Below are 56,764 nucleotides of genomic sequence, written 5' to 3' on the forward strand. Positions count from 1 at the left end.
GGCCCCCTCCCCGAGCTGCTTGACCTCGGTGTATCCGGGAGCGCTCCACCGCATATGCCTCTCCCATCAGGATGGCCCACCTGATGAGACGTCTGATCAAGGAGTCAGGTTTTCCAGGTGTGCCTGCTTTATGGAACTACTCCCGGGAGAGAACGTGAACGGGGATGGCGATACCTTCTGGGAGTACCGGATCGGGCTCCGGTTCACCGTAGGACGTGACGATGGGCACCACCCCGGCCCACACGGGCAGTTCGTGGTCCTCCTCCTCGTCCTTCGGCGCGCCCCGCCGGATCTTGACCGACGCCTCCTCCAGCGACAGCGCGAGCACGCTCGTGGCGACCAGTTCCTTGCGCGAGGGCCGCCGGGCGTAGTCCCACTGGCCGGGCGCGAGATGTTCGGACAGCGCCCGCAGCGCCTCCATGCGCTCGTCGGGGTCCGTCACGAGCCGGGGCCGGCCGTAGATGATCGCCGAGCGGTAGTTGAAGGAGTGGTTGAAGATCGAGCGGGCGAGCACGATGCCGTCGAGGTGCGTCACCGTCACGCACACCTCGCTCCCGTCGCCGGCCCGCAGGGAGCGCGCGCCGGTGGAACCGTGCAGGTAGAGGGTGTCGCCGATGCGCCCGTAGCCGGTCGGCACCACCATGGGGTGGCCGTCGACGACCACGCCCAGATGGCAGACCAGAGCGGTGTCCAGCACCTCGTGGAGATCGTTCCTGTCGGTGCTGCCGCGCTCCTTGGCGCGGCCGAGCCTGGTGCGTGAAGTGGTGGAGAGCATGGTTCGACCGTACGGGCGAAGTGGACCTATCCTATAGGGCCACTATCGGCCCCTTCGTAGAGACCACTTTCGCCTGTGCACACTCCGCCGTCCACCGTGGCCCGCCGACCGCAGCCTACCGCCCGCACACACGTCGACCTGCCCGTATCCCTGTCACGCGACTCGGTGGAGCCGCTCACGGCGCAGCTGGCCGGCTGGCTGCGCCGTGCCATGCTCGACGGCGCCCTCGCGCCCGGTGAGCGACTGCCGTCCACGCGGGCGCTCGCGGTCCAGCTGGAGGTGAGCAGGACCGTGGTCACCGAGGCCTACCAGCAGCTGTACGCCGAGGGCTGGCTGGACGGGCGGCACGGCTCCGGCACGTACGTGGCGGACATGGACATGCCGCGCCGCCCTCGCAAGCGGCCGTCACAGGAGGCGCGCGTGCCCCCCGAGCCGTTGCCCGCGGCCGGCGTGATCGACCTCACGCCGGGCCGGCCCTGGGTGCGCGACCACGACCGGGCGGCGTGGAAGCGGGCCTGGCGCAAGGCGGCCGACCTGCCGCCAGGGGAATCGCCCGACCCCTACGGCCTGCCGCGGCTCCGTGAACTGCTCGCCGACCACCTGCGCCGGTCCAGGGGAGTGGCCGTCGGCCCCGAGAACGTCCTGGTCACCCGGGGCACCGGCAACGGGCTCGACCTGTGCTCGCTGGCGCTGCTCGGCGCGGGCGCCAGGGCGGGCGTCGAGGATCCCGGCTACCACGTGGCCCGCACGGTCTTCGCGGCCAGGGGCGCGGAGGTGGTGCCGTGCCCGGTGGACGCCGACGGCGTCGTCGTCGACGGACTTCCCCGTGACCTGCGCGTGCTCTACACCACGCCCGCCCACCAGTACCCGCTGGGCGGCCGGCTGCCGATCCCGCGCAGGGAACGCCTGCTGGCCTGGGCCAGGAACACCGGCGCGACGATCGTCGAGGACGACTACGACGCCGAGTTCCGCTACGACGTGGCCCCGCTGCCCGCCCTCTACGGCCTCGACCCCGAGCGGGTGGTGCTCCTGGGAACGCTCTCCAAGACCCTCACACCTGACGTCGGAGTCGGCTGGCTCGTCGGCGACCCCGCGCTCGTCGACCGCGTCGCCGGGCTGCGCCTCTCGGTGGCCGACCGCACCAGCGGCCCCGTGCAGCAGGCCGTCGCCACCCTCCTGGAGCGCGGCGACCTCGACCGGCACCTGCGCAGGATGCGCCTCGAGTACGCGCGCCGCCGCGCACTGGTCGTCGAGCTGCTCGGGCCCGTCTGCGGGCTGCGCGGCGACACGGCGGGGTTGCACGTGCTGGCCGAGCTGCCCGAGGCCGTCGCGCCCGCCGTCGTCGAACGGGCCAGGAAGAGCGGCGTCCTGGTCGACTCCATCGAGCCCCACCACCACGGCCGTCCCCGCCTGCACGGCCTGGTCATCGGCTACGGCTCGGCCCCGTATGCCGACCTCCGGCGCGGCTGCCGCATCCTGGCCGATCTGATCAGGCGGCTGACGGGCTGACAGGGCGGTCCGGAAGCCGCAGGCGGCTGAGGACGGGGAGCGCACGGGCGGCGTGCAGGGGATCGACGGGCAGCACGTTCGCCGCCCACCAGCGGGCGGGACCGGGGTGCGGCGACGCCTCGGCGAAGGCGGGGGCGTAGTCGTCGTAGGGCGGGTCGTACAGGTAACCCGTCGCCACCCCGTGCCGCTCCAACTCGGCGATGGCCGCGTCCCTGTCGCGCACCAGCAGGGGCACGCGGAACAGCGGCTGGTCCAGATGGTCGAGCACGGCGGGCGCGACCGTGGGCAGCTCGGCCAGCCGCCGGACGCCCGCCAGGCGTCGCGCCCGCGTGCGGGGGACCTGGGCCACCCGTCTCGACTGGTACCAGCGGACGAGGTGGCCCCGGCGGCGGCGGTAGTCGTGCAGGTCGGCGCGGACCCAGGGGTCGAACGGCGGCAGCGCGGGCGCCTGCTTGAGCGCCAGCCGCAGTCCCTCGGGGTCGAGCGGGATGCGGTAACCGTCGCGCGGCTCGTGCAGGCCGAGGGCCCGGGAGAGGGCGAGCGCGGGGCGTACGAGGTTGGTGCGGAGCGCCACCTGGCGGGCCGCGGACGTGGCGACACTCATCAGGTCGGCACGCAGGGAGCCCGGGGCCAGCAGGAGGTCGCGGGCGCGCGTCAGCGCCTCCAGGTCGGACCTGTCCTCCACGGCGAGCACGCCGCCCGAGCCGGCCCCCGCGTGCTTGGAGAGGCTGAAGACGCCCGCCTGGCCGAACGTCCCCAGCGGCCGGCCGTCGACGTGGCTCTCCAGGGCGTGGGCCACGTCCTCGATGAGGACCTTGCCGGTGAGGGCGGAGACGCGGTCGGGCAGGCCGTACAGGTTGGTAGTCAGGACGGCGTCCACACCGTCGAGATCGAGCCGTGAGACGTCGATGTTGCCGTCACGGGCGGAGAGCGGCGCGATCACCGGCCGCAGCCCGGCAGCCAGCACCAGGAACAGGATCTCGTCGGCCGAGATGGGCGACATGAGCAGTCGCTGACCGGGCAGGCACCAGTGGCGTAATGCCAGATAGAGGCCGAGCCGGTTGGAAGGAAGCGACAGACAGTGACGACCCGTGCGCTCTGCGATCAAATTCATCCTTGTAGGACAGTACGCAGCTTTCCATAGGTTTTCAACGCCTTGTCGGCCGTCTTGAGCAAGATCGGGTTGGCCATCACCGCGGCGCGTGTCCTGCGCGCGGGCACCCGCAACAGCCAGTGCACCCCCGCCGACGCGCCGGCCCTGGCCACGCGCCCCTCGGCCACCTGCAACTCGCCGGTCTTCAGCTTGTCTTTGTACTCCTTCTGGCCCCGGCCCATGTCGATGACGCGGATGCCGGACCCGGCGGCGCGCTCGGCCATCGCCAGGTGGTGGATGAGGCCAGGGGAGTATTTGGCGAAGCGCGGGTCGTAGGCGGGGAACCAGCCGACCAGCGTGGTGCTCGTGCGCAGCCCGAAGTGCCCGGCCACCGGCTGGTCGTCGGCGTAGACCATGTCGAGCACCCCGGCGAAGCTGTCCGACCGGGTGGCCAGCAGCCGCTCGACCAGCTCCACGATCCACCGCTGGGAGAAGCGGTCGGTGCGGCCCGTGCGACGGTATTGGTCGGTCTTCCAGCCGAGCAGCGTGCGCAGCGGCGCCACGTCGGCGGTCGCGTAGTCGTGGCGGATCTTCCCGGCCTCGCGTTCCAGCTTGCGCGCCTTGGCCAGAGTTGTTTTGTACGTCTTGCCGGAGTGCTGCCTCAGGAACTCGGTGTAGCGCTCGTAGCCCTCGCTCAGGTCGATGATCGGCGACGGGTGCCGCTCGTGCCGGGAGTCGAGCAGCGGCTGCCCGGCCACCAGGTGGTCGAACTCGTAGACCGACAACCCGCAGTTCTTGATCAGCCGGCGGGGGTCGAGCTCGAGGTCCTTGACGTGGACGATGCCCTGCGCGTCGGTGAGCCCGGCGGCCACGGGCTTGCCGATGCCCAGCGGATGCCGCTCGAAGGGGAAGAACCCGACGATCTCCGGGCCGTCGTGCAGCACGGCCACGCGGACGACGTCGCGTACCTCGCCGACCGTGATCGTGAACTCGGGCGACAGGAACGGATTGTCGAAGACGGTGCCGGGCTCCTGCAGGCTCCGCCACCGATCGATCTCGGGCTCTCCCAGCTCACGAGGCAGGGCAAGGGTGACGCGCATGGTCTCCTACTGTGTGCTGCCACTCTCTGTCCAGCGTCTGGGCAGACGTATACCCCCCAGGGTAAAGGATCTCAGCTCTTGGCGGATCGCCCCTGCTCTGGAACGTTACGCAACTCTCAGCTGGCATTCAGCACCGAATGAGGTTCTAATGTGTGTTCATGACCGTACCTGGCATCGACCGTCCCAGCCTGGTCGCGTGGATGGGCCGGAACCTGCCCGACGCCGGCGAGCCCCTGTCCGTCTCGCTGATCCCGGGTGGACGGTCGAACCTGACGTATCTGGTCGAGGCCCGCGACCGCCGGCTGGTTCTGCGCCGGCCGCCGCTCGGTCACGTGCTGCCCACCGCCCACGACATGCGGCGCGAGTTCCGGGTCATCTCGGCGCTCGCGCCGACGCCCGTGCCGGTGCCGGGTCCGGTAGCGTTCTGCGCCGACGAGGACGTGCTCGGGGCGCCGTTCTACCTCATGGAGCACGTGCCGGGCGTTGCCGTGCGGACCAGGGAAGAGCTCGGCGAGCACACGCCTGAGCAGGCGCGGCGGCTGTCGGAGCGGCTGGCCGAGGTGCTGGCCGCCATCCACGCAGTCGACTACCGCGAGGTCGGGCTGGCCGGCTTCGGGCGGCCGGAGGGTTACCTGGCCAGGCAGCTCGACCGGTGGGGCCAGCAGTGGGAGCGCTCGAAGACGGCGGAGTCGCCGGAGTACGACCGGCTCGTCGGCCGGTTGCGTGAGCGGCTGCCCGCCGAGTCGGCCGGCACGCTGGTGCACGGCGACTACCGGCTCGACAACACGCTGATCACGATGGGGGAGCTCGAGATCGCGGCCGTGGTCGACTGGGAGATGTCCACCCTCGGTGATCCGCTGGCCGACCTGGGGCTCACGCTGACGTACTGGCACGACGCCGGGGACGACGAGCGGGCGGGGATCCCGGTGGCGGGCGACGTGACGGTGGCGCCCGGGTTCATGAACGCGGCCGAGTTCGCGAGCCACTACATCAAGGCATCAGGTCGGGATATTTCGGATCTCGGGTTCTATGTGGCCTTCGGCAACTTCAAGCTGGCGGTCATCGTGGAGGGTATCCACGCCCGCTTCCGGCAAGGTAAGACCGTGGGAGAGGGATTCGACCGCATCGGCTCCGCCGTACCCACGCTGATCGCTCGCGCCCACCGCATGCTCGACCAGCACTGACCGCCCCGAGCCCGGCAGACCCTGAGACGCTCGACCAGCCTGGACCCACGGTTTCGACCCCGCAAGGAGCGCCATGAGCACAGTTGCACTGATCACCGGAGCGGCCAGTGGCATCGGAGCCGCCGTGGCACGCCGACTGGCGGCCGGCGGGGTCAAATGCGTGCTCGTCGACCGCGACGGCGAGGGCGCGGAACGCCTGGGCAAGGAGGTCGGCGGCGTCTGGCTGGAGGCCGACGTCAGCCACGAGGAGGCCTCGCTCGAGGCCGTCGCGCTGGCCGAGCGGCAGTACGGCCGGCTCGACCTGGTCCACCTCAACGCCGGCGTCAGCGGGCGGGTGGACCTGACCGACTTCGACGCCGAACGTTACCGCCAGGTGGTCGGCGTGAACGTGGACGGCGTCGTCTTCGGCGTCCGGGCCGGCGTCCCGCTCCTCGCCCGTTCCGGTGGCGGCGCCATCGTGGCGACCGCGTCCCTGGCCGGGCTCGTGGCCTTCTCCGGCGACCCCGTCTACACGATGACCAAGCACGCCGTCGTCGGCCTCGTCAGGGCGCTGGCCGAGCCGCTGGCCGCCCGGAACATCCGCATCGGCGCCGTGTGCCCCGGCTTCACCGACACGCCGCTGGTCGCCGAAACACGAGAGATGTTCGTCAACGCCGGCTTCCCTCTGCTCACCGCCGACGACGTGGCCGCCGCCGTCGAGTCCGCCTTCTACGCGGAGACCCCGGGCACCCTGCTCATCGTCCAGCCCGGTAGGCAGCCGGTCCCCTACCGCTATGCCGGGGTGCCCGGCCCGGCCGGCGGTCAGCGGCCACCGCGTGCTGCTGACGAATAGCGATTTGTGAGCGAGACGATTAGCCTCATCAGGCCGGTGCTGCGTCCGGCCTTTCTGTATGGTCGCCCCTTGCGGGGCACGTCTGGATGAGGAGCGTTCAGTGATTCCGACCGATGGCCGTCATGCGCGCCGACGCTCGCCGTGGCCGATCGCCCTTGGAGCAGGCATCCTCGCGGTCGTCCTCGTGGCGGGCATCATGGTCTACGCCTCACTCACGTCCGGGGAGCGCAGCGAGTTCAGCGGCGCCGAGGTCGCCACGACGGTGCCCAGCGAGCCGGCACCCAAGCTGGACAAGCCGCCCGCGCTGGCCAACTGGCCGCGCTGGGGCGTCACGCACACGCAATACAGTGTCGACAACGAGCCCGAGCAGGTCCAGGACCAGGCCAAGGGCCTGCTCGGCCGGGTGCCGATGGTGCAGAACCAGCACATCATGGGCTGGGGAGTCGGCAACCCCGAGCCGAGCCCGGGGCAGGTCAACTTCCGCGACCTCGACCGGCGGCTGACCTTCATCGCGTCGTCGCGAGGGATGCCGGTGATCACGCTGTGCTGCGCGCCCGACTGGATGAAGGGCGGCAGGGCCGGGCGCACCGACTGGAGCAAGAACCACACCGTCGCCCCCGAGCCCGAGCACTACGACGACTTCGCCGAGCTCGCCGTCAAGGTCGCCAAGCAGTATCCGACCGTCAAGCACTACATGGTCTGGAACGAGTTCAAGGGCTTCTGGGACCCGACCACCAACAAGTGGGACGCCAAGGCGTACACCGAGCTGTACAACAAGGTCTACACGGCCTTGAAGAAGGTGAGCGCCGACATCAAGGTCGGCGGCCCGTACGTCCCGATCGAGAGCAACGCGAACCCCCAGGAGCCCTCCGAGCTCACCGGCCCCTGGGGAAGCGTCGACCAGCGCGCGCTCGACGCCATCCAGTACTGGATCGACAACAAGCAGGGCGCCGACTTCATCGTGGTCGACGGCGCGTCGATGACCACCGACAAAGACAACATCCCCGACGACTTCGGTGCCCAGGCAAAGTTCAGCGCCATCACCTCGTGGCTGCGGCAGAAGAGCGGCGACCTGCCGGTGTGGTGGGCGGAGTGGTACGTCGAGCCGGAGAACTCCGGCTGGAGCGAGGAGCAGCGCACGGCGGTGCAGGCGACGGCGCTGATGGAGTTCGCCACGAGCGGCGTCACTACGGCGCTGTACTGGAACCCGCAGCAGAAGGACGAAACCGGGTGCCCAGGCTGCCTGTGGGCGCCGAAGGTGGGCGGCGAGATGCCGATGGCCGGCCTGCTGAGCGGGTTCACCAAGTGGTTCCCCGCCGGGGTCGAGGTCACCAAGGTCCCCACCTCCGACCAGCGGATCAGAGCCATCGGCCAGGAGCGCCAGGTCGTCATGGTGAACACGTCCGGCGAAGCGGTCAACGCGACCGTCGACGGCAAGCGGGTCACCCTGCGGCCGTACGAGATCAAGTGGGCCGGCCGGGGCATGTGAAGCACCGGACGACAGCACGCCCACCGGATGGCCGCCGCTACCGCGTCGTGGCCCCCCACCAGCGCGGGTGCGGTGAGACCGACGTGCCGCCGCGGGTGACCGGCTGACACGATCGACAACGCGGCAGCCACTCGACCGGCCCGCCGAGCCACGAGCGGCTGAAGCGGACCGGCCGGTGGAGCGACAGCAGCGCCGGACCCACGGCGCGCACGTCGTCAGGACCTCCCGGGGAACAGCAGACGGCGTGGGTTCCCCGGGATTTCAGTTGTTCTGCGCGATGTAGATGAAGCGTTCGATGACCACCGCGATGGCCACCACGAACGCCGGAACCGCCAGGAACAACAGGCGTTTACGCGCCTTGCGCGCCCGGGCGGGGCCGTTCAGGCGGATGATCTCATAGCCGAACAGCGCCACCCAGGTCACGACCAGCGCCCCGATGCCCACCGGCGTCCACGGCGAGGTGGGGTCGCCGCGGCCCTTGTAGGGGTGTGGCTCGGGGATCTCGGTCCCCCTGACGAACTTCTTCCAGGTGTAGAGCGCCGCGTCGTCGTTGGAGTACACCCGTTTCAGATGGGGCGAGGCGTCCAGCGCCGCGCGGAACTTCTCCCCCCAGTCCACCGGATAACCCTCGTTGAGCTGCAGGTAGCTCACCTGGCCGGTGCTCACCATCAGGTACGAGTTACGTGGCTGCCCCTGCAGCGCCTTCACCGCGTCGGTGATCTTCGTCGGGTCCTTGTGCACGAGCGCCTGCTCGTTGAAGGCGACCAACTCGACGTCCCGCTCGCCCCACGGCAGGGTCGGCGTGACCTCCGGCCCCAGCTTGGGCACCAGATAAAGCACCCTGGCGCTGGGCTTGTCGTGGTCGTAGACGTGGTGCAGGGCCGCCACCTCGCCGGTGGTGACCCGCTCGAACTTCTCGTTGCCGTACCTCGCCAGCAGGAACGCCATCGCGAACACCACCGCGAAGCACGCCGCGAGCACGACCGAGATCTTCCTGGTCAGCTCGGGGTTGAAGCGCACGTTCCGCTTACGCAGCGGCACGGTCTCCTCGCGTACGTCGGCGCTGTCGGCCGGCAGGTTGGGGAAGAACGCGTATGCGGCCAGCAGGCACGCACCGGGCAGCGCGAACATGTAGATGCGCAGCCCGATCTCGCCGCCGTAGCTCTGCAGGCCCAGAGCCAGCACGGGCACGCAGAGCAGGACCAGCGCCGACCTGTCGAACACCCCGCGCCGCAGCCGCCGGAACAACCCGGCCGCCGCCAGCCCGAGGATCACCACCAGGATGCCGAGCCGGGCCTGCAACACCATCGCGTGGGCGGGGTCGGTGCCCTCGATCCGGTCGCCGGTGTTGCTGCGCAGGTTGGACAGGACGTTGCCCAGCCCGCCGAAGATCGTGTCGATCTGGCTGGACCAGAAGCCGACCGTCATGTAGCTGATCCAGGCCGCCACCACGAGCCCGAGGAAGAACGGCAGCCCCCATGTCAGCGACGTACGCTTGACCAGCAGGAACGCCGTCACCACACCGAGCATCATGAACGGCGTGATCTGGTGCGAGGCCACCGACGCGATGAAGAGCGCCAGCAACATCATGAGCATGAGCAGCTTGTCGGCCCGGTAGGTGCCGGTGTTGGCCAGCTCGCCCGGCGTCATGGCGTCGAGCCTGCCGAGCAGCTTGCGCAGGCCCTTGGTCGCGATCGGCCGGGTCCGGGGCTCGACCCGCCCGAACCATCTCAGCAGGATCGCCACGAACGCCAGATACAGGGCGAACGTGAAGCCCTGCGGCGAGAAGTAGTCCTGCCCGATCCACTGCACCAGCACGAACAGCAGCGCCGCGAACCACCGCGCCCGCGTGGTCGCCACCACCTGGCGCAGGATCAGCACGAACGGGAGCAAGTAGAGCAGGTTCGACAGGAGCGGCGTCCACTGCAGGATCGTCGTCATGTCGCTGATGCCGGCGGCCTTCGTCACGAACGCGAACAACGCGAAGAAACCCGGCCAGCCCATGCGGGCGTCGATGCTGATCGCCGTCTCGCCCGTCCTGCTGATGAACTCCACGAAACCCGCATGGATGTACGCCGTGGGGAAACGCGGCTCACTGGCCACCAGCGACCCGACGCCGTGCAGCGCGAACGCGATGGCGGCGATCTGGAACAACAGCAGGAACTTGCGGTCGGTGCTCTGGGCGACCGTGACGAAGAACGACACGATCATGATCAGGATCGCGAGGAACGCGGTGACGGGCAGCGCCGAGATCAGCCCGAGACCGTCGATGTCCGCCGGGTCCACACCTCGCAGCGGCCCCGGGGAGACCTTGACGGCGAGGATGAACATGAGCAGACCCTCAAGGACCAGCACCACGGGCAACCACCGGGGCGCGCTGGCGATCAGCGCGCTGACGCGGGCCCGCAACGCCTGCGGTTGCGCCGTCGCCCGCACCTGGGCGATCGGCCCTCCGGCCGGCCCCTGGGGTCCCTCCAGCGCCACACCTACGGGCCCCTGAGGCGGCGCCCCGACGGGCGGCGCACCCACGCCCGCGGGCGGCGCTCCGGCGCCGGCGTGGGGGCCTCCCGCCGCGGGGGGCACTGCGACGTTCGGGTTGGTGGCGCGGGAGTCATCCTCGGTGCCCGGTTTCCCGCCGAGTGCCCCGGACCACGTCCCACCGGGCGGTTGCGCATGCCCGGCCGGCTGCGGGCCGCTCGCGGATCTCGAGTCGTTACCGGTCTGAGCACCGCCGGCCGGTTGCTGCGCGTCGCCGGAAGAACCCCCGCCCTGCACGGTGTGGGCCGAGCCGCTCGCCGGCTGCGGACGGACCGTCTGGGGCCCGCTCGCCGGCTGCGGTCGGACGGTCTGGGGCCCGCTGGCCTGGCCGGTCCCGGTTGTGCTGCTCTGTCCGCGCGTGGCCGAGCTGCTGTGTTCGCGTCCGTCGGTGCCGGCTTGCTCGCGCCCGGTAGCCGCCGCGCCAGTGCCGACCTGCCCGATCGCGCGCGTCTTCTCGCTGTCGCCGACTTGCCGCGTTGCGCTGGGTTCGCCGCGTCCGCCGGCGGGTGCGCCTGTGCTTGCCCTGCCGCTGCCGCTGCCGGCGTCACCCTGTGACCTACCGGTGCCCTGCGACGTGCCGGAACTTCGCGATGTGGCGGTGCCCTGAGGACCGCCGGGCGGTGGGGTCGGACCGCCGGATGGCTTGCCCTCGGACGGTCGTGTGCCGGTGCCGGGCTTCGTCTTGCCGGACGTCTTCGAGCCGCTGGCGGGTTTCGTACCGCCGGAGGGTTGAGCGGTGGCGGCGGCCCGCGCCGCGCCGTACGGTCGCGATCCCACGGACGGCCGCGCACCACCGGCCGGTTTCGTCTCCCCGGACGCCTGGGAACCTCCCGGCGGTTGCGAGGAACCGCCGGATGCCTGCGATCCCGCCGACGGCTCCGCTGAACCCCCGGACGGTTGCGATCCACCGGGCCCCGCAGAACCGCCGGACCCCGGAGAAGCACTGGACTCCGGAGAAGGGGCGGACTCCGGAGAAGCACCCGGAGGTTGTGGGTCGCCCTTGCCCGACGCCGGTGGCACCGGGAGGCGGATGGCCGTGGTGCGGTCGGGGCCGGGATCGGCGGTGGTCTCGGCGGCCTCCGCCTCGCTCTCCTCAGACGTGCCGGAGCCCTCACCAGGGGGCTCGAACGTCAGCTTCGGGATGATCCCGGTAGCCTCCGGATCGAAGGGCACGTCTGAGTCCTCCTTGTCCCCGCGCGCGTCCGGGGAGCCCGTGGTCCCCGGTGTCGTCACGCCATCGCTGTCCCGTTGCCTCGCGTTGACCATCATGCGGTCCTGGACGACCCCTGAGTGACAGCCGGTCGACCTGTATCGCCGAATCCGAGAATCTTACGCAGATTTCCGAAGATCAACAGCGCCACGAGCAGTTCGCTGGCCAGCAGCCCGTATCCCACCGCGTTCACCCCGGCGAAGGGGAACAGCGCGAGCGTGGAGACCAGCACCAGGACGGCCAGCCCGATCTGGACGACGGCCAGCGTGCGCGCCCTGCTCTGGGCCCGGAGCCCGCTCAGATAAACCTCGATCAGCACCCGGGGCAGCACGGCGAGCGCCATGAGCCGCAGCAGCGTCGTGCCCTCCTCGGCGAAGGCGGGCCCGAAGACGGTCAGGATGAGTGGCGCACCGGCGATCGCCACCGTGATGATGGGTACGACGATCATGAAGGCCCGCCGCAACGCCCGCCGGCAGTTCTCCGCCAGCTGGGACCGGTCGAAGGAGCCCTCGACGGTCAGCGACACCGCCATGTTCATGGCCAGCAGTTCGATCATGCTGGCCAGGGTGTGCGCCATCGAGAAACGCCCGAACGTGGCCTCGCCCACCTGGGTGGCGACGACCACGGGCACCAGGTAGACGATGGCCAGGATCGACAGCGTCCCGGGGAAGTCGCCGGCCAGGAACCTTCCAATCTCGCGCAGACGAGGGGGCTGCTGCTCCGCGCCGGCCTGCCTGGTGTGCCGGGGCACCACGACGCCGAAGATCAGGAAGTTGATCGGGATCAGGGCGAGCGCAGTCGGGATGACCCAGGAGGCGAAGATGCCGCCCGTGGGCAGCGCGCCGGCGAGCGCCACCAGCAGGCCCATCTTGACCAGGCCGAAGATGAGGTTGTTCAACGGTACGAACGGCGCCCTGCGCAGGCCCGTCAGCACGACGTCCTGGAGGGTGAAGACGGCCCACACCACCACGGACGCCAGGAAGAACAGTCCGGGCCCGAACCCGGCGAGCACGGAGTAGGTCTCGCCCCACAGCGGCAGCGTCAGCAGGAAGCCGACCGCCGCGACCCCGCCCGTGGCGGCGGCCAGGCCGTACCCGCGCAGGATGAGCTCGGGCGTGCGGCGGCCGGCCACCGGCAGGTAGCGGGCGAGCGCACCGACGAACCCGAGCGCGACCAGCGACGCGAACAACCGCATCGCGGTGATCACCGCCTGGCCGCGGCCGAACTCCTCGGGGGAGTAGTAGTGGGCGGCCAGCAGCCAGTAGCCCATGCCGAGCACGCCGGTGATGACGGTGTTCGCCATGAGCGCGTAACCCTGCCGGAAGAGCGGGTTGCGCAGGTCGACGAGGATCCGTCCCCAGACCTTAGACATTGCCGCGCACCCGCTGCAGCCCGTACCTCGTCCTGCGCACGACGGCGTACCCCTTGGTGAGGATGCGCTCGCGCATGTAGATGAGAGGTACGGCGGTGCCTTCGACGGCGCGCTTGAACATGTTGATGGTCGTGCCCTTGCCGACCGTCAACCGGGGGATGGCCAGCATGTCGTGCCGGTCCGCGGCGATCGTGTTGCTGACGGCGCAGGCGGCGAAATAGCCGGCTTTGCGCACCTCACGGCGTACGCGGGCGCTGGAGTAGCCGTAGGGGTAGGCCATGGTGGCGACCGGCGCGCCGATCTTCTCCTCCAGCAGGCCCTTGTTCCTGCGCAGCTCCTGACGCAGGTCCTCGATGCGGAGCTGGTCGAGCTGGGGGTGGCTGTGGCTGTGGCCGCCGATCTCGATGCCGGTCTGCGCGGCTTCGCGGGCCTGCCCCCAGGACAGCATGCCGTCCAGGGGCCTGCCCGCCGCGTCCTTGCCCGCGTCGGACACCCAGCCGCTGGTCAGGAAGACCGTGGCGGGGAAGTTGTAGCGTTCGAGCAGCGGCAGCGCGTGGCTGTGGAAGTCGGCGTAGCCGTCGTCGAAGGTCACCACGATCGGCTTGTCGGGCATGGAGCGGCCGTTGTTCTTGTTGAGTGAGGCCACCAGGTCGCCCAGCGTGAGCGGGGTGAAGCCGCGCTCCGACAGGTAGGCCAGCTGCTCGGCCAGGTCGGAGGGCCGCACCGAGTGCGGCCGCGTCTCGTCGTTGGGGCTGTCGGTGACCGAGTGGTACATCAGGATCGGGACACGGATCATGAGCGCGCCGCCTTCAGTCGTGCCGTGCCCACCACGTAGCCCCAGGTCGTCCAGGCCAGCCCGATGACGATCGCGGCGGCCCTGCCGAGCCCTCCGACGTCGCCCCGCAGGGCCTCGCCGATCCCGCGCAGCGCGCCGAGCGGCAGTGTCTTGATCGCGTGCGCCCGCTCGCTGGCCAGCCCGTCCTGGGTGCCGACCTCCTGCGTCACCAGGGCCTTCGACAGGCCCTCCGCGTAGCATCTGGACCGGAAGTAGGCGAAGCCCTCGCGCTGCTTCGACACCTTGTGCCCGATCACCGCGCGCGGCTCGAACAGCATGACGGAGCCGGGTTTGCGCTGGGTGAGCCGGATGCAGAACTCGGTCTCCTCGCAGCCCAACGGGCGCGACCTGCGCCCCTGGACGCTGCGCCCGATGCCGCTGTGGAAGCCGCCCACCTCGGACACGACGTCGCGCAGGAAGGCGGCGTTGCCGCCCATCACGTTGCGGATCGGCGCCCTGACCGCGGGCATGCCGCGGTAGGTGCAGCCGACCGTCCAGTCGAACTCGTACGGGAACCACCGCGGCCGCCTGCCGGACGCCCACAGGGGGTCGGTGCGACCGCCCACGCCCACCACGCCGGATTCCTGGAAGCCCTCCTCCAAAGCTTCCAGCCATCCGGCATCGGCGACGGCGTCGTCGTCGAGGAACGCGATGATCTCACCGTTGGCCGTGGCCACGCCGGTGTTCTTGCCTCCGGACAACCCCTGCTCGTGCGTGTTCTCCACCACGATGGCCTGTGGATATTCGCGCTTGAGCTTGAGGTGCAGGTCGGGGTTGTGGTCGACCACCAGGATCAGCTCGTGGGCCGGGCGGGTCTGGTTCTCGACCGACTCGACTGCCTGCCTGATGTCCTCCCACCGGTCCTCGGTGTAGACGCAGATGACAACAGACGTGTTCACAACGGTCCTTTTTATGCGACGCCTCGGTCAGCTGCAGGGGCGGCGGTGGGCTCAGGCTGGGGCGGGGAGGGCTGGCGGCGCCACTCCTTCAGGATGGTCCTGAGCACGCGGAAGCCGTCGCGTACGACGTGCAGGTTGCTCTCGCCGTGGATGCGATTGCGCTCGTGACTCGGCACCTCGTGCACCTTCAGCCCGGCCTTGGCCGCGCGCACGTTCATCAGCGTCTCCACCTCGAAGCCGTCGCAGTCGAGGTCGAGCACGTTGAGGTGGCGGGCCCAGAAGGCGTTGTAGCCGTAGCACAGGTCGGTGTACTGCGTGCGGTACATCACGTTGACGATGCCGGTGAGCACCTTGTTGCCCAGACGGCGGTTGAACGTCAGGTCGTCGCTGCCGCCGCCGGCGGCGTAGCGCGAGCCCTTGACGAAGTCGGCGCCGGTCACGAGCGCGCCCACGAAGTTGATGATCTCGCGCCCGTCGGTCGAGCCGTCGGCGTCGATCATCACGATGATGTCGCAGGTGCACGCCGCGAAACCGGCGGCCAGGGCGTCGCCCTTGCCCTTGCCCGTCTGCGTCACGACCTTCACGTTGGGCCGCAGCCGCCTGGCCACGGCGACCGTGTCGTCGACGGAGTTGCCGTCGACCAGCACGATCTCGTCGACCCACTGCGGGATGGTGGCGAAGACGTGCGGCAGGTTCTCGGCCTCGTTCATGGCGGGCACGACCACGCTCACCGTCGGTGAGATGGCGAGGTGCGGCGTCACGGGCGTGAAGCTCGACGGAGGCGGCATCGAGCGGAGGGGCGTGGCCTGGAGCTTGCCGTTGTGCTTGGTTATCTCGGGACTCATGGCGAGGAATGTCCTTCCGGGACCCTCCCGTGCGCGCCGGACGAAGTCATTCCCGGGTGCTGCGGGAACGACGGAACCGGGGTGCCGTGCACGGGCGGGTCCTGTGTGGAGAGTGAGGGTGTGTGCTGGTGCCGGGGGTGGGAGCGGTCAACCCGCTCCCGATGCTTCCTTGACTACATTGGGTGACTCCTGCTGTTGCACTGAGGTGCGCACCCGACCAAAGCCCTTGAGGACACGGTCGGCCGCCTTATAAAGAGACGGCCGGTCCATGACAATTGTTCGGGCCTTGTTGAAAGGAGTTCTGCCGATCCAGTGCACCGCCGCGGTCGCGGACGGTCTGGAGATGCGGCCCTCGGCGACGTACAGGACCCCGCTCTTGAGCCAGTCTTTGTACTCCTTGCCGCCCTTGCCCATGTCGACCATGTGCAGCCCGTCGTTCGCGGCGGCCTCGGCCATCTGCAGATGATGGACGATGCCCGGCGAATAACGGGCGAACTCGGTGTCGTAGGCGGGGAACCACCCTACAAGGGTGGTCGCCGTGCGGAGGCCGAAATGTCCGGCCACCGGCACGTCGCCCGCATAAAGCATGGTGAGCACGCCTCCGAAGTCCGATGACTTCTCGGCATGCATCATTTCCGTCAGCTCGACGATCCACGGCTGGGCGAACCTGTCGACCCGCCCGGTCCTGCGGTACTGGTCGGACTTCCAGGCCAGCAGCGTGCGCAGCACCTCGGGGTCTGCGGACGCCCACGCGAGGCGCAGTTCGCCCTGCTCCCTGCCGAGCTTGCGCTCCTTGTAGCGGACGGTCTTGAGGTTCTTCGGGGAGTTGGCCTTGACCTGGTCGATCCAGGCCTCGAACCCCGAGGTGAAGTCCATGACCGGAGCCGGCCGCACGTCCTGCTCGTATGGGGCGAACGTGGGCTGCCCCGCCACCAGATGGTCGAAGTCGAACACGCTGAGCTTGCAGGTCCGCAGCAGCGCCTTGGCGTCGAGCTTCAGCTCCGGCGCGGCGATCAGGCCGTGGCAGGTGGTCAGGAAGCCGCCGAGGGGCTTGCCGATGCCGAAGCTGTGCCGTTCGTACGGGAAGAAGCCGGCGATGCCGTTGCCGTCGGAGAGGACCGCCACCCTCACGTAGTCGCGCAAACGGTCCATCGCGACGGCGAACTCGACGGACAGGAACGGGTTGTCCAGACTCGGGTCCGCCTTCTGCAGCTCCCGCCACCGGGCGCGCTCGGAGTCTCCGAGCTCTCCCGGCCGAACTACCTGGATGTTCACCTTGCCCTGGCCCCCTGTTCGGTCTGCATGCTCTTCCCCCGGTACAACACGCGAAGCACGTACATGAACCCTCCGAGCACGGCGACGGTGGCCACACCGGCTCTCGGAGACCACGCGTTGAAGAGCAGCATGGCCTGAGCGAGAAGCACGTTCAGCACGAGGCTCGCGGCGGCCCCTACTGATAGTGCGGCAAGGGGATCACGATCCCGCAACAGTCCCACCACTGCGGCCCCAGGAACGAACAGGAGAAACAGGGAGATCAAGAACGGGCGCAGCGGTGTCTCGATGTCGAACAGCGCGACGATCGCCCCCGCTATGCAGGCGAGCGCCAGCACCCACGCCAGCGCTCTGCGGTGCTTGAGCATCTCCTGTGTCTCTCCTGATCTTCCTGGTAGGAGCGTGTTCGATCGCAGTTCATGGGACCAATCAGCGCCTGGCACGTCAATGCCGACGCTTGGTGACGCTGACCGGTTCACGCGCCGGCTGAGTTTTCTCGTGTGAACTTCAACACATGGTCAAGCGCTCGTCGGCCCCGGAGTGGTCTCCAAGCACACCAGAATGCCCTATGAGACGCAGGATGTTCGAGCCAGGGCCGGAATTATGCCTAATTGTCGTCTAAGTTTCGATCTACCGGCCTGTGGTGTGGACCCTACCCGTTCACTCGTCCATGGTGTCCACGGAGGAGCTCTCCACGCCGGCGGTGGGCGTCTCGGGAGGCTCGGAGATGTCCGTGGGCACATCGCCGTCCGGCGCGTCGGTGGCCGGCGGCCACTCGTCGGCCACCCAGGACAACGAGCAGGACCTGGTGCCGCCGTTCGAGGTGAAGGCCACGCGGCCGCTGCCGGAGACGGCCGGGTCGGCGACCGTCACCACGACCCGCACCGAACCGCCCGCCCTGATCGACCCGCTCGCCGGATGCACGTCCAGGCCCTGTGAGGCCGTGGCCACCCAGGAGACCGCGGCGTTGCGGGCGCGGAGCCCGATCCTGGCCGGTCCGTCGATCCCGTCAGGGCACGACGCGACGAGCTTGGGACCCGGCGCGGGCCTGCGCCGGATGGCCGTGGGGACGGGGGCGGGCCTGGAGCGGGGGCGCGTGGCGACCGGCCGCCCGCTCGGCGTGCGCCTGGCCGGCCGCGTCGCGCTGGGCGTGGGCGACGGCGAGAACGATGGCTCCTCCTCGTCCTCCTCCAGAACGGGCTCGGGGGAGGGGCTCTCCGCCACGGAGAACGCCGGAGAGGGCTTCGACGGCAGCGCGGAGCCGCTGGAGGCGTCGCGGCCGTTGATCGCGACCACGGCGCCCGTCGCGGCCAGCAGGCAGGCCCCGGCGAGGACCACCGGAGCGAGCCGGCGCGTCCCGGGGCGGCGCGAGCGGCCCTCGGCGGCCACGGGGAAACCCGTCCGGTCGAAGTTGTCGCCCCGATCGGTGATCAACGTACGGGTCTGGTCGCGCTCCGGGTTGACGCACGTGTCGACCACCCGGCGGCGCAGCGAGAGCGGCGCGAACGCCACCGGCACCATGTCCAGCAGCCGAAGGGCCGAGATCTGCCGGTCCCGGCCCTCGGTGCACACCTCGCACCCGCCGATGTGCCCCGACAACCGCCGGCGCAGCAGCGGCGTGAGCGGACCCTCCCACGAGTCCACCATCGCCGACAGGTCGGGACAGTGCGCCCGGCCCGTCCTGGCCAGCACCACGGCGGCGGCGGCGTTCTCCAGGTGGTCGCGCGCGCGGCCCAGCCTGGAGGTCACCTGGCGCGAGGTCAGCCCGAGCACCGCGCCCGTCTCGGCCGGGGTCAGGCCGTGGCGCAGCGACAACACCAGGACCTCGCGCTCGTTCCTGCTCAGCTCGCCCAGCGTCTCGTAGACCAGGTCGGCCAGTTCGGGATCGTCGTGCTCGCCGGGATCCGGCAGCGGCATGCCCTCCACGGGGGTGCCGCTCCGGTACGACAGCCTGGACCGCGCCTGGAACCGGGTCAGCGCGTACAACCAGGCCCGCAGCCTGACGGGCTCCTTCAGCCGGTCCACGCACCCCTGGGCGGTGACGAGCGCGTCGTGCACGGCGTCCCCGGCGACCTCCCGCTCCTCGATGAGGGTGCAGGCGTAGTCGTGCAGGCGTTCGCCGTACGAGTCGTACAGCTTGGCGGGGGCGTCGGCGTCCGCGCGGCGCAGAGCCTCAACGAGCTCCTGATCGTCGGCTCGGTCGACGGTCGGCCATCCAGGCACGGATTCCCTCCCCGCGGGTCGTACGGGCACTCAGCCCCACGCGGAGAGGACGCCGCCCCTTTCAGGCCGGTTCGCCCGCCATACCCGATGGGCATGAGGGGAGTCCGGCCCTCTCACAGGTCAGCCGTCGCAGTTGGGTGAGCAGAGGCGGCGTTCCATGCCCTGCAGGAAGAAGTCGCGCACCTGGAGGATGTCCTTGGCGATGTACGCCTCGCCGCCCGTGGCCTTGGCCAGCGCGTCCATCTGCCGTTTCCCCTTCTCGGCCTCGGGGCCGAACGCGATGAGCAGGATGCTGATGGGCCGCTTCGGGCTGTAGGTCTTCTTCAGGTACTGCAGGATCTCGGCGTTCTTGACGCCGCCGTCGGGATCGTCGTTGCCGGCGCCGTCCGTGAGGATCAGCAAGGTGTTGATCTTGTCCTGCCGGAAGGTCTTGGTCAGCTCCGTGTAGGCGGCCTTGATCGTGTCGTTCAGCCCGGTGTCGCCCGTGGGCTTGGCCTTGATCTGGGAGAACGTCTTGGCCAGCGCCTCCTTGCGGAGTGTCCCGTCGATCGACTCGCTGAGCGGGCCGACGGACACGAGTTCCTTCCAGTCCTTGTCCTGTCCGTCCAGATGGGTGGAGAACGTCCACAGACCCACCTCGGAGTCGGCGGGGAAGAGCCCGAGACCCTCTGTCGCGATCTTGTTGATGGCCTGCATGCGCGTCATGTCGGTGCCGGGCACCGGCAACGCCATCGTCCCCGAGACGTCGAGGAGGGTGAGCAGCCTGGTGCCGAGGTTCAGCCTGGACCAGGTCTGTACCATCCGGGCCACGGTCGCGGTGTCCGGCGGCTCCAGGGCGGTCGGCGGGTCGGTGGTGAAGCCGTCCTCCTCCGACAGCGCGTCGCCCGCCTTGCCGTCGATGCCGCGGAACCCGGCGTTGCGCAGGGTCTTCGCGGCCGACTCCGTGGTCAGGTACTGCTTGAAGTCCGCCGCCGCCTTCAGCACCGCCGGGTCCTTGGCCAGGATCGTGACGGGGTAGTCGAGGTTGAGCGTGCCTTCCTTCGGATAGAGCGCCACCACGGGCGCCTCCGGCTTCTTCTTGTTGTGGGCGTGGATGGCCTGCTCGGAGGTGACCCCGACGGGCATCCTGCTGCTCTTCACCGTGAGGCTGGCCAGCAGCGCCGTCGAGTCGGGGGCGAGCTGCCCGGACAGCTCCTTCAGCGCGCCGACGAGCGCCTTGTCCTGCTTGGCCTCCTTCGCGGTGCCGGCGGCGGCGAGCAGCGCGGCCAGCCCGGCCGAGTTCTTCTGAGGATCGAGGGCCAGCACGCGCACCTTCTTGCCCGGCCCGTCCACGTTCGCGACGTTCGCCGCCGCGATCATCGCGCTCCAACTCGGCTGCAGGGTGTCCGCGAGCTTGGGCGCGGCCGACTTGGCGGCCGCCAGCACCACGGGTGACGTCGCGATCGACCCCTCGACCTGCGGCAGCGCCTCGCCGCCCGAGGCCTGGCTCATGCTCTCCATCAGCAGACTGGAGTCGGCCACCCAGAAGTCGGCCGGCACCTTGCCCGCGGCCAGCGCGTTCGCGGTTCTCGCCGCCGCTTCCTTGGCCACGGTCACCTCGACGCACTTGCTGTCGATCGAGTTCATGGCCTTGTTGTAGTTGCCGGCGATCTTGTTGAGCGCGGGATGGATGTCGGGCGTCGCGACGACCCGCAGCGGCAGCTTGCCGCTCGAGCAGTCGTGGTTCCTGTTGAAGATGACGAACGCGGCGACGCCGAGCAGCACGGCCATCGCGACGGCCCCGGCCAGCGGCACGAGCACCCTGCCGCGACCGCTGCTTGAACGCTTGCGCGGGGGTGGAGGTTCGCTGGCTCTGTATCCGCCGTCGAGATCGTCTGTGCGGTGTCGCCCCACGATGCCCTCTTAGGTGTGTTGGAACCTTCCGGAGACCCTAGCGGGAGAAGCTCCGCAATACTCCGGGAACGATACTCGGTGCGGTTAGTGTGGCAAAACAGCCCTTTTGGTGCGACGATTACAGTGTGTTGCCCTCAATGGCAGCATGCGTGACCGCGCCAGGCGCGCCTTCCCTCACGCACGGCGACCGCCGCGAGAGCGACCGCGACGGCCGGATCCACCCACCACCAGCCGATCGTGTTCAGCCACAACCCGGCGAGCACGCCCGCCGCCATGGCGGCGCAGATGAGGTTCTGCGTGCCCTCGCCGGCCGTCGACGGTGAGGCCAGCCGCGCGCCGAGCCGCCGCTTGGCGATGCCCAGCACCGGCATGCTGACCAAACTGACCGCCGTCACCACGATCCCCAGCGTGCTCGGCACCGCCCGGTGCCCCGCGCCCAGGTCGTAGGCGACGTGGATGACCAGATAGGGGGCCAGCAGCCAGAAGCTCACCGCGACCGCCCGCCTGGCGGTGGTCTCCGCGCTCGGCGACAGCGTGCGCGCGCCGGTGAACCGCCACACCACGATCATGCTGGCCGCTGCCTCCACGACCGCGCAGAGCCCCCATCCGATCAGGGCGACGGAGTGGGCCACGAGGCCCGCCGCCAGGCCGAGCGTGCTTTCCACGCCCAGCCAGACGAGCGTAGCCACCGAGAGTGAGCGAGCCGCGCGAGCGGCGCGCATCCAATCTGCTGACGCGGCCGGATGCTCACGAATCCGCTGGTCAGGCACCATGAACCCCCGAACTCCCGGCTGTCCGGCCGTCGACAGCGTTACGTAACTTACCCACTACAGTCCGTGACTCCAGATCATACGGGCAAAGAGTGTTCAAGGTTCACCGCATAATGGGCGAAGATCGTCAGATGGGGGGGAGACGATTGCCGTTCACGCCGAGTCACATCGCGGCGGTGGTGCCGCTGATGGCATCCTCCCGGATGCGCAGGTTCGCCGATCCGTGGGCGCTGGCGCTGGGGGCGATGGCGCCCGACCTGCCGCTGTTCCTGCCGTTCCTGCCCGACTACACCGACTGGCACTCCTGGACCGGCGTCGTCACCCTCGACCTCGCCGCCGTGCTCGTCCTGCTGCCGCTGTTCCACGTCCTGTTCAGGGACCCGCTGGTCTCCCTCCTGCCGGCCGCGCTCGCCGGCCGCGCCGCGCGCCTCGCTCCCGAACGGCTCAGGATCCTGCCGATGGCCGCCGGCGCGGTGATCGGCGCCGCCTCCCATGTGCTCTGTGACTCCTTCACCCACTCCACGGGCTCCGTCGAATGGGGCGGCTGGCTCCACGTCGTCGTCCTCGGAGAGCTCCCGCTCTTCCGCCTTCTGCAGTACGTCTCCTCCGCGATCGGGCTGGCCGCCGTCGTGTGGTGGTGCCGGCGCGGCTTGTCCAGGATGCCCGCCGCCCCGGTCCCCGGCCGCCTGCGGATCTCACCCCGCCTGCGGTGGTCGGTGGTGGCCGCGTGCGCGTCCGGCACGGTGGCGGGCGCCCTGCTGTGGCCGCTCGTGGACGAGCCCAGCCCCGAACTCGGCCTTCCCAGCGTGCTCACGAAGGCAGGCGTGGGCACCCTGGTCGGCCTGTGCCTCGTCCTCACCTGCTACGCGGTGGTCTGGCAGGTCAGGCGGCGCATGGCAGTATCAGAAGGTGCTTGAGTACGTCACCGACCCCGGCGACCCGCGCCTGACCGACTACACCCGGCTCAGGGACGTGGAACTGCGCAAGAGCCTGGAGGCCGAGCGCGGGTTGTTCCTCGCCGAAGGCGAGAAGGTCATCAGACGCGCCATCGCCGCCGGCTACCCGATCCGCTCGGTCCTGACCACCCGCCGCTGGCTGGCGCCCCTGGAGGACGTGCTCGGCGACGCCACCGTCTACGTGGTGAGCGACGAGATCATGTCCGGCATCGCCGGCTTCCAGGTCCACCGCGGGGCGCTGGCCTCGATGGAACGCCTCCCTCTGCCCGCCGTCGAGACCCTGCTCAAGCGGGGCGGTCACCGCCTGCTGGTGCTGGAGGACCTCGTCGACCACGCCAACGTAGGGGCGATCTTCAGGTCGGCGGCGGCGCTCGGCGTCGACGGCGTCATCCTGTCGCCCCGGTGCGCCGACCCGCTCTACCGGCGGGCGGTCAAGGTGTCGATGGGCGCGGTGTTCTCGATCCCGTACGCGCGGATGGACGACTGGTTCGAAGGGCTCGCGCAGCTGCGGAAGGCGGGCTGCCGGATGCTGGCCCTGACCCCCGATCAGAACGCCGTCCCCATCGACGAGATCGCGGTCGAGGGACGGGTGGCGCTGCTGCTGGGCGCCGAGGGCGACGGGCTCTCGTCCCACTGGCTGCAGGAGGCCGACCACGCGGTGTGCATCTCCATGAACGCGGGGGCCATGGCGGCGGGGGTCGACTCCCTGAACGTCGTGGCGGCCGCCGCCATCGCGTGTCACGGGCTGATGCGCGCGTCGCGCTGAACGCCCACGCGGCCGGTCCGGGCAACGTTTAGGACGCGTACACCGGGCACGGAGACGGCATGCATCCTGTACAGAAGGCCGCCTCGCTGGGGATGGGCCTGCTCAGCGGCGCCCTGGCGACCATGCTGTTCCGGCGGATGTGGAAACTGGCCGCGGGCGAGGACGACTCGCCCGACGCCGAGGACCTCGACCGCGACCTGACGGAGGTCCTGGTCGCCGCCGCCGTGCAAGGGGCGCTGTTCGGCCTGATCAAGGCCGGCGTGCACCGGGCGAGCGCGAAGACGTTCCGGCGCAGGGCGATCCGGAGCGGGGCCAGGGCCTGACGACCGCTTCCCGCCTCATCTGCGGCGGGGCGGGGCCGAGGCGACGCGCACCCTCGCCGAGATGCGCGCCATGGTGCGCGTCCTGCGCAAGAACGAGCCGGCGGAGCTGGCGCCCGGCCGGTGTCTCCGATCTGCAGCCCGGCGGGCACGTCGTCTCGTTACTGGCGGCGGGGCCGTTCGTGTCGCAGCGGGTGTCGTCCGTGAACGTGGTGACCTGCGAGGAGACCAAGCGGAACCTGGTGACGCTGGGAAGGTGACGCCGGTCATCGACAGGAGCTTCCCGTTCGCACGCATCCCTGAGGCCTACCAGGAGGCGGGGCACGCCGCCGCGGGAAAGGTCGTCATCACGGTCGGCGGCTGACCCCACCGGACGCTTGTCAGGGCTGCTTGCCGTCGAACCAGTCGGGACGGTTGTCGGGGTCGGTGACGAGCGGGCGGCTCATGATGGGGCTGTCGAAGCCCGTCTCCCTGATGTGGCGTTCGAGCGCGGGCGCCTGCGACGCGGTGGTGATGAGCGTGAGCTCCCAGGCGATCTCGTCGTGGTGGGCGGTCGGGTGTGGCGTCTCGGCTATGTCGATCGACGTGGCCAGTCCGGCGCGGAAGATGCCGTTGGCCAGCACGGCCGCCCTTTCGTGGCCCTCGACCGTCGCGCGGACCTCGATGAATTCCGCCATGGTCTTCCTTTTCGAGGGTTGAAGGGCCACCTTACTGTGCCGAGGAGCGTGGTGGCTGTGCTCCAGGTCACCTTTAGCGCTGCTGGATGTTCGATTATTGCCCGTTCGGCAGTGCTTGCGCATCCGCCGACGAAGAACCGGCGTCAATCGCTCCGGCTCCGCCGCGCCTGCCGGCGTGACGAGCGCGGGCGCTCAGCCGAGGGCGATGCGGTCGCCCGCGTAGTCGAGGAGCCGCTCGGCCGTGGTGAAGCGGCGCTCGCTCCCGTCGTTCAGCAGCACGCCCACGACCTGCTCGCCACTGCGCTCACCCGCGAACAGCAGGCAGTAGCCCGCCGCCCTCGTGTACCCCGTCTTGACCCCCAGCACCCCGTCCGCGCGCTTGAGCAGCTTGTTGGTGTTGGTCCAGGTGTGCGCCCGGTGCACCTTCGTCTTGGCCACCCTGTGCACCGTGCGACGGACCACGGTCGTGAACGTGTCGTCCGCCAGCGCCCGCTGGGCCAGCTTCGCCTGGTCGGCGGCCGTCGAGTAGCCGCCGTTGCGCGGGGTGGGCATGCCGTCGGCGTTCGTGTAGCGGGTGTCGTCGAGGCCGAGGGAGCGGGCGGTGCGGTTCATCTTGGCGACGAAGGCGGTCTTGCCGGGGCCGTAGCGCCGCGCCAGCGCGTTGGCCGCGTCGGCTCCTGAGGGCAGCATGAGCGCGTACAGCAGGTCCCTGACCGTGAGGCGCTCGCCCTTGCGCAGGCCCGCCGTCGCGGCGCCGTTGCGGGCGGCGTACGACACGTCCGCCGCGGAGATCCTGACGGTGTCGCCGAGCCGGGCCTCGCGCAGCACGACGTACGCCGTCATGACCTTGACGAGGCTCGCGACCGGCATCCGGCGCGTCTGGCGCTTGCCGACGTGCACGTTCCCCGCCGAGTCGACGACGTACGCCGCCTCGGCCGCCACGGCGGGCGCGTCCGCCGCCACGGCGGGGGTGGCGACCCCGACCAGCACAGTGACCACGACAGAACCCATGAAACCGGCGATACGCATGGCAATCATGGTGTCAGCAGATCAAGGGTTCGTTTGCCTGACACGACCATAGGTATGTCTCAGGCACGGGTAAATCGTTGATCAATCCGAGATTGCGGGGGCGGCGGACATGGCAGGCAGGTTCATCATCAGCAAGGACGAACGGGGCGCTTTCCGTTTCGCGCTCGTGGCGAACAACGGGCAGACGCTCGCGGTCGGCGAGGGTTTCCCGACGAAGGTGGCCTGTGTGAACGGCATCGAGACCGTACGCAGGAACGCTCCTGAGGCCCACATCGACGACCAGAGCGGGCAGGAGCCCCGGTGAAGACCCGCTAGGACACGAGAGCCTCGTCCTCGGAGGCCCGGCGCCGGCGACGGCGGCGGCGCACCACGAACGCGGCCACGGCGCCGGCCGCCACCACGGCCACGGCGGCGGCGGTGAGGGGAGAGGCGGCGGCCAGTTGCAGCCACCCCCACACGATCGCCGTGCCGCCGAACCACCACAGCGGCGCCCACGTCAGGCAGCCCAGCGCGCTGGCGACGACGTACCAGGGGTAGGACACGCGCAGCGCCCCGGCCACCCATGGCAGCGTGTGGCGCAGCATGGGCACCCAGAAACACCCGTAGACGGCCAGCGCGCCCCACTTCTCGACGACCTGCTCGATCTTCGCGATGCGTTCGCGGCCCAGCCTGACGCCGATGCGGGAGTCGTACAGCTTCTCGCCGAGCTTGCGGCCGACCCAGTAGTAGACCTGGAACGCTCCGAACAGAGCGAGGATCAGGATGGCGCCGACCAGCCAGTAGGGGAGGCCGAGCCAGAACGGCTCGGTGAAACCGTCGGAGACGGGGGCGATCGCACGCACCATCCGCAGCCACCCCTCCCAAAGCCTTAGGTCAGCCTTACCTTAATCAAAGCTCCGCTCACCTGCCATAGCGGGTGCAAGCCTCCCGCAATGGGTGCAACCAGGCGACAAGCGGGGCTCAACCGCCCTGCCTCACTCTATGGGTGAGGCGAAAGGGGTGTTGACGATGACGACGAGAAGCGCAGCCGCCCTGGCCAGCGGTACGGCGAACACGGCCAAGCTCTTCGTGGCCGCGCTCGCGTTCACCAGCGCCTACGTCGGCTTCTCCGCCTACCACAGCGCCAACTCGGCGACCCAGCCGGTGACGACCATCACCCTGTCGGCCCGCGAGACGCCCATCTCCGCCCCGGCCCGGCGGACGTCCCCCGCCGCGAGGGAGGGGGAGGTCTCCGTCGACGCCGTGCCGGACGGCGGAGCCGGGTGCGCCGGCTCGTACGTGGCCCGCAGCGTGGTCGTCAACCCCGACCCCGACCAGGCCGTGTCGTACGCCTGGCGGCTCACCCGCTGGAGCCCGGCCATCCGGACCTGGCGCACCTACCTGGTGGACCACGACGGCTCCGCCGCCGCCCGGCGCACCGTCGAGTGGCGGCCCCAGATGTCGGGCAACCCCGGGTGGTACCGCGTCGAGCTGGCCGTCAAGGGCGCCGCAACCGTCAGGAGCGAACGGTTCGAGGTCAGCTGCTGACCGACTGCCGCGCCGCCTGCACCCAGCGCGGCACGCCCACCCGCTCGGCCACCTCGAGGGCCTTGTGGTAGTGGTCACGCGCGGCGTCGGGCTGCCCGAGACGGATCGCGAGGTCGCCCAGCGTCAGCGCGACAGGCCACAACGCCACCACGCCGGTGCCGGCGCCCGCCACCCGGTCGGCGAACGGCTTGAGCTTGTCGTAGCAGTCGATCATCCGCTCGCGGTCGTCCAGCAGCATGCCCGCCAGTGCCCGCCAGGTCATCACCAGCTCGTAGAGGAAGTCGGGGCGGACCGGCGGCCGGGTGGCGGCCACGGCCCTGGCCTCGTCGAGCCGGCCCGCGGAGGCCAGGGCGAGGGCGTAGGCGTCGAGCGTCCACTTGGCGCCCCGCAGGTGGGCCTCGGCGAGCCGCTCGACCATGCCGGCGGCCCGGCCGTCGACGAGGTGCAGGCAGAACGTCGTGATCAGCGGGAGGTCCTGGCGGCCCTCCAGCATGCCGGCCCGCTCGGTCATCCTCGCCGCGTCGCCGTAGGCGCGTCCGGCGCCCGCGTAGTCGCCGGCGATCATCAGGCGCTGGCCGGCGTACCAGACGACGACCGCTGCGGGCGCCGACAGGTCGTACTGCTTGGCCAGGCGGTCGGCGGCGGCGGCATGCTCGTCGGCGGTCGTGAACTCGCCCCTCGCCGCCGCGCACTCCAGCAGCACCAGATGGGCCAGCGCCTGCGTGGCCATCTGGCCGGAGCGCTGGGCGACCTCCAGCAGTTCCCTGCCGATGCTCTCGCGGGTGTCGACCGCGGGGATGTCGTAGGACTGGCGCAACCGCCCGCTGAGCGCGGCCGCGATCAGCGCGGGGTCGCCGCTCTGCCTGGCCAGCTCCAGCGCCTCCAGCGACGCCTGCCGGCCCCGCTCGGGCGAGGAGGAGCCCTCCAGCTCCAGGGCGAGCGTCGTCAGCAGGCTCGCCCGCAGCCGCTGCTCGCCCTCGGGCAGCTCCATGAGGGCCCGCTCGGTGACGTCGACGATCTCCCACGCGGTGCGGGTGAAGTCGCGGGCCATGCCCTTGTGCGGCACGGCCAGCGAAGCCGCCACCTTCGCGGTGATCTCGAGGTCGCCCAGCGGCAGCGCGGTGTCCATGGCCTGGCGGCGCAGCACCCTGGCCGCCGACATGTCGCCGCACAGCGCCAGCGCCCTGATCTGGCGCAACATGAGCACCAGCCGCTCCTTGGTGCGCTCGCGCGCCCGCTCGCCGTCCTGCTCGTCGTTGCGCGAACGGTCGAACGCGGCGATGGCCTGCTCCCACAGCATGGCCGCCTCACGGTGGGCGAAACGCCGCTCGGCCTGCTCGGCCGCCAGCCCCGCGTAGTGGACGGCCTTCTCGGCCGCGTCGGCGAGGAAGTAGTGGTGGGCGAGCGCGGCCACGTCGGACGGCGTGCGCTCCTCGATGACCGCGGCCACGGCGGCGTGCAGCCGGGTGCGGCGCAGCCGGGAGGCGTCGGAGTAGATCGTGTCGCGCACCAGGTCGTGGTCGAACCTGAGCAGCCCCGGCCCCGGCTCGGTCACCAGGCCGGCCAGCAGGGCCGCCTCCACGGCCTCGATGACGGCGTCCTCGTCGCCCGCCACCGCGATGAGCACGTCGAGATCGACGTCACGGCCGATCACGGCGGCCTGCAGCAGGATCTGCTGCGCCCCGGACGGCAACCGCGAGATGCGCCGCCGCAGCACGTCGCGCACGCCGGAGGGCACCTGCGAGAGCACCTCGGTCGCGCTGGCCCGGTCGGCCGCGCCCTCGGAGTCGAGCAGGCGCACGGTCTCGCGGACGAAGAACGGGTTGCCGCCGGTGCGCTCGACGATCGACTCGACCGCGTCGTCGTCGATCTCGCGTACGCAGGTGGCCCTGACCAGCTCGGCCACGGCCTTCGGGTCGAGCCCGGAAAGACCCACGCGGACCGGGCTGAGCCGGGCGAGGGCGGCCAGCACGTCGGACTGGCGGTCGTCGAGCTCGCTCTCCCTGCAGGTCACCACGAGCAGCACCCGGCTGGTGGCCAGCAGGCTGGGCAGCGCCCGCAGCAGGGCCAGCGTCTGGTCGTCGGCCCAGTGGAGGTCTTCGAGCGTCAGCAGCACGGGCGACCTGCGCGCGACCCCCGCGAGGTAGCCGCCGACCGCGCGGTGCAGCCGGAAGCCGCCGGACACCTCGTCCTCGTCGGGGTCGGGGGCGGCGTCGTCGAGCAGCGGCGCGAGCAGCTGGGCGTATTCGCCCGCGCCCGTCACGCCGATGAGCGTGCGCAGGATCTCGACCCACGCCCAGCCGGGCGGGGTGGCGCTGGAGTCGGGGCAGGCCCCGGACGCGGTGGTCCAGCCGTCACCGGCCAGCCGGGTCTCCACCTGGCGCAGCAGCGTGGTCTTGCCCGCGCCCGCGACCCCGGTGACGATCGCGACCTGGAACCTGCCGGTGCGTGAGGCCGCCGTGGTCAGCCGGGTCAGCTCGGCGTCGCGGCCGACGAACGGCTCGGGCTCCAGTGGCGGCGGGTCGACGGGCGTGGCTGGCCTCGGCGGCCAGGTGTCGGTGACCGGCGCCGGCCGGGCGGGCCGCGCCGGGGCGGCCAGTTCGAGCTCGGGCGACTGGGCCAGGATGTCGGACTCCAGCTTGCGCAGCGCCGGCCCCGGGTCGATGCCCAGCTCGTCGGCCAGGATGTTGCGCGCCCTGCGCAGCGCGGCCAGCGCGTCGCCCTGCCGGCCGCAGCGGTAGAGGCCGAGCGCCAGCAGCCGCCAGCCCTCCTCGCGCAGCGGATGCTCGGTGGTCAGCGCCTCGAGGTCGGGCACGGTCTCGGCGTGCATGGCGAGCCGCAGGCCGGTGTCGGCGTGCCGCTCGCGCGCGACGAGGCGCAGCTCGGTCAGCCGGTTGACCTCGGCCTCCGCCCACGGCTGGTCGGCGAAGTCGGAGTAGGGGGTGCCGCGCCACAGGCCCAGCGCCTTCTCCAGGCGGCCGCGGGCGGCCTGCGGGTCGCCCTCGTCGAGGTGCTCGCCCGCCGCGCGTACGAGCTGCTCGAACCTGAGCGCGTCGACCTGGTCGGAGGCCACGCGCAGCGCGTAGCCCGACGCGACCGTCACCAGCAGCCGGTTGGGCCCGCCGCGCGGGCGGCCCGGCTCCAGCACCCTGCGCAGGCGCGAGATGTAGACCTGCAGGCCCGACTGCGCGCCCTTCGCCGCGTCGTCGTCCCACAGATCGTAAAGAAGCGTGTCAACGGGCACGACCTGGCCTCTGGCCACGAGGAGCCGGGCGAGGACGGCCCGCTGCCGCAACCCGCCGAGGTCGAGTTCGTCGTCGTGTTCGTACGCCTCGACTGGCCCCAGAACTCGGAACGCCACCATGTCAGCCGCCACGCTATGCGGGCCTGCGAATCATGCACAAGGTCTTTGTTGGCTTTGGGATTGTCACCGATCTCCCCCTGCGGCGGCTCGCGCATGGAAACCGCGTCCCCCCGGTGCGGTCGGTCGTTGCAGGGTGCCAGGACATGGTGTTCACCTCGTGGTCGTGGTGCAGTGACCCGGAGCGCGTGCCGACGGCGGCCGGGCGCGGTGTGCGGCGCGTCCCAGGTCGCGGAACATCGTCGGCCCAGCGGGCCGCAGTGGTGGTCAAGAGGGGGCCTTCGAGATCGTGGACGGGGGCTCCGCGTCGGCGTCCCGGCCGTTGCGCCTGCGCAGGAGCGCCCATGCGCCCAGTGCCAGGCCGCCGAACGGGATCTCGATAGTGTAAGTCCAGAAGCCGAAAAGCAGTGCGGTCGCGATCGCGGGGCTGCCCTGCACCCCGAAGGCGATCAGCAGGGCGGCCACGCCGCTCTCCATGATGCCCGCGCCGCTCGGCGTGATCAGGGCGCTGGTCAGGACTCTCGACAGCGCGAAGACGGCGATCGACTCGGCCAGGCCCGGCCAGGCGCCGGTGGCCTGCATGCAGGCGGCCATGATCGCCCACTGGAAGCCGAGGAAGAAGATCATGCCGAGTGACAGGCCGGGCCATCGGGTCCTGACGACTCCGGCGGTGTCGGCGCGCAGGCGGTGGAAGGCCGCGGAGGCGTGCAGCTTCAGCCTCAGCAGTCTGGTGAGGCCGTCGAGCGCCCGGCCGAGCAGCGTGGCGGCGCGCTCCCAGTAGAGGGCCGCGGCCACGACCGCGCAGAGCACGAGGATGGAGATCGCGCCCGTCCAGCCCGCCTGGGCGACGGTCGGGTTGGGCACCTCGTCGGCCATCAGCAGCGCGATGATGCCGACGGCCGGCAGGACGAATCTGAACAGCGTGTTCCAGATGCCGCTGACCAGCGTCATGACCACGAAGGCGCGGTTGGTGAAGCCCCATCCCTTGGTCATCGCGAACGACAGCGCCACGCCGACCGCCCCGCCGAACGGCAGGAGGTTGCTCACCGCGCTGCCCGCCGCGTTGAGGGTGAGGCCCTGCAGGTTGTTCAGCCCCGGCAGCGAGTTGGTCAGCACGAACGTGTAGGCCAGCAGGCTCAGCAGCCACAGCACGGTCATGATCGCGATCTCGCCCGCGCCGAGCGCGCCGAACACGGCCCCGATCTCGGCCCAGGAGACGGGCTTGCCGGTGAGCGTGCGCACGATCTGGGGCAGGTAGACCACGAGCAGCACGGCCAGCCCGAGCGACAGGACGGACAGGGCGATCTGGAGCCACTTGTTCTTCATCGGGGTCCAGTCTGACGGGTGACGCGGCGGCTCTCGTCGTCCGGGGGAACTAGGGGGGCCACGGGTCGAAGGGATGAGTGAGGCGGGCGCCCGGAGGAAGGTCACGGCGAACGTACCACTCCGTGCCGAAGACCAGGCGGTAGAGAGGGCGGGGGACCTTCAGCATGACGGCGAGGGTGCGGTCGCTGTCGCCGCCGCTGGCCTGCGAGGCGTGCGCGGCCATGGACGCCCTCTTCTGTTTCGCATATTTCCGGACATTGACGCGGTGAGTGATCGTCTCACTCGCCGAGTACGCGCTCTCGAACGTCCGTACGTCGAACTCCGGCGGAAACCGGTAGAACCGGCTGGCCAGCCGCAGGAGCCGGACCAGCGGATCGCGGTTGACCGTCGCCTCCAGGACGATCGGCGTCTGCGCGATCTCCGACGCCCGTCTGCCCACCCGGTGCACCTGCACGTGGTCGGGATGGCCGTAGCCGCCCGCCGGGTCGTAGATCGCCAGCAGGTCGGCCTCCTCCTCCTGAAGGATCGCGGCCAGCGCCTTGGCGGCCTCCTCGGTGTCGGCGTCGATGAAGGCGTTGTCGGGCCGTTCGTCGGCGCTGCCGCCCTTCGGGCTCAGCCCAGAGTCACCGTAGCCCAGGCACTCCACGCGGGCGCAGCCGAGCAGCGCGGCCGAGGTGTAGAGCTCCTTGAGCCTGGTCTCGCCGAGCGCGTCGCCGGGCTCCATCTCGGCCAGGCCCCGCTCGCCCGCCGTGGCCACCACGAGCACCACGCGGTGCCCCTCGGCGGCGAGCATCGCCATGGTGCCCGCCGTCAGCAGGGCCTCGTCATCGGGATGCGCATGAAAGAACACAGCGGTACGTGGAGGCACACGCCCAGATTAGTCTGGGAGGGGTGCGGATCTTTCACGTGAGCGACTGTTACCTGCCCCGGCTCGGGGGGATCGAGGTCCAGGTCGCCGATCTCGTACGAGAGCAGCGGGAGGCCGGCCACGACGTCCGCGTGGCCACGGCGACCAGGGGGGAGCCGCTGCCGGGCGTGCGCAGGATCGTCGCCAGGATGCCGTTCGACCTTCCCGTGCACCCGTTCGGAGTGGGACATCTCACGCGCCGGCTCGCCTCCGACCGGCCCGACGTCGTCCACGTGCACGCGGGCGCGGTCTCGCCGTTCGCCTGGATGGGGGTGCGGGCCGCGGTGCGCGCCGGGGTGCCGTGCGTGGTGACCGTGCACAGCATGTGGGATCCGCTCACCAAGGGGCTCTACCGCCTGCTGCGACTCGTGTTCGGGTGGGACCGATGGAGGCTGGTCGCGACCACGGTGAGCAACGCCGCCGCGGTCCCCATCCGCGACGTGGCGGGGCCCGGGATCCCCGTGCGCGTGGTGCCCAACGGGCTCGACCTGTCGGGCTGGGCACCGCCGCCGGGGCCGCCCGTCCCACGTGACGAGGTGCACGTGGTCGCGGTCGGCCGGTTCGCTCCGCGCAAGCATCCCGTACGCCTGCTGAAGCTGCTGCAGGCGGCCCGCGCGCGCGTCCCCTCCCGGATCCCCATGCGGGCCACGATCGTCGGCGACGGGCCCGCACGGGGCCGGATGGAACGTTTCCTCGCCAGGCACGGCATGACCGGCTGGGTCTCGCTGCCGGGGCGGCACACCCGGGAGCAGATCGCCAAGGTCCTGGAGTCGGCTGACGTGTTCGTGGCGCCGGCGCCACGCGAGTCGTTCGGCATCGCGGCGCTCGAGGCGCGGGCGGCGGGGCTGCCCGTGGTGGCCAGGACGCAGAGCGGGGTCGCCGACTTCGTCAAGGACGGCACGGAGGGGCTGCTCGGGCGCGCGCCGGGCGACCTGGCGCGGGCGGTGGCGCGGTTGTGCGCCGACCCCGGCCTGCGCGGGTCCATCGCTGCGCACAACCGCGCCACGCCGCCTGCCGCGGGCTCGTGGCCGGCCGTGATCGAGGGCTTCGACCGGGCGTACGCGCAGGCGATGTCCATGCGCGGCCCCCGTGACCCGCGCGGTCAGTCGCGGCGCAACACCACGTAGCCGTCGCTCTCGAACACCTTCTCGTACCCCCGGGCCTCCCGCTCGGCGATCGCGGCGAACTGCTGCTCGGGCGAGCCGAAGGGGTAGTCCCAGCGCGAGGTGTCGGCCACCACCCACGGAGCGCCGTGCGAGGTGGGCCCCCACAGCAGGACGGTGGTCCTGGACGTCAGCGCGGGACCGACGGAGTTGGCCGCCTCGACGGTGACCCCCGAGGGCACCCGGGCGACGGCCTCGGCCGCGGCGGCCGCCTTGGGCTCGGTGTAGAAGTCCGGATGGTAGAGCTGGTCGAGGGCGAATCGGGGCACGAGGGTGAGCGCGACCACGCAGGCGGCCGCCGCCCACGTGAGCCGGAGCGAGCGGTCGCGGGGGCGCTTGATCAGCCGTGACAGGCGCGACAGGCCGTCCACGCCCGCGCAGAGCAGGATCACCACGGTGAACGCGCTGTAGTGGAAGTCCGCCTGCCACCACTGGGACCGGTCGGCCAGCATGCGGACGAGCACGTGAGGCAGCGCGACCAGCGACAGCGGCGAGAGCAGGCACAGTAACAATGTCGGCCACACCATCAGCAGCAGGGTGTCGACCTTGGCCTCCTCGCTGAACAGGAGCAGCACCGCGCCGAGCGGGTCGCCCAGGATGCCGAGGAGCGCCCCGGGCAGGTTGTCCCCGAGATGCCCGTAGGCCCAGTAGTCCTTGGCGTCGCCGCCGAACACGGAGATCGTCAGGCCGCGTACGAGCAGCACGGTGCCGAGGCCGAGCAGCGCGGTGAGCACGCCGCGCCACCGGTCGCCGAGGGCGATCAGGCACGCCCCCGCGCCGATCACCATGAGCCCCATGTCCTCCTTGACGAGGAGGAGGGCGGCCATCGCCAGGAACGCGGGCGGCATGCGTCCCGCGTGGTAACGCTCGATCATGATCGCCGTGAGCACGGGGACGAACATGACCTCGTGCACGTCGAAGGCGACCGCCTGCGCGACGGGCCACGACAGCGCGTACGCGGCGCAGACCAGGTAGGCGGGCCAGGTGCCGAGCACGCGGCGGGTGAACAGCCAGACGAACGGGATCGCGGCGGCGAACAACACCGCCTGAGCGACGATCAGCGTCCCGGGGCCGTCGTGGATCCAGTAGAACGGCGCCAGCACCGCGTAGATGGGTGAGAAGTGGTCGGCGAGCTGGACGTAGTCCATGCCCCGGTCGCCGAACATGCCGCGCACCGGGATGTACGGGGGCCGCAGGCCCGCGTAGTTGCGCACCGCCTGGTCCACGATCACCAGGTCGAACGTACTGGCCCTGAAGGTGGCCAGCTTGACCAGCCCGAGTACGGCGTAGGCCACCGCGGCGGCGAGCGCGACGGCGCCCACCAGCACGCGGTGGCCCGGCAGCCGGCTCTTCCATGACGGCGCCCGCGCGCTGCCGGCCCCCACCGGCGTCGCAAGCAGTTGTCCCGTCACGGAAGGCAAGACTAGAACGAATCCGCCAGCACGGGGCACGGCCGCCTAGCCCTCCCGCCCCCCACGGGCGGAGCGGCAACCGTGCGCCCGGCTAGGAGCAGGCGGCCGTGATCTTGCTGGTGAAGCCGTTCACCTTGCCGCTGAAGTCGGAGACCGAGCTCAGGTCGCCGCCCTTCATGGAGTCGAACCCGGCCGCCAGGTCGTTCAGCGCCGAGGCGACCTCGCCGTCGTACTTGCCCGCGAGCTCCTTCGTCTTGTCTGCAGCCGTCTGCGAGGCGGTGCCGATGGCGTCGGTGTCGCTGGCGTTCTTCGTGACGGCGGTGCTCCACTCGCTGGCGATCTTGCTGGCCTCGCTGGCCGCGGTGTTGCAGTCAACGGTGTTGCCCAGGGCACCACAGGCGGTGGTGAGGACGGCAAGAGTAAGCGTCGCGGCCGCGACGGCCAGACGACGGCGTGGGGGAGTCATTTCCGTGCCCTTCGTAGGTTTGCTAACGAAGGGAACATTATGGAGCACGACTTGACCGTCACTTGCACCCCACTAACACCACGCGCGTCAGCCCGGTGTAAAGCCGTGCAGCAGGACCTGCACGATCTGCTCCGGCTCGGGTAGGGGAAGATCCAGGAGTCCCCGGTAAGCGACGAAACCGGCAAACATATCTGTAAGCATCCAAAGGTCGGCATTCGGCGGCAGTTCTCCGCGTTCGATCGCGCGCTCGTACACGATCCACGAACGCTCCATCCGGGTGCGCATCCCGGTACGGATGATCTGGGCGACCGCCGGGTCTCGGCCGGCCTCGCCGAAGATCTGCTTGGTCATGCGCGACACGTCGGGATGGTGGAAGAGGGCGAGGGTGTCGGAGACCACCGCGCGCAGGTCGCCCTCGAACGAACCCGTGTCGGGGATGGCGACGTGCGTGTTCATGATGGCGGCGAGGGCTTCGAGCAGCATGTCGCGTTTGGTGGCGTAACGGCGGAACACACTGGCCCGGCCCACGCCCGCCGCCGTCGCGACGTCGTCCATGGTGAAGTCGAGGCCGCGTGCGAGCACGAGCCCGGCCGCGGCCTGCCTGATGCGGTGGTCGACCGTGGGATCGGGCTTGCGTCCGCGCGCAGACATAATGATACTCCAAGTATCTGATATCGACGGTCTCACAAACAGGGGTTGCTATGAGGGTAATCGTGGTCGGAGCGGGCGTCGCGGGGCTCGCCGTGGCGCGCGGCCTGCTCAACGCCGGTCACGAGGTCGAGGTCTACGAGGAGGCCCCCGAGCTGCGTACGGCCGGCGGCTCCGTCTCCCTGTGGCCGGCCGCCACGGCCATACTGCGGGAGCTCAAAGTCGACTACTCCACGACCGGGCGGCGTCTGGAGGCCATGGAGACCTGGGCCGTCGACGGGCGCAGGCTGGTCACGATCGACCTCACCGCGGCCGAACGCCGTTACGGCCACCCGAGCGTGCACGTGGCCCGCCGCGACCTGGTCGAGCTGCTCGCCGACGGCGTGCCGGTGACCTACGGGGTCGCCGCCGAGCACGTGGTGCCCGAGTGCGCGGAGGTGCGCCTGTCCGACGGGCGCACGGTCCGCGGCGACGTGCTCGTGGGGGCAGACGGGCGGCGCTCGGTGGTGCGCGAGGCCCTGTGGGGAGACGACCGCGCGACGCTGGGCGACTGGGTGACCTGGCAGGGGTTCACCACCAGGCCCACCACGCTCACCGAGCAGCGCAGGGCCGTGATGATCGCCGGGGCGCGGGGGTTGTGCGGGCTGATCCCGGCGGGTGAGGGCCGGCTGTTGTGGTGGTTCGACGTCAGGTCCGCGCCGGGCAGGCCGTTCTGGGACGACGACCCCCGCGTGGCCGAGCGGCTGCGCGAGCGGTTCCGCGGATGGGCGGACCCGGTGCCGGACGTCCTGGAGACGATCACGGACATCGACTTCTTCCCGCACCACCGGCAGCCGTTCTCCGCGGTCTGGGGCAGGGGGCCGACCACCCTGGCCGGCGACGCGGCCCACACCATGCCGCCCACCATGGCCCAGGGGGCCAACCAGGCACTGGAGGACGCCTGGTCGCTGGCCGGCGCGATCGGCGGCCTGCGCTCCGCGTCGGGCCGCGCCGAACCGGCCGGCGCGTTGCGCGCGTACGAGCGGGCGAGGGCGAAGGTCGTGCGCCTGCCCGCCCGGCTGGCCGCCACGGAGATCACCGACATGCACCGCCCGTTCGCCGGGTTTTTCCCCGACCGGCTCGCGACCTGGCTGTATGTCAAGTGGTTGCGGAGAGTCAGCACTTACCTCTTGACAGCGTCCTGAGCGCGACCTGACGATGTTGCATATAGGGCAACTCGGTGCGTAATACGCAACAAGAGGTGACGGTTGACGACGACGTCAAGCCTGATCGCGACCCTTCAGGGGAACTCCTACACGGACCCCGAGGTGTTCGCGCGAGAGCAGGCAAGCATCTTCGAAAGCCTCTGGTTCTGCGCCGTCAGGACAGAGGATCTGCCGAAGCCGGGAGCGTTCAAGACGGTCCAGGTCGGCAGGGAGAACGTGATCGTGGTCCGCGGCCGGGACGACCTGCTGCGCGCCTTCCTCAACGTCTGCAGGCACCGTGGCGCCCGGCTGTGCGTGGAGGAGCAGGGCGAGGTGCGCAGGACGATCAGGTGCGCCTACCACGCCTGGTCCTACGACCTCGACGGCCGGCTCGCCGCCGCGCCGAACCTGGTCAAGATGCCCGACATCGACCGCGTGGCGTACGGGCTGGTGCCCGTGCACCTGCGCGAATGGCTGGGGTACGCGTGGGTGTGCCTGGCCGCCGAGCCGCCGTCGTTCGAGGAGACGGTGCAGAACGCGGCCACGGAACGCCTCGGTGACCCGGCCGCCCTCGACCGCTACCACGTCGAGGACCTCGCACTCGGCCGCAGGATCCGCTACGACGTCAAGGCCAACTGGAAGCTCATCGTCGAGAACTTCATGGAGTGCTACCACTGCGCCACCATCCACCCCGAGCTGACGGCCGTGCTGCCGGAGTTCGCCGGAGGCTACGCGGCGCAGTACTACGTCGGCCATGGCGCCGAGTTCGCCTCCCGGGTCGAGGGCTTCACCGTGGACGGCGGCCCGGGCTTCGGCCGGCTGCCCGAGCTGTCGCACGAGCAGGACCGGCGCTACTACGCGGTCACCGTCAGGCCGCAGGTGTTCGTCAACCTGGTGCCCGACCACGTGATCATGCACCGGATGTACCCGATGGCCGCCGACAGGACCGTCGTCGAGTGCGACTGGCTCTACCACCCCGACGTGATCGCCTCGGGGGCGGACCTGTCGACGTCCGTCGAGCTGTTTCACCGGGTCAACGAGCAGGACTTCGACGCCTGCGAGCGGACCCAGCCCGGCATGTCGTCACGGGCGTACGTGGAGGGCGGAGTGCTCGTGCCCAGTGAGCACCACATCGCCCTCTTCCATCAGTGGGTGAACCAGCGCTTGCGGGGATAGCGCACGGTGAGACCGCCGTACTTCGCCCGGCCGCTGATCACCACCTGGAGGGCTCCGGGGCGCGGCCGGCTCGGGACGGCGCTCGTCGAGGTGTTGCCCCAGTCGCTCTGGAACTCGTCCACGTTCACCACGGCGCCCTCGGGCAGGATGATCTTGGCGTAGCCGTACGTGAGGTCGAGCTCGATGTCGACGACCGTGTGCGGGATGACGGCCTGGGAGAGGTCGAGCTCGGCGCTGCCGTACTTGGAGGACACGCGCAGCCGCCGGGGGACCGCCCAGTCGCCTGAGCGCTTGATGAGCCCGTGCTTCGACTGCAGCTCGACCACGTCGTTGACACGGGGTTGCTCGACGGGGAGATCGTCGATCAGGTTGAGCAAGTCGCCGTAGGTCTTCGAACTCAGCGCGACTTCGAGCCGGTCTTCGAGCTCCATCTGGGTGAGACGACCCTCGGAGAACGCACGCTGAAGCTGCTGGGTGGTGCGTTCCCGATCTTCGTCGGAGACCCGCATCTGCATTTCCGACATGTCTTGAGCATAGGTTCACAAAGCTCAGAACGGGAGCCGTCGGCCGGAAGGGGTGCGTAGATCGAGGGGAGGGGACGGGCGGACACGCTGAGGGCGGCGGCTGACCTGTATTCTCTTCACAACTATGAGGTACCCAGTGGATCGCCGGGAAGTCGCGGTCCTTGGGTGGCGTGAGGGCTGATGCTGGCAGAACCGTTCGCGCATCCGGCTCTCCTCTATCGAGGCGAGCCGGAATATGTTGCTGCCACGACCGCCTTCGTCCGTGAGGGCCTGGCGGCCGGCGAGCCCGTCGCCGTCGCCGTCCCCGCCCGCAACCTCGCCCTCATCGAGGCGGCGCTGGGTCCGGACGCCAGAGCTGTCCGCCTGCTCGACATGGGCGTGGCGGGGCGCAACCCCGGACGCATCATCCCCGCCGTGCTGCGCGACTTCGCCGACCGGCATCCCGACGGCCACGTGCGCATCATCGGCGAGCCCGTCTGGCCCGGCCGCACCCCGGCGGAATATCCCGCGTGCGCCCAGCACGAGGCGCTGATCAACCTGTCGTTCGCGGGCCGGCACGTCACGATCCTGTGCCCCTACGACGTCGAGGGCCTCGACCCGGCGGTGATCGAGGAGGCGTCGCGCACCCATCCCGTGCTGCGCGACGCCTCCGGCGAACGACGCAGCCCCCTCTTCGCGCCCGAGCTGGTGATCGACGCGCACAACCGGCCGTTCGACGAGCCCGCGCAGTGCGCCACGCTGCGCTTCGACAACGGCAACCTGTCGGAGGCGCGGTCGCTGGCCGCGCGCGAGGCCGTCGCGCTGGGTTTCCACGGCGACCGGCTCGACGACGTGCGGCTGGCGGTGGCCGAGCTGGGCGCCAACAGCCTCGACCACGGCGGCGGCTCCGGCACGATCAAGGTGTGGACCGTCGACGGGCGGCTCGTGTGCGAGGTCAGCGACGCCGGCCACATCACCGACCCGCTGGCCGGGCGCAGCCCGGTCGACCCGCGTCAGGCGGGCTCGCGCGGGCTGCTCATCATCAACCTGCTCAGCGATCTCGTACGCGTGCACTCGACGCCGGAGGGCACCACCGTCCGGATCTATTTCGACGTCCCGGGCCGGCGCTGAGCGGCGCCGTCAGAGCTCGACCTCCGACATGCTGGGATAGCGGGTGCCGCGCACCGCGTCGGCGGGCACGGCCGCGTCCAGCGCGCCGAGCTGCTCGGGCGTCAGCGTGATGTCCGCGGCGGCGGCGTTCTCCTCCAGATAGCGCAGCCGCTTCGTCCCCGGGATCGGTACGACGTCCTCGCCCTGGGCGAGCACCCAGGCCAGCGCGAGCTGTGCCGCGGTGACACCGGCCGCGTCGGCGATCCGCTTCACCTCGGCCGCCAGCGCCTGGTTGTGCCGGGCGTTCTCGCCCACGTTGCGCGGCATGTGCTTGCGGAAGTCGTCGTCGGGCAGCTCGTCGGCCGGCGGCAGCGTGCCGGCCAGAAAACCGCGGCTGATCGGGGAGTAGGCCACCAGCGCGACGCCGAGCTCGCGGGCCGCCGGCAGGATCTCCTGCTCGATGCCCCTGGTGAACAGCGAGTACTCGCTCTGCAGCGCGGCGATCGGATGCACGGCGCACGCCTCGCGCAGCGTACGCGCGCTCACCTCGGACAGACCGAGATGGCCCACCTTGCCCTGCTCGACCAGTGCGGCCATGGCGCCCACCGACTCCTCAACGGGCACGGCCGGGTTGCGGCGGTGCATGTAGTAGAGGTCGATGCGGTCGACGCCGAGCCGCTTGAGCGAGGCGTCGCAGGCGGCCTTGATGTAGGCGGGGCTGTTCTCGATCGAGCGGCTGTCGCCTTCGCGGTTGACGCCGAACTTGGTGGCCAGCACCACCTCGCCGCGGCGTCCCTTGATGGCGCGGCCGACCAGCTCTTCGTTGGCCCCCTTGCCGTACATATCGGCTGTGTCTAGAAAATTCATGCCGAGGTCGAGCGCGCGGTTGATCACGGCGATCGACTCGCTCTCGTCGGCCTGGCCGTAGAATTCGGACATCCCCATGCAACCGAGCCCCAGCGCCGAGACCTCGGGACCGCCGTTGCCGAGCGTTCGTCTCTTCATCCCTGCCTCCTTGGTCCTTCTCCTTCAGGGTCACCCCTCGAGCGCGCTCCAAGTCAAACCGGCGTCCGGCCGGCGCCACCCACCCTGAGGGGGAACGCCCTACTCAGGGTCATGTCCCGGCAGGTCATCAGGGTCGGCCCGGGTCCAGTGAGACCAAGGTATTAAGGGAAGCTTCAGGGCCGGTTCGGGCCCATCTCCGATAGTCGCAAAGCTCGCATTACACGAGCTTGGAGGCATGAGGGGATTGCTTGCCACGGGATTCACCGCCATCGGCACCGGAAGCGCCGCCATGCTCACCCTGCACGCGGGCTCCGACCTGGACCCGCTGCACAGCGTGATCAGCGAGTACGCGTTCCAGTCGTCGGGATGGCTGCTGCCCGCCTCGCTGACGTTGCTCGCGGCCGGCTCCGCGCTGATCGCCGAGGCACTGCGCCGGTCGGGGACGGACCGCTGGGTCGTCGTGCTGCTGCTGGTGTGGGGGGCGAGCATGTTCCTGGTCGGAGCCTTCCCCACCGACCGGCCCGGGGTGCCGCTGTCGTTGTCGGGCGGCATCCACCGCTATGCCGCCTTCGTCGCCTTCCTGGTGATGCCCGTGGCGGGCATGCTGCTGGCCCGGGCGAACGTGCGCTTCGCCAGGGCGGTACGGGTGCTCAGCGGGGTGGCGCTGGGCGCGCTGCTGCTGGTCGTGGTTCCGTACGTGGTCCGCATGTTCGGCATTCCGCTGGCCGACCAGGACATCCCGGCCGGCCTCACCCAGCGGGCCGTGGTGATCACGGAACTCGGTGTGCTGGCGCTGGCCGGCCTGTCGATGCTCAAGCCGTCGGCCAGGACCTCCGACCGCGGTGTCACGCCGATCATGGCCTAGCGCGAGGAGTGAAAGCCGCCCCTCGGGATAGAAGGGGGTTCCGATTGATTTCGCCTGAGGAGTGGCTGGTATGACGATTCTGATCGCGTACGACGGTTCCGACGACGCCAATGCCGCGATCGCGTTCGCGGCCGAGATGTTCCGTGGCGCCGACGCGGTCGTGCTGACCGTGTGGGAGCGGCTGGCCATGACCTCGGCCAGGGCCTCCGCGGGACTGCTGATGGCCATGGACCAGTCGGGCCTCGAAGACGAGGCGATCGCCAAGGCGATGCGCGAACTGGCCGGGCGCGGCGCGGACATGGCCAGGGAGGGCGGGCTGAACGCCGTGCCCCGGTGCGACGTGGACTCCGTGGCCGTCTGGTCGACCATCGTCGACGTCGCCAACGAGATCGACGCCAAGCTCATCGTGACCGGCACCCGCGGGCTCGGCGGTGTGCGCTCGCTGCTGCTCGGCAGCACGTCGGACCGGGTGCTGCACCACGCGGGCAGGCCGGTGCTGGTGGTGCCCGCCCCGCCTGCCGGGCCCGAGGGGAAGGATTGACGGGCCCGCGCGGGGGTAAAATGGCGGCAACGCAACGTCGATGGCTCGGGCGTGCCGCTGAAAGCGCCTCCCACATGCACATCACCCAGAGGAGCACCCTCCCGCGCGCATGAGCGGGATCCGGGTGCGCACCAGGGAAGATCTCCGGTCCCAGCGGCGGCGCCGGCCGCCCCGCTGCCTCGGCCACCTCACCGTCGCTCCGCTCTGGCCGATGCACAACGCCAACCTCGGCACCCTCCTGCGCACGTGTGACGCGGTCGGCGCGTGCATGGCCGTGCCCCGCCTGCCGTGGGTGCCCGAGGCGCTGGCCAAGGGCAACACCCTGCGCACGAGGGCGTGCGTGCACTGGGTCCGCCCGCTGGACTGGCTGGCCCGCAGGCAGGAGCGGGTGCTCGGCGCCGAACTGGCCGAGGAGGCCATCCGGCTGGCCGACCTGCCGATGGCCAGGGAGCCGACCGTGGTCGTGCTGGGCCACGAGTCCACCGGCATCCCCGGCGAGGCGCTCGACCTGCTCGACGCCGTGGTCGAGATCCCCATGATCGGCACGGGGGCGAGCCTCAACGTGGCGGTGGCCGGCTCGCTCGTCCTGTACAAACTCGCCGGACTCTCCTGAGCCCGCCCTGTAGCATGACGGCATGACGACGTGCCTGGTGATGACGAGCCCCTAGGGGCTTTCATCGGCGACGTCCTGTTGAGGCCCTGCGAGCGGGGCCTCTCGTCGTGTCCGGGGCCCCTTGGAGGCATCCGATGTACATCACGACGACCATCCCCTACGTCAACGCCCGCCCCCACCTGGGGCACGCGCTGGAGCTCGTCCAGGCCGACGTGCTGGCCAGGCACCACCGGCGGCGCGGCGAGCCCGTACGGTTCCAGACGGGCACCGACGACAACTCCCTGAAGAACGTGCTGGCCGCCGAGACGGAGGGCGTGCCGGTGCGGGAGCTGGTGGACAGGAACGCCGCCGCGTTCGAGGGGTTGCGGGGGCCGCTCGACCTGTCGTTCGACGCGTTCATCAGGACGAGCAGCCATCCCGGGCATCGCGCGGGCGTCGAGCGGATCTGGGAAGCCACCCGTCACGACCTCTACCTTCGCCACTACGAGGGCCTCTACTGCGTCGGCTGCGAGCAGTTCTACCCGGCCGGGCCCTGTCCCGACGGCCATGAGGCGCCGCTGCAGCCCGTCTCCGAGCAGAACTGGTTCTTCCGGCTCTCCCGCTACCGGGACGCCCTGCTCGACCTCATCCGCGGCGGGCGGCTCAGGATCGAGCCGGCGGTACGGCGCAACGAGGTGCTGGCGTTCGTCGAGGCAGGGCTGGACGACATCAGCGTCTCGCGGTCGGCCGCACGCGCCAGGGGATGGGGCATCCCGGTGCCCGGCGATCCCGGCCAGGTCGTCTACGTGTGGTGGGACGCGCTGGCCAACTACGTCACCGCGCTCCAAGGTGGCGACTACGAGCGCTGGTGGGTGGCCGAGCCGCGCAAGGTGCACCTCATGGGCAAGGGCGTGATCCGCTTCCACGCCGTCTACTGGCCCGCGATGCTGCTGTCCGCGGGCAGGCCGCTGCCCACGGGGATCTTCGTGCACGACTACCTGACGGCGGAGGGCCGCAAGATCAGCAAGTCGTCCGGCGGCGCCGCCGACCCGGTGGCGCTGGTGGACGCGTACGGGGTCGCCGCCGTGCGGTGGTGGCTGCTGCGCGAGGTGCCGCGCGTGGGCGACGCCGACTTCACCGAGGAACGCCTGGTCGCCCGCGCCGACGAGGATCTCGCCAACGGGCTGGGGAACCTGGTCAACCGGGTCGTCACCATGGTGCACCGGTTCCTGGACGGCCGGGTCCCCGTGGAGGCCCGGGAGGAGGAGCCGTTCGAGGTGGACGAGGCGGTGCACGAGGCGCTGGAGGCGTTCGACTTCCGGCGGGCCGCGACCGCCGTGCAGGCGCTCGTCGAGCAGGCCAACCGGTACGTCGAGCGCACCCGGCCCTGGGCGCTGCCGCCGGCCGGTCAGGAGGTGGCCCTGGCCACGCTGGTGCACGCCTGCCGGACGCTGGCCGTACAGCTGGAGCCCTTCCTGCCCACGGCGGCGGCGCGCGTGGCCGCCGCCGTGCGCGCGAACGCGGAGGGGCGGCTGCCCAGGCCCGAGCCGCTGTTCCGGCGGCTGGCCGGGTCCCGGCAGCCGGTGTAGGTTGGCGCGCACCCGACCAACCGGTATGGAGGTGCCGCATGCCCACCGTCGACACCCTGCGCGGTCCCGTGGACGTTGAGGAGCTCGGTCAGACCCTCATGCACGAGCACATCTTCGTCGTGTCCCCGGAGCACCTGGACAACTACGGCACGGGCGGGTGGTGGGACGAGGAGTTCCGCGTGGCGGACGCGGTGGGCAAGCTCAACGCGGTGGCGGCGAAGGGCGTACGGACGCTCGTCGATCCGACGGTGTGGGGGCTGGGGCGCTACATCCCCCGCGTCCAGCGGGTCGCCGAGCAGGTGCCCGCCCTGAACATCATCGTCGCCACCGGCCTGTACGTCTTCGCGGAACTGCCGCACCAGTACGAGCACCGGGGCCCCGGCCTGTTCCTCGACATGCCGGACCCCATGATCGACGACTTCGTCCGCGACCTCACCGAGGGCATCGCCGGCACCGGGGTCAAGGCGGCGTTCCTGAAGTGCGTCGTCGAGGCCGAGGGCCTGACGCCGGGCGTGGAGCGCATCTGCCGGGCCGTCGCGCGGGCGCACGCCCTCACCGGCGCGCCGATCACCGTGCACACCAACGCGTTCACCCAGAGCGGCCTCATCGCGCTCGACCTGTTCGCCCGGGAGGGAGCGGACCTGGAGAAGGTGATCGTCGCGCACGCGGGCGACAGCAACGACCTCGACTACCTCATGCGCATGGCCGACACCGGCGCGACGCTCGGAATGGACCGGTTCGGGCTGGACGTGTACAACCCGACCGCGCAGCGGGTGGCCACGATCGCGGCGCTGTGTCAGCGCGGATACGCTGACCGTATGGTCCTCAGTCACGACACCGCCTGTTTCATGGACTACTTCGGCGGTGCGTGGGACGACGCCCGCGGCACGCTCGCGCCCAACTGGCGCTACGATCACATTCACGACGACGTGTTGGCCGCACTGCTCGACTCGGGTGTGACCGATGGCCAGATTGAGCAGATGCTGGTGTTCAACCCGAAGCGCTACTTCTCGTAGAGTGGTTGGATCGGGCAAGCAACGCAGGTAGGTGGAGCTGGGTGACTTCGGAGCAGGCCTTGTCGATAAGCCTCGGACTCCAGGGACCCTGTGTCATCGCGCGGTTGACGGGGGATTTCGACTTCGGCTCCGCCGCGGAGGTTCGCGACCGCGTCACCAAGGCTCTCGACCTGACCCAGCCCCCGCTGCTCGTCATCGACATGCAGGCGGTCAGCGTCTGCGACTCCTCCGGCCTGTCCGTGCTGGTCTACCTCCACAAAGCGGTCACCGCCTCGGGGGGCCGGCTGCTGTTGTCGGGGCTCAACGGCCGCTGCAAGCACCTGTTCGCGATCACCGCGCTCGACAAGTTCTTCGACATCCGCAGCACGGCCGAGCTGGCCATAGCCGAGCTCAACGAGGCCGGCGACCAGCCGCCGTTCACCGGCTGAGCGTCGCGGGGTCCTCGCCCGGGGTGCGCCTGCCGTGCTGTCCCTGCTCAGCGGCATGGGCACCTTAGGCGTCTTCGTATAAGGCGGGCATAAAAGAATAACCGTTCTATATCAGATTGCCTCGGTGAAATGTTGGTGCTTCCGGATTCTTGATGTAATCAAACGGAATACCAGCCGCTGCCACAGGGGGAAGCAGCTGTTCAGGCACAGGGGGCATGCATGATCAAGAGTCTGGCTGGAACGGTCTTAGTCGCCGCCGCCGCGACGTCGCTCGTGGCGGCGCCCGCCAACGCGTCGACCGCGGCGAGCACGTCCGTGGCCGCCACGGCGTCCAAGGCGGCCATCACCGCCCGGCCTCAGCTGATCCGCACCAACGCGTCCTTCGGCAGGTGCAGGAACACCTGCCGGGTCGAGGTCCGGATCCGGAACGTCTCACGCAAGAACCTGTTCGACGTGAAGCTCAACGTCAGGCTCACGGTGAACGGCAGGAGGGCAGGGACCTGCTACGACTACGTCGGCGGCATCCGGGCCCGTAAGGTCCGCCACGCCAGCTGCACCGTGCGGACGAGCACACTGAACCGGCTCTACAACCGTTACCTCGACGGTTACACCGGTTTCCGGTACCGCGCCAACACGTCCGTGGCGTACAGGTATTACCGCTAGATGACGGTTCGAGGGCCGGCCGTGTCTGGCCGGCCCTCGGGCCTACGCGGTGACGAGGAGCGCCAGCCCGATCAGCACCACGACCGGGACCAGCCACATCACGGCCTCGACAGCGAACTCCTTGTACATCGCGCGAATCTCCTTCTCGGGGCGGCCACACGTCAATGGGCAGCATAGCCGTCCGCCGACCATGCCGAGGTCCCGGAGGCCGCCACCGGGTTCAGGCGGTGACCGCGCCGTCGGAGGCGGAGCGCACGGCGGCCACGTACTTGGTCAGCACGCCGCGTTCGACCTCGCGCTCCGGGCGCCGCCAGGCGGCTCGGCGGCGTTCCAGCTCGGCCTCGGGCACCAGCAGGTCAAGGGTGGCGGCGGCGCTGTCGATGACGATCGGGTCGCCGTCGCGTACGAGCGCGATCGGGCCGCCGTGGTAGGCCTCCGGGGCCACGTGGCCGATCACCCGCCCGTGCGAGACGCCGCTGAAGCGCCCGTCGGTGACGAGGGCCACCGAGGCGCCGAGGCCCCGGCCGACCAGCGGGCCGGTGATCGAGAGCATCTCGCGCATGCCCGGCCCGCCCGCCGGGCCCTCGTAACGGACCACGATGACGTCGCCGGGCACGATCAGGTCCGCCTCGATGGCGGCGATGCACGCGTCCTCCGAGTCGAACACCCTGGCCGGGCCCTCGTGACGGAAGTCGTCCTTGCCGCCCAGCTTGAGCACGCATCCGTCGGGTGCGAGCGAGCCGCGCAGGATGGCCAGCGCGCCGCGGGCCTTGAACGGCTGCCGCGCGTCGGCCACCACCTTCTGCCCCGGCCTCTCCTCGGCCTGCGCGGCGACGTCGGCGAGCGTACGGCCGTCGACCAGGGTGACGTTCTCCCTGAGCAGCCCGGCCTCCAGCAGGCGGCGGACCACGAGGGAGGTGCCGCCCGCCCGCCACAGGTCGGCTGCGGTGTAGGGGCCGCCGCTCGGCTTGAGCCCGGTGATGATCGGCACCTGGCGGCACACCTCGCCGATCGCGTCGATGGCGAGCGGCAGCCCCGCCTCGCGGGCGATGGCGAGCAGGTGCAGGACGGCGTTGGTGGAGCCGCCCATGGCCGCGACCGAGACGATCGCGTTGTGCAGGGCGTCCTCGGTCAGGATGCGCGACGGGCGCGCGTCACGGGCCAGCGCCTCCATGGCCATCTGGCCGACGCGCCGGGCGGCGGCGTCCTTCTCCGGGGCCACCGCGGGAATGTCGCCCGTGCCGAAGGGCGCCAGGCCGAGGAAGTCGGCGACGCTGCCCATGGTGTTCGCGGTGTACTGGGCGGCGCAGGTGCCGGCGCCGGGACAGGCGTGCCGGGCCAGGTCGTCGAGCTCGCTCTGGTCGAGGCGGCCGACGGCGCGTTCGCCGAGGGCCTCCCACATGTCCTGGATGGTGACGTCGCGTCCGCGCCAGCGGCCCGGCAGCATGCTGCCGCTGTAGAGGACGACCGCGGGCACGTCCAGCCGGGCCAGCGCCATGATGGCGGCCGGGACGGTCTTGTCACAGCCGACGATGGCCACCAGGGCGTCGAAGGAGTGCGCCCGGCCCATGAGCTCGATGGAGTCGGCGATCACCTCGCGGCTGATCAGCGAGGTGCGCATGCCGGGGGTGTGCATGGTCAGGTTGTCGGAGACGGCGATGGTGTTGAACTCCATCGGCAGCCCGCCCGCCGCGCGTACGCCGTCGGCCACGTGCGCGGCCAGCTCGCGGTGGTTCAGGTTGCACGGCATGGTGCCGGTCCAGGTGGAGGCGATGCCCACCACGGGGCGGCGCATGTCCTCGTCCGACAGGCCCATGGCATAGAGGTGGGAGCGGGCGGGGGCGCGGTCGGGATCGTCGGCGATGCTCAAGGGGTCAACCTCCGGTGTACGGGTCGTCGCATCTCAATGATCCTGTGTCCGTTCCCTGTGTTTCCTCCGGCCCCCTCACTGCTCGCGCAGGCCCCACGGTGAGCCGTACGCGGCCAGCAGGTCCAGGAACGGGCGCGCGTCGAACGCCTCCGGCCCCAGCACGCCCGTGCCCTTCCACACCCCACCGGCCAGCAGTTCGAGCGCGACGACGGGGTTGACGGCGGTCTGCCAGACCACGGCCTGGGAGCCGTACTCGCGCATCGACCATGCGTTGTCCACCACGTGGTACAGGTACACCTCGCGTGGCCGTCCGTCCTTGACGCCCTTCACCCACGTGCCGGCGCAGGTTCTGCCGCGCATGTGCCCACCCAGCCCTGCCGGGTCGGGGAGGGCGGCGGCGACCACGTCGCGCGGTGCCACCAGGACGGTCCCCTGGCCGGACCTGACCTCGATCGGCTCGGTGCCGGCCAGGCCCATGGCGTGCAGGGCCTTGAGCTTGTCGATGAAGTCCTGGCCGAGGCCGTACTTGAAGGTGACCCGGCCGGCGTCCACCCAGCGAGGGACCAGCACGACCTCCTCGTGCTCGACGTTGACGCACTCGACCGGGCCGATGCCCTCGGGGAAGTCGAAGATCTCCGGCTCGCTGAACGGCTCCGTGGTGTACCAGCCGCGATCCTTGTCGTAGACGACGGGCGGGTTGAGGCATTCCTCGATGGTGGTCCAGATGGAGAACGACGGCGCGAACGCGTACCCCTCGACGGTCAGGTCGCCGCCGTCCCTGACCCCGATCTCCTCGATCTCGTCGAAGAGCTCGTCGGCTGCGTAGCGGGCGAAGACGTCGGACAGGCCCGGCTCCACGCCCATGCCGACCAGCGCGAGCCTGCCGGACGCGGCCCACGCGTCCGCCCGGGCGAACTGCTCGTCGCCCAGTTTCACCCCCACCTTCTCGTACGGCCGGTCGGGGTGCGGCCGCGACAACGACATCGCCATGTCGAGATAGCCCGCCCCGGCCGCGAGCGCGGCCTCGAACAGCGGCGACACGAACCGGGGATCGGTGGCGTTCAGCAGCACGTCGCAGCCGTGCCCGGCGAGCAGCGCGGTGACGGCGGCGCCGTCGGCGGCGTCGACCCTGGCCGAGGTGAACCTGCCCGCCCGCTCACCCAGTGCGGCCACGGCCGCCTGGGCGCGGGAGAGGTCGTGGTCGGCGACGACCATGTGCTCGAAGAAGGGACGGCGCGCCGCGATCCTGGTGATGGCGGTGCCTACGCCGCCGGAGCCGACGAGGAGGATACGCATGACGATAGATCCCCTTTTATGCGGATTTGAGGGGTGTGTCGTTTATCCAATGCCTTAGGGTTATCAACGTCAATGGCGTTGGCATAAGGGGCGTACTGTGGCAAAACGGGTGGTCGATGAGGCGTCGCGCAGGCGGCGGCGCCCCACCAAACACGGACAGGTCCTGACCCACCGGCTCATCGTCGAGACCGCGCTGCGGATGTTGCGCGAGCACGGCGCGGCCGGGCTCACCGCCCGCCGTCTCGGCCTCGCGCTCGGGGCCGACGCCAGCGCCGTCTACCGCTACTTCCGCGGCATGGACGACCTGGTCCTGGCCATCGCCGACGAGCTGTACGGGCACGCCATGGCCGGCTGGACGGCCACCGGCGACTGGCGGGCCGACCTGCGCGACCTCGGCCTGCGCATCCACCACGCCTATCTCGCCCACCCGCAGGCCGCCGTGCTGACCGCCAGCCGCGTCACCGGCCGGCCCAACGAGGTGGCGGGAGACGAGGCCATCCTCGGCGTCCTGCGCGGTGCCGGCTTCCCCGACGACGACGCCGTGCGCGTCTACCACGCCTTCATCGACCAGAGCCTGGCCTTCGCCATCCTCGACGCCGCCACCCTCGCCCTCCCCAAGGCCGCGCGGGAGGCCGACGAAGAGGTGTGGCGCGACACGTACGCCCGGCTGCCCGCCGCCACCCACCCCAACATCGCCGCCACCGCGCCGCTGCTCGTCGCCCACATGAACGACAGCGCGTACCCGACGGCGCTCGACATGTTGTTGTCCAGCGCCTCGGCCCAGCTCAGCGGGTAGATCGGAGATATGCCCGAAGGACATCTCGTTCACCGCCACGCCGGCGAGCAGCACGCGGCGCTTTCCGGCCGCGTCGTGCGCGCCACCAGCCCTCAGGGCCGCTTCGACGCCCGCCCCTACGACGGGCGGGCCGTCACCGAGGTGGAGGCCGTGGGCAAGCACCTCCTTTACCACGTCGACGGAGCCCCCACCATCCACGTGCACCTCGGGATGCGCGGCCTCTTCCTGCGCCACGCCGACCCGGCAACCGCTCCCAGGCCCGGCACCCGGCTCCGGCTGGCCACCGAGGAGGTGGCGTACGACCTCATCGCCCCCATCCGGTGCGAGCCGCTCGGACCACAGGCCCTCGCCGAGCTGCGCGCCTCACTCGGCCCCGACCCGCTCCGCCGGGACGCCGAGCCCTCCGAGGCCGTCGAACGGCTCACCGCCTTCCGCGGCCCGGTCGGCGCGGCCGTCCTCGACCAGGGCGTGCTGGCGGGTATCGGCAACGCGTGGCGGGCGGAACTGCTGTTCCTGACCGGCCTGCACCCGGGCGCGCGCGGCATCGGCCCCGACGCCGCCGCCCGCCTGTGGGAGGCGGCGACCGCGTACATGCCGCTCGGGCGCGACGCCGGGCAGGTCGTCAGCGACCCGGACGCGCCCCACGAACGCTGGGTCTACAAGCGTGAACGGTGCCGGCGGTGCGGGGCCGGCGTACGGACGTGGCAGCTCGCCTCCAGGACCGCCTATGCCTGCCCACTGGACCAGCCCGGATAGCCTGGCAAGGGGAGTGACATGAGCATCACCACACGTGACAACCTGCTGGACATCCGGCGCATCTACCTCGAACCCGCGGCGGCCGAGTTGCCCCGCGGCCGGGAGATCCTCGCCCGCTATCCCGACGCCGAGCTCGTCGGGATCGCCGGCCACCACCGCATCCCCGAGCTAGGTTCGGCCCCGCCGCTGTGCCGGGATAGAACGGGTTGTTGGTCGGCTGCTCGTCGCTTGACATGGGGATAGAGCCGGCTCACGCCGGATACGCGGCTCAGTACGGTCACCAGCCCGTCAGGAAGCGACGGATGGCGGTGGATGCCGCGAAACCGTCAGATCGGACGGGTTGACCTCGACCTCGTGCCACCATCCCCGGGCCGGCCGTCCCGCCACCCAGTGAGCGATGTCGGCAAGGGCGGCGGTCCATCGACGGCGGGTGGGGGCAGGAAGGTCATTCTTCCCCGGACGGTAGACGGTGGTGTGCGCGGTGGCGATGAGCAGTTCGAACACCCGGCTCGTGTCCGGTATCGACCCGCGCTCCGCACGGGCCAGTTCGGCGCGTTCTCCGTCATCCACCGCGCGAGCCCACCCTCGGAGCCGGAATTCGGCGTCGCTGGGACCAGGGAGCGCGTGGAGGACATACCTTCCGTCGCGCAGTAGGTCACGGCGTTTCGGTGAGGTCTCGATCAGGCCCACGCATATCCCGGTGCCGTGGAAGAAAGGGCAGACCGGATGTACGCGCGGCCGGCCGTCCGCCGTCACCGTCGCCAGATAGGCGATACTCAATCGATCGATTATCTTACGACCTATTTCCGCCATTGCGCCGTCTGCGATTCTCAGCGCTTCCCCAATCGGCCATGGTGATCCATTCGCGACTTCTGATGTCCGGCTCCATAGGGCCGGCGCGCCGGTTGCCGCCGGCGTGCCGGCCCTGGCAGCCCTGATGAATGCAGGACTAAGCGTCGGCTTCCTCGGAAAGCTGCGTCCACGCGAAGGACGCCTTGCTCATCGCGTGGTGTCCCCTGGTCACGTCCAGCATCGCCGTAGGTGGCCGCAGGGGAACGAGATCAGGACTCGTCGCGGCAGGATCCGCCTGTCCCGGCCTTCGCTGTGCGCATGCAACGCCCAGGGTCAGTGCCGCGTCGAACGCGTCCAGCGCCCGTTTCCGGCGAGATGTCCGCCGGCCCGTGACCTCTGGTCGGGACTGGGTGCGTTGGTGGCCCGGTCAGGGGTCAGAGGCGGTTCCGGGCGATGCGTTTGCCCAGCCCGGCCAGGGAGTCGTCGGCCATGAGCGCCGGCAGGCGGGGCGCGTCCTCGTCGACCTGGCGCAGCACCGCCGGATGACCGCCGCTGAACCGGCTCCAGGCCCGGACCACCTCCGGCATCGCCGCGATGGCCGCCTCCGACAGGATCGCCTCCCTGGGCAACCACGACGTCAGGAACGCCGAGACCCGCCGCGGGCTCCACCACAGCGGCCGATCCCCGACGAACTCGGCCAGCTTCTCGAACGCCTCCCGTGCTCCCGGCACGTCCGGCAGATCCCGGAACCGGGCCAGGGTGTCGTCGGACGCTCCGCGTACCAGCCCAGGGACACCCTGGGCGCGTGTGATCGCCAGCGGCCGCACGCTCGCCAGCGTGTCCGCGACCTCCACCCCCATGATCCGGTCACCCAGCTCGAACGCGTCCAGGATGCGCCCGGCCACCGTTCCCGGTTCGGCCGCCGCCAGCCCCAGATCGTCGAGGAACTTCACCTCCTCGACCAGCGCGTCGACCGCCAGCCCGCCATGCGGCTGGTCGATGCCGACCACCAGGATGTGCGGCTCCTTGCCGTTGTCGTAGCGGTAGGAGAGGACCGCCAGCACCTGCTCGCCGTACGGGTCGGCCTTGCCGTACCAGGCGCCCTCGCACGTCACCCGCCCCATCCGGCGCACCCATCCGGCGAGGGTCTCGTCGAGCCCTCGGGCGGCGTCGGTGTACACCCCGGTTCCCGCCACCGCGTCGCCGTCCCGCACCGCGTCGCCGTCCCCTGCCAGGGGGTCGGCCGCCACGTCCGGCGCATCGGATGCGCCGGGGAAAGGCGACGGGCGGCCGGCGTTGACCGCGGCGAGAGCGACCAGTGTGAGCCGCGCCTCTGGACCGCCGTCCGCCGCCAGCTCGTCCAGGAAGGGTCGTACCTGCTCCGGCGCCAACCCGGCCGTGATCCGGGCCGCCCAGAGCTCGGTCCGCAAGGGCGAACGCCACCTGAGCAGGTCACGAGCCTGGACGACAGCCGTGGAAAACGCCTCTGTGCTCACCATCCGACCGTACCGCCCCTGTCGCCAACAGCCTCATCCCGTAGCCTGAGCCCCCGCTCCGGCCCGTCCGAGCCTGCCACTCGGAACCGGCCCCTCGCCGGTCCGGCCCTCCGGACGCGAGGACCACACGTGCCCGCATGAGCGTTCCGCCCGGCGACCCCGCCCGGCGACCCCGCCCGGCGACGGTGGACGCATAGCTGAGAAGTGTGGGTTGTCGCTCAACAATTCGCACGCGCCCTTGGGCAGCCAGGAGCTGGCAACCCGCCGAACACCGAGGCCGACAGGGTGAAGCGCTGCGGAGGTCAGTCGTCGCCGGTGAGGCCGGCCTTGCGCAGGGCCTCGGCCATGGCGCCCGTGGGTGCGGGGCGGCGCTGGCCACCGCGCCCACGCTGGCCTCCGTCGCCACGGGCGCCCTGTCCGCCGTCGCCACGCCCGGCGTTGCCTCTGCCGCCATCGCTGCGATCGCCGTCGCCCCGGTTGCCGGTGCCGCGCCCGCCGTCGCGGCCGTCGTCGGCGGGGCGCGTGCCCTGATGGCTGGCACCGCGGCTGGCACCGCGGCCGGCACCGCGGCGGGGGCCGTCGGAAGGCGACTGGGTGGTGATCTCGTCTTCCAGGCGCAGCGTCAGGGAGATGCGTTTGCGGGGGATGTCGACGTCGAGGACCTTGACGCGCACGATGTCGCCGGGCTTGACCACGTCGCGGGGGTCCTTGACGTAGGTGCGGGACATGGCCGACACGTGGACGAGGCCGTCCTGGTGCACGCCGACGTCGACGAAGGCGCCGAACGCGGCCACGTTCGTGACGACGCCCTCCAGGATCATGCCCGGCGTCAGGTCGGAAAGTTTCTCGACGCCCTCCTTGAAGGTGGCCGTCTTGAACGCGGGCCTCGGGTCACGGCCGGGCTTCTCCAGCTCGCGCAGGATGTCGGTGATCGTGGGCAGGCCGAACGTGTCGTCGGTGAAGTCGTCGGGCCGCAGCGAGCGCAGCGCCGCGCTGTTGCCGACCAGCGATTTGAGGTCGCTCTTGACGGCGTCGAGGATGCGCCGCACCACGGGGTAGGCCTCAGGGTGCACGCTGGAGACGTCGAGCGGGTCGTCGCCGCCACGGATGCGCAGGAAGCCGGCGCACTGCTCGAACGCCTTGGGCCCGAGCCTGGGCACGCTCTTCAGCGCCGAGCGCGTGCGGAAGGGGCCGTTGGCGTCGCGGTGGCGGACGATGCTCTCGGCCAGCGTGGAGCCGATGCCGGACACACGGGTGAGCAGTGGCGCCGACGCGGTGTTGACCTCGACCCCGACGGCGTTGACGCAGTCTTCGACCACCGCGTCGAGCGAGCGGGAGAGCTTGGACTCGGCGAGGTCGTGCTGGTATTGGCCGACGCCGATCGACTTGGGATCGATCTTGACCAGCTCGGCCAGCGGGTCCTGCAGCCTGCGGGCGATGGAGACCGCGCCGCGCAGCGACACATCGAGGTCGGGCAGCTCCTGCGAGGCGTAGGGGGAGGCGGAGTAGACAGAGGCCCCGGCCTCGGAGACCACGATCTTCGTCACCGACGGCATGTGCTGGACCAGCTCGCCGGCCAGCTTGTCGGTCTCGCGCGACGCGGTGCCGTTGCCGATGGCGATCAGCTCGACCCCGTGCCGCTGCGCGAGCGCGCCGAGGACGGCGAGCGACTCGGCCCACTGCCGCCTGGGCTCGTGGGGGTAGATCGTGGCCGTCTCGACGACCTTGCCCGTGGCGTCGACCACGGCGACCTTCACGCCGGTGCGCAGGCCGGGGTCGAGGCCCATCGTCGGCCGACTGCCGGCCGGGGCGGCGAGCAGCAGGTCGCGCAGGTTGGCCGCGAACACCCGCACCGCTTCCTCCTCGGCCGCCTGCCACAGCCGCATGCGTAGGTCGATGCCCAAATGCACCAGGATGCGCGTGCGCCAGGCCCAGCGCACGGTCTCGGTCAGCCACTTGTCGGCCGGTCTGCCCTGGTCGGAGACGCCGAACCGGGAGGCGACGCGCATCTCGTAGTCGGGGCTGTCGTCGGGCTCGAGCGTGACGGAGAGGATCTCTTCCTTCTCGCCCCTGAACATGGCCAGGATGCGATGGGAGGGCAGCTTGGTGAACGGCTCGCCGAAATCGAAGTAGTCGGAGAACTTGGCCCCCGCCTCCTCCTTGCCCTCGCGCACTTTCGACACCAGCCGCCCGCGGTTCCACAGCTGCTCGCGCAGGGCGCCGATGAGGTCGGCGTCTTCGGCGAAGCGCTCGATCAGGATCGCCCTGGCCCCTTCGAGGGCCGCGGACGCGTCGGCGACCCCCTCGGTGACGAAGCCCTCGGCGGCGGCGACCGGGTCGATCGAGGGATCGGTGAGCAGTCGGTCGGCCAGCGGCTCCAGCCCCAGCTCCCGGGCGATCTGCGCCTTGGTGCGCCGTTTGGGCTTGTAAGGCAGGTAGATGTCTTCGAGCCTGGCCTTGGTCTCGGCCGCCATGATCTGCTCGCGCAGCTCGTCGTCGAGCTTGCCCTGCGACTCGATCGACTCCAGGATGGCCGCCCGGCGCTCCTCCAGCTCGCGCAGGTAACGCAGTCGCTCCTCGAGCGTGCGCAGTTGCGCGTCGTCGAGGGCGCCGGTGGCCTCTTTGCGGTATCGCGCGATGAACGGCACGGTCGCGCCGCCGTCGAGCAGATCGACGGCCGCCTGCACCT

The 56,764-nt window shown here is 70.7% G+C and carries 53 protein-coding genes (1 of these 53 cut by a window edge); 23 read left to right on the plus strand and 30 right to left on the minus strand.

The genetic code is table 11. The features are described 5' to 3' along the window. Nucleotides 1-136: 136 nt before the first annotated feature. A complete protein-coding gene (locus E1267_RS05720) occupies nt 137-775 on the minus strand; it encodes a pyridoxamine 5'-phosphate oxidase family protein (protein WP_132330511.1) in 639 nt (212 codons plus the stop codon). A 165-nt stretch (nt 776-940) separates the two neighbouring features. On the opposite strand from E1267_RS05720, the gene pdxR reads away from it, so the two are divergent. Continuing rightward, nucleotides 941-2,284, plus strand: coding sequence for a MocR-like pyridoxine biosynthesis transcription factor PdxR (gene pdxR / locus E1267_RS05725; RefSeq protein WP_246063497.1), 1,344 nt, complete (start codon nt 941-943; stop codon nt 2,282-2,284). Here pdxR and E1267_RS05730 read toward each other — a convergent pair. Together E1267_RS05730 and E1267_RS05735 are read right to left on the minus strand one after the other, a co-directional pair. Next, nucleotides 2,265-3,398: a DegT/DnrJ/EryC1/StrS family aminotransferase gene (locus E1267_RS05730; protein WP_132330513.1), complete on the minus strand. Its 1,134-nt coding sequence runs from the start codon at nt 3,396-3,398 to the stop codon at nt 2,265-2,267. The genes pdxR and E1267_RS05730 overlap by 20 nt on opposite strands. Further along, on the minus strand, nt 3,395-4,477 hold the full coding sequence (locus tag E1267_RS05735) for a GNAT family N-acetyltransferase (RefSeq protein WP_165959474.1): 1,083 nt from the start codon (nt 4,475-4,477) through the stop codon (nt 3,395-3,397). Before E1267_RS05735 ends, E1267_RS05730 begins: the two co-directional genes overlap by 4 nt. Nucleotides 4,478-4,635: 158 nt before the next feature. Between E1267_RS05735 and E1267_RS05740 the strand changes: the two genes are divergently transcribed. The 3 genes from E1267_RS05740 (at nt 4,636) to E1267_RS05750 (ending at nt 7,982) form a co-directional block, all read left to right on the plus strand. Then, the gene (locus E1267_RS05740) at nt 4,636-5,661 is read left to right on the plus strand and encodes a phosphotransferase family protein (RefSeq protein WP_132330515.1); all 1,026 of its coding nucleotides are present in this window, start codon (nt 4,636-4,638) and stop codon (nt 5,659-5,661) included. A gap of 73 nt (nt 5,662-5,734) precedes the next feature. After that, nucleotides 5,735-6,493 carry an SDR family oxidoreductase gene (locus E1267_RS05745; protein ID WP_132330517.1) on the plus strand — a complete coding sequence of 253 codons (759 nt, stop codon included), beginning with the start codon at nt 5,735-5,737 and terminating at the stop codon, nt 6,491-6,493. Between the two features lie 100 nt (nt 6,494-6,593). Next, nucleotides 6,594-7,982, plus strand: a complete 1,389-nt coding sequence (locus E1267_RS05750; protein WP_246063499.1) for a glycoside hydrolase family protein — start codon at nt 6,594-6,596, stop codon at nt 7,980-7,982. Between the two features lie 261 nt (nt 7,983-8,243). On the opposite strand, the gene E1267_RS05755 is transcribed toward E1267_RS05750, so the two are convergent. The 10 genes from E1267_RS05755 to E1267_RS05800 form a co-directional block, all read right to left on the minus strand. Next, nucleotides 8,244-10,466, minus strand: a complete 2,223-nt coding sequence (locus E1267_RS05755; protein ID WP_132330521.1) for a hypothetical protein — start codon at nt 10,464-10,466, stop codon at nt 8,244-8,246. 1,319 nt (nt 10,467-11,785) lie between these two features. Continuing rightward, complete coding sequence (locus E1267_RS05760) at nt 11,786-13,102, minus strand: lipopolysaccharide biosynthesis protein (protein WP_132330523.1); 1,317 nt, start codon at nt 13,100-13,102, stop codon at nt 11,786-11,788. Beyond that, complete coding sequence (locus E1267_RS05765) at nt 13,095-13,898, minus strand: polysaccharide deacetylase family protein (RefSeq protein ID WP_132330525.1); 804 nt, start codon at nt 13,896-13,898, stop codon at nt 13,095-13,097. Before E1267_RS05765 ends, E1267_RS05760 begins: the two co-directional genes overlap by 8 nt. Then, nucleotides 13,895-14,836 (minus strand): glycosyltransferase family 2 protein, encoded by a 942-nt coding sequence (locus E1267_RS05770; protein ID WP_132330527.1) that lies wholly within the window; start codon nt 14,834-14,836, stop codon nt 13,895-13,897. The genes E1267_RS05765 and E1267_RS05770 overlap by 4 nt, the downstream gene beginning before the upstream one ends. 11 nt (nt 14,837-14,847) lie before the next feature. Then, complete coding sequence (locus E1267_RS05775; RefSeq protein WP_132330529.1) at nt 14,848-15,681, minus strand: glycosyltransferase family 2 protein; 834 nt, start codon at nt 15,679-15,681, stop codon at nt 14,848-14,850. A 147-nt stretch (nt 15,682-15,828) separates the two neighbouring features. Beyond that, nucleotides 15,829-16,956 carry a GNAT family N-acetyltransferase gene (locus E1267_RS05780; RefSeq protein WP_132330531.1) on the minus strand — a complete coding sequence of 376 codons (1,128 nt, stop codon included), beginning with the start codon at nt 16,954-16,956 and terminating at the stop codon, nt 15,829-15,831. Beyond that, nucleotides 16,953-17,321, minus strand: coding sequence for a hypothetical protein (locus E1267_RS05785; protein WP_132330533.1), 369 nt, complete (start codon nt 17,319-17,321; stop codon nt 16,953-16,955). The genes E1267_RS05780 and E1267_RS05785 overlap by 4 nt, the downstream gene beginning before the upstream one ends. 292 nt (nt 17,322-17,613) lie before the next feature. Further along, nucleotides 17,614-19,176 carry a sigma-70 family RNA polymerase sigma factor gene (locus E1267_RS05790; RefSeq protein ID WP_165959475.1) on the minus strand — a complete coding sequence of 521 codons (1,563 nt, stop codon included), beginning with the start codon at nt 19,174-19,176 and terminating at the stop codon, nt 17,614-17,616. A 120-nt stretch (nt 19,177-19,296) separates the two neighbouring features. After that, on the minus strand, nt 19,297-20,976 hold the full coding sequence (locus E1267_RS05795; protein WP_132330537.1) for a substrate-binding domain-containing protein: 1,680 nt from the start codon (nt 20,974-20,976) through the stop codon (nt 19,297-19,299). Nucleotides 20,977-21,203: 227 nt separating this feature from the next. Next, complete coding sequence (locus tag E1267_RS05800) at nt 21,204-21,758, minus strand: cation diffusion facilitator family transporter (RefSeq protein WP_246063501.1); 555 nt, start codon at nt 21,756-21,758, stop codon at nt 21,204-21,206. A 212-nt stretch (nt 21,759-21,970) separates the two neighbouring features. Between E1267_RS05800 and E1267_RS05805 the strand changes: the two genes are divergently transcribed. The 3 genes from E1267_RS05805 to E1267_RS45510 are packed head-to-tail and all read left to right on the plus strand — an operon-like array spanning nt 21,971 to nt 23,884. After that, a complete protein-coding gene (locus E1267_RS05805; RefSeq protein ID WP_281283593.1) occupies nt 21,971-22,756 on the plus strand; it encodes a DUF4184 family protein in 786 nt (261 codons plus the stop codon). Further along, nucleotides 22,749-23,561, plus strand: coding sequence for a TrmH family RNA methyltransferase (locus E1267_RS05810; protein ID WP_132330541.1), 813 nt, complete (start codon nt 22,749-22,751; stop codon nt 23,559-23,561). Before E1267_RS05805 ends, E1267_RS05810 begins: the two co-directional genes overlap by 8 nt. Before the next feature lie 59 nt (nt 23,562-23,620). After that, the gene (locus E1267_RS45510) at nt 23,621-23,884 is read left to right on the plus strand and encodes a DUF4235 domain-containing protein (protein ID WP_220449356.1); all 264 of its coding nucleotides are present in this window, start codon (nt 23,621-23,623) and stop codon (nt 23,882-23,884) included. Nucleotides 23,885-24,261: 377 nt separating this feature from the next. On the opposite strand, the gene E1267_RS05820 is transcribed toward E1267_RS45510, so the two are convergent. Continuing rightward, on the minus strand, nt 24,262-24,558 hold the full coding sequence (locus tag E1267_RS05820; protein ID WP_132330543.1) for a hypothetical protein: 297 nt from the start codon (nt 24,556-24,558) through the stop codon (nt 24,262-24,264). 192 nt (nt 24,559-24,750) lie between these two features. After that, the gene (locus E1267_RS05825; RefSeq protein ID WP_246063506.1) at nt 24,751-25,587 is read right to left on the minus strand and encodes a D-alanyl-D-alanine carboxypeptidase family protein; all 837 of its coding nucleotides are present in this window, start codon (nt 25,585-25,587) and stop codon (nt 24,751-24,753) included. Nucleotides 25,588-25,696: 109 nt separating this feature from the next. On the opposite strand from E1267_RS05825, the gene E1267_RS05830 reads away from it, so the two are divergent. Then, nucleotides 25,697-25,891, plus strand: a complete 195-nt coding sequence (locus tag E1267_RS05830) for a YegP family protein (RefSeq protein ID WP_132330545.1) — start codon at nt 25,697-25,699, stop codon at nt 25,889-25,891. 7 nt (nt 25,892-25,898) lie between these two features. On the opposite strand, the gene E1267_RS05835 is transcribed toward E1267_RS05830, so the two are convergent. After that, complete coding sequence (locus E1267_RS05835) at nt 25,899-26,432, minus strand: DedA family protein (RefSeq protein ID WP_132330547.1); 534 nt, start codon at nt 26,430-26,432, stop codon at nt 25,899-25,901. Between the two features lie 163 nt (nt 26,433-26,595). Between E1267_RS05835 and E1267_RS05840 the strand changes: the two genes are divergently transcribed. Continuing rightward, complete coding sequence (locus E1267_RS05840; protein ID WP_132330549.1) at nt 26,596-27,114, plus strand: hypothetical protein; 519 nt, start codon at nt 26,596-26,598, stop codon at nt 27,112-27,114. Here the strand turns inward: E1267_RS05840 and E1267_RS05845 are convergent. From E1267_RS05845 to E1267_RS05855, 3 genes are all read right to left on the minus strand, one after another. After that, entirely contained in the window at nt 27,104-30,478 is a 3,375-nt protein-coding gene (locus E1267_RS05845; protein ID WP_132330551.1) for an ATP-binding protein, read from the minus strand. The two genes, E1267_RS05840 and E1267_RS05845, sit on opposite strands and share 11 nt — an antisense overlap. Nucleotides 30,479-30,742: 264 nt before the next feature. Continuing rightward, a complete protein-coding gene (locus E1267_RS05850) occupies nt 30,743-31,801 on the minus strand; it encodes a lysylphosphatidylglycerol synthase domain-containing protein (protein WP_132330553.1) in 1,059 nt (352 codons plus the stop codon). 49 nt (nt 31,802-31,850) lie between these two features. Then, nucleotides 31,851-32,669, minus strand: coding sequence for a PIG-L family deacetylase (locus E1267_RS05855; RefSeq protein WP_246063508.1), 819 nt, complete (start codon nt 32,667-32,669; stop codon nt 31,851-31,853). Between the two features lie 23 nt (nt 32,670-32,692). On the opposite strand from E1267_RS05855, the gene E1267_RS05860 reads away from it, so the two are divergent. Continuing rightward, complete coding sequence (locus tag E1267_RS05860; RefSeq protein ID WP_165959476.1) at nt 32,693-33,835, plus strand: glycosyltransferase; 1,143 nt, start codon at nt 32,693-32,695, stop codon at nt 33,833-33,835. On the opposite strand, the gene E1267_RS05865 is transcribed toward E1267_RS05860, so the two are convergent. The 3 genes from E1267_RS05865 to E1267_RS05875 form a co-directional block, all read right to left on the minus strand. Continuing rightward, nucleotides 33,811-35,283 (minus strand): DUF2079 domain-containing protein, encoded by a 1,473-nt coding sequence (locus E1267_RS05865; RefSeq protein WP_246063510.1) that lies wholly within the window; start codon nt 35,281-35,283, stop codon nt 33,811-33,813. The two genes, E1267_RS05860 and E1267_RS05865, sit on opposite strands and share 25 nt — an antisense overlap. Nucleotides 35,284-35,374: 91 nt before the next feature. Beyond that, nucleotides 35,375-35,749, minus strand: a complete 375-nt coding sequence (locus E1267_RS05870; protein WP_132330555.1) for a hypothetical protein — start codon at nt 35,747-35,749, stop codon at nt 35,375-35,377. An 87-nt stretch (nt 35,750-35,836) separates the two neighbouring features. Continuing rightward, on the minus strand, nt 35,837-36,400 hold the full coding sequence (locus E1267_RS05875; protein ID WP_132330557.1) for a TetR/AcrR family transcriptional regulator: 564 nt from the start codon (nt 36,398-36,400) through the stop codon (nt 35,837-35,839). 50 nt (nt 36,401-36,450) lie between these two features. Between E1267_RS05875 and E1267_RS05880 the strand changes: the two genes are divergently transcribed. After that, nucleotides 36,451-37,581, plus strand: coding sequence for an FAD-dependent oxidoreductase (locus tag E1267_RS05880; protein WP_132330559.1), 1,131 nt, complete (start codon nt 36,451-36,453; stop codon nt 37,579-37,581). A gap of 63 nt (nt 37,582-37,644) precedes the next feature. Next, the gene (locus tag E1267_RS05885; RefSeq protein WP_132330561.1) at nt 37,645-38,757 is read left to right on the plus strand and encodes an aromatic ring-hydroxylating oxygenase subunit alpha; all 1,113 of its coding nucleotides are present in this window, start codon (nt 37,645-37,647) and stop codon (nt 38,755-38,757) included. Here E1267_RS05885 and E1267_RS05890 read toward each other — a convergent pair. Further along, entirely contained in the window at nt 38,727-39,281 is a 555-nt protein-coding gene (locus tag E1267_RS05890) for a DUF1707 SHOCT-like domain-containing protein (protein ID WP_246063511.1), read from the minus strand. The two genes, E1267_RS05885 and E1267_RS05890, sit on opposite strands and share 31 nt — an antisense overlap. Nucleotides 39,282-39,461: 180 nt before the next feature. Here E1267_RS05890 and E1267_RS05895 point away from each other — a divergent pair, with 180 nt between their 5' ends. Beyond that, nucleotides 39,462-40,391: a sensor histidine kinase gene (locus E1267_RS05895; protein ID WP_132330563.1), complete on the plus strand. Its 930-nt coding sequence runs from the start codon at nt 39,462-39,464 to the stop codon at nt 40,389-40,391. Nucleotides 40,392-40,400: 9 nt separating this feature from the next. Here the strand turns inward: E1267_RS05895 and E1267_RS05900 are convergent, their stop codons facing one another. Next, on the minus strand, nt 40,401-41,375 hold the full coding sequence (locus E1267_RS05900; protein WP_132330565.1) for an aldo/keto reductase: 975 nt from the start codon (nt 41,373-41,375) through the stop codon (nt 40,401-40,403). Between the two features lie 235 nt (nt 41,376-41,610). Between E1267_RS05900 and E1267_RS05905 the strand changes: the two genes are divergently transcribed. The 7 genes from E1267_RS05905 to E1267_RS05935 all read left to right on the plus strand — a co-directional run bounded on the left by E1267_RS05905 (nt 41,611) and on the right by E1267_RS05935 (nt 47,069). Then, entirely contained in the window at nt 41,611-42,240 is a 630-nt protein-coding gene (locus tag E1267_RS05905; RefSeq protein ID WP_132330567.1) for a DUF998 domain-containing protein, read from the plus strand. A 70-nt stretch (nt 42,241-42,310) separates the two neighbouring features. Then, nucleotides 42,311-42,781 carry a universal stress protein gene (locus E1267_RS05910; protein ID WP_132330569.1) on the plus strand — a complete coding sequence of 157 codons (471 nt, stop codon included), beginning with the start codon at nt 42,311-42,313 and terminating at the stop codon, nt 42,779-42,781. A gap of 109 nt (nt 42,782-42,890) precedes the next feature. Next, the gene (locus E1267_RS05915) at nt 42,891-43,394 is read left to right on the plus strand and encodes a TrmH family RNA methyltransferase (RefSeq protein WP_132330571.1); all 504 of its coding nucleotides are present in this window, start codon (nt 42,891-42,893) and stop codon (nt 43,392-43,394) included. A 134-nt stretch (nt 43,395-43,528) separates the two neighbouring features. Continuing rightward, entirely contained in the window at nt 43,529-44,962 is a 1,434-nt protein-coding gene (gene metG, locus E1267_RS05920; RefSeq protein WP_132330573.1) for a methionine--tRNA ligase, read from the plus strand. 38 nt (nt 44,963-45,000) lie between these two features. Next, nucleotides 45,001-45,978, plus strand: coding sequence for a phosphotriesterase family protein (locus E1267_RS05925; protein WP_132330575.1), 978 nt, complete (start codon nt 45,001-45,003; stop codon nt 45,976-45,978). Nucleotides 45,979-46,019: 41 nt separating this feature from the next. Next, entirely contained in the window at nt 46,020-46,406 is a 387-nt protein-coding gene (locus E1267_RS05930; RefSeq protein WP_138200365.1) for an STAS domain-containing protein, read from the plus strand. A gap of 219 nt (nt 46,407-46,625) precedes the next feature. Then, on the plus strand, nt 46,626-47,069 hold the full coding sequence (locus E1267_RS05935) for a hypothetical protein (protein ID WP_132330579.1): 444 nt from the start codon (nt 46,626-46,628) through the stop codon (nt 47,067-47,069). Nucleotides 47,070-47,111: 42 nt separating this feature from the next. Here the strand turns inward: E1267_RS05935 and E1267_RS47135 are convergent, their stop codons facing one another. From E1267_RS47135 to E1267_RS05945, 3 genes are all read right to left on the minus strand, one after another. Continuing rightward, nucleotides 47,112-47,234 (minus strand): hypothetical protein, encoded by a 123-nt coding sequence (locus E1267_RS47135; RefSeq protein WP_269128796.1) that lies wholly within the window; start codon nt 47,232-47,234, stop codon nt 47,112-47,114. Nucleotides 47,235-47,289: 55 nt separating this feature from the next. Continuing rightward, entirely contained in the window at nt 47,290-48,939 is a 1,650-nt protein-coding gene (ilvD, locus tag E1267_RS05940; RefSeq protein ID WP_132330581.1) for a dihydroxy-acid dehydratase, read from the minus strand. A gap of 75 nt (nt 48,940-49,014) precedes the next feature. Further along, nucleotides 49,015-50,235: a saccharopine dehydrogenase family protein gene (locus tag E1267_RS05945; protein WP_132330583.1), complete on the minus strand. Its 1,221-nt coding sequence runs from the start codon at nt 50,233-50,235 to the stop codon at nt 49,015-49,017. Between the two features lie 97 nt (nt 50,236-50,332). Between E1267_RS05945 and E1267_RS05950 the strand changes: the two genes are divergently transcribed. From E1267_RS05950 to E1267_RS05960, 3 genes are read left to right on the plus strand one after another with little or no spacing between them, the layout of a single operon-like run. Next, nucleotides 50,333-51,031: a TetR/AcrR family transcriptional regulator gene (locus E1267_RS05950; RefSeq protein ID WP_132330585.1), complete on the plus strand. Its 699-nt coding sequence runs from the start codon at nt 50,333-50,335 to the stop codon at nt 51,029-51,031. Nucleotides 51,032-51,040: 9 nt separating this feature from the next. Continuing rightward, the gene (locus E1267_RS05955; RefSeq protein WP_132330587.1) at nt 51,041-51,787 is read left to right on the plus strand and encodes a DNA-formamidopyrimidine glycosylase family protein; all 747 of its coding nucleotides are present in this window, start codon (nt 51,041-51,043) and stop codon (nt 51,785-51,787) included. Between the two features lie 18 nt (nt 51,788-51,805). After that, nucleotides 51,806-52,030, plus strand: a complete 225-nt coding sequence (locus tag E1267_RS05960) for a hypothetical protein (protein ID WP_220449358.1) — start codon at nt 51,806-51,808, stop codon at nt 52,028-52,030. A gap of 45 nt (nt 52,031-52,075) precedes the next feature. On the opposite strand, the gene E1267_RS48185 is transcribed toward E1267_RS05960, so the two are convergent. The 3 genes from E1267_RS48185 to E1267_RS05975 form a co-directional block, all read right to left on the minus strand. Next, nucleotides 52,076-52,357: a hypothetical protein gene (locus E1267_RS48185; RefSeq protein WP_246063514.1), complete on the minus strand. Its 282-nt coding sequence runs from the start codon at nt 52,355-52,357 to the stop codon at nt 52,076-52,078. Between the two features lie 656 nt (nt 52,358-53,013). Continuing rightward, nucleotides 53,014-54,009, minus strand: a complete 996-nt coding sequence (locus tag E1267_RS05970; protein WP_132330591.1) for a hypothetical protein — start codon at nt 54,007-54,009, stop codon at nt 53,014-53,016. A gap of 368 nt (nt 54,010-54,377) precedes the next feature. Next, nucleotides 54,378-56,764, minus strand: the 3' portion of a protein-coding gene (locus E1267_RS05975; protein WP_132330593.1) for a Tex family protein. Its footprint extends 52 nt past the window's final position; 2,387 of the gene's 2,439 nt are visible here — the last part of the coding sequence; the start codon falls outside the window, past its right edge — the gene reads right to left on this strand; its stop codon occupies nt 54,378-54,380.

The sequence above is a fragment of the Nonomuraea longispora genome (assembly GCF_004348345.1).
Classification (GTDB): Bacteria; Actinomycetota; Actinomycetes; order Streptosporangiales; family Streptosporangiaceae; genus Nonomuraea; species Nonomuraea longispora.

Excerpts from the sequence above, each read along its gene's own strand:
- E1267_RS05730 (WP_132330513.1), bottom strand. The coding sequence starts at position 3,398 with ATGAATTTGATCGCAGAGCGCACGGGTCGTCACTGTCTGTCGCTTCCT.
- E1267_RS05775 (WP_132330529.1), bottom strand. The coding sequence starts at position 15,681 with ATGAGTCCCGAGATAACCAAGCACAACGGCAAGCTCCAGGCCACGCCC.
- metG (WP_132330573.1), top strand. The coding sequence starts at position 43,529 with ATGTACATCACGACGACCATCCCCTACGTCAACGCCCGCCCCCACCTG.
- E1267_RS05720 (WP_132330511.1), bottom strand. The coding sequence starts at position 775 with ATGCTCTCCACCACTTCACGCACCAGGCTCGGCCGCGCCAAGGAGCGC.
- E1267_RS05745 (WP_132330517.1), top strand. The coding sequence starts at position 5,735 with ATGAGCACAGTTGCACTGATCACCGGAGCGGCCAGTGGCATCGGAGCC.
- E1267_RS05830 (WP_132330545.1), top strand. The coding sequence starts at position 25,697 with ATGGCAGGCAGGTTCATCATCAGCAAGGACGAACGGGGCGCTTTCCGT.
- E1267_RS05760 (WP_132330523.1), bottom strand. The coding sequence starts at position 13,102 with ATGTCTAAGGTCTGGGGACGGATCCTCGTCGACCTGCGCAACCCGCTC.
- E1267_RS05905 (WP_132330567.1), top strand. The coding sequence starts at position 41,611 with ATGAGGGGATTGCTTGCCACGGGATTCACCGCCATCGGCACCGGAAGC.
- E1267_RS05840 (WP_132330549.1), top strand. The coding sequence starts at position 26,596 with ATGACGACGAGAAGCGCAGCCGCCCTGGCCAGCGGTACGGCGAACACG.
- E1267_RS05835 (WP_132330547.1), bottom strand. The coding sequence starts at position 26,432 with ATGGTGCGTGCGATCGCCCCCGTCTCCGACGGTTTCACCGAGCCGTTC.
- E1267_RS05805 (WP_281283593.1), top strand. The coding sequence starts at position 21,971 with ATGGGGGGGAGACGATTGCCGTTCACGCCGAGTCACATCGCGGCGGTG.
- E1267_RS05895 (WP_132330563.1), top strand. The coding sequence starts at position 39,462 with ATGCTGGCAGAACCGTTCGCGCATCCGGCTCTCCTCTATCGAGGCGAG.
- E1267_RS05740 (WP_132330515.1), top strand. The coding sequence starts at position 4,636 with ATGACCGTACCTGGCATCGACCGTCCCAGCCTGGTCGCGTGGATGGGC.
- E1267_RS05820 (WP_132330543.1), bottom strand. The coding sequence starts at position 24,558 with ATGGCGGAATTCATCGAGGTCCGCGCGACGGTCGAGGGCCACGAAAGG.
- E1267_RS05870 (WP_132330555.1), bottom strand. The coding sequence starts at position 35,749 with ATGACTCCCCCACGCCGTCGTCTGGCCGTCGCGGCCGCGACGCTTACT.
- E1267_RS05880 (WP_132330559.1), top strand. The coding sequence starts at position 36,451 with ATGAGGGTAATCGTGGTCGGAGCGGGCGTCGCGGGGCTCGCCGTGGCG.
- E1267_RS05890 (WP_246063511.1), bottom strand. The coding sequence starts at position 39,281 with ATGTCGGAAATGCAGATGCGGGTCTCCGACGAAGATCGGGAACGCACC.
- E1267_RS05955 (WP_132330587.1), top strand. The coding sequence starts at position 51,041 with ATGCCCGAAGGACATCTCGTTCACCGCCACGCCGGCGAGCAGCACGCG.
- E1267_RS05960 (WP_220449358.1), top strand. The coding sequence starts at position 51,806 with ATGAGCATCACCACACGTGACAACCTGCTGGACATCCGGCGCATCTAC.
- E1267_RS05910 (WP_132330569.1), top strand. The coding sequence starts at position 42,311 with ATGACGATTCTGATCGCGTACGACGGTTCCGACGACGCCAATGCCGCG.
- E1267_RS05945 (WP_132330583.1), bottom strand. The coding sequence starts at position 50,235 with ATGCGTATCCTCCTCGTCGGCTCCGGCGGCGTAGGCACCGCCATCACC.
- E1267_RS05925 (WP_132330575.1), top strand. The coding sequence starts at position 45,001 with ATGCCCACCGTCGACACCCTGCGCGGTCCCGTGGACGTTGAGGAGCTC.
- E1267_RS05735 (WP_165959474.1), bottom strand. The coding sequence starts at position 4,477 with ATGCGCGTCACCCTTGCCCTGCCTCGTGAGCTGGGAGAGCCCGAGATC.
- E1267_RS45510 (WP_220449356.1), top strand. The coding sequence starts at position 23,621 with ATGCATCCTGTACAGAAGGCCGCCTCGCTGGGGATGGGCCTGCTCAGC.
- E1267_RS05875 (WP_132330557.1), bottom strand. The coding sequence starts at position 36,400 with ATGTCTGCGCGCGGACGCAAGCCCGATCCCACGGTCGACCACCGCATC.
- E1267_RS05825 (WP_246063506.1), bottom strand. The coding sequence starts at position 25,587 with ATGCGTATCGCCGGTTTCATGGGTTCTGTCGTGGTCACTGTGCTGGTC.
- E1267_RS05845 (WP_132330551.1), bottom strand. The coding sequence starts at position 30,478 with ATGGTGGCGTTCCGAGTTCTGGGGCCAGTCGAGGCGTACGAACACGAC.
- E1267_RS05765 (WP_132330525.1), bottom strand. The coding sequence starts at position 13,898 with ATGATCCGTGTCCCGATCCTGATGTACCACTCGGTCACCGACAGCCCC.
- E1267_RS05935 (WP_132330579.1), top strand. The coding sequence starts at position 46,626 with ATGATCAAGAGTCTGGCTGGAACGGTCTTAGTCGCCGCCGCCGCGACG.
- E1267_RS05900 (WP_132330565.1), bottom strand. The coding sequence starts at position 41,375 with ATGAAGAGACGAACGCTCGGCAACGGCGGTCCCGAGGTCTCGGCGCTG.
- E1267_RS05785 (WP_132330533.1), bottom strand. The coding sequence starts at position 17,321 with ATGCTCAAGCACCGCAGAGCGCTGGCGTGGGTGCTGGCGCTCGCCTGC.
- E1267_RS05915 (WP_132330571.1), top strand. The coding sequence starts at position 42,891 with ATGAGCGGGATCCGGGTGCGCACCAGGGAAGATCTCCGGTCCCAGCGG.
- E1267_RS05850 (WP_132330553.1), bottom strand. The coding sequence starts at position 31,801 with ATGAAGAACAAGTGGCTCCAGATCGCCCTGTCCGTCCTGTCGCTCGGG.